Raw genomic sequence first — 57,671 nt, 5'->3', positions numbered from 1 at the left:
CCACGATCTTCATGTTTCCAGCCTAGGGCTTGGTGTTCACAGCCCAGGGCGCCGAGGGGCGCCGCCCACACGCCGGACCTCCCCGGCCGCGCAACGCGCCGCCCGGCCCGGGGCTGGGAGAACGCCCATCGAATACGTGGTCGAACACGGTCTTCGACGGAGGCCCGCTGCGGGCATGACGTGCCTGGATGTGCGAAGCTTTTTGTGAATCCGGAAAACGTAACCGTCACCACCGGGAGATGTCACCGTGAACAAGGAAGCCGTCCAGCGCCTGCGCGAACCGGCAGCCTGGATCCTGCTCGCGTCCGCGGGTGTCCAGTTGTTCGCGGGCATCGTCGCACTGTTCGGGCGGGGCCCGTTCACCTTCCACGCCCTGAACGAGACCGTCGGCGGAACGTTCACCAACGTCGCGGTCACGGGCATGCTGGCGTTCGCCGTCTGGCTGGTGACCTCGCGTCCGGAGGGCCCGACCCCGCAGGCCCGCACGATCGTCGTCGGCGCGCTCGGCGTCCTCGGCGGAATGGCCCTGATCGGCCTGATCTGCTGGCTGGCGTCCATGTTCACCGGCTCCGAGTACGCGACGGCCGTCGGCAAGCTCTCGGCGTTCCTGTACGGCGCGGCCAAGCTCGCGGTGATCGGTCTCGGTGCCTGGTACGTCCTGACCATCCTCCAGGGCATGCAGCCGACGCGTCCGGCCGGTCCGCCCGCTCCTGGCCAGTACCCGGGCTTCGGCTACCAGCCCGGCGGCGAGCAGCAGCAGGGCGGCCAGCAGCCGTACGGCGAGCACCAGGGTTACGGGCAGCAGCAGTACGGCCAGCAGGGTTACGGCGAACAGCAGGGCTACGGCCAGCAGCAGGGCCAGGCGCAGGCGCAGGTGTACGGCCAGGAGCAGGCCCAGCAGCAGTACGGCCAGGCGGGCTACGGCCAGCAGGCCGCGTCGCCGCAGTACGGCCAGCAGCAGGCGTACGGCCAGCCGGGCCAGCCGGGCCAGCCGGGCCAGCAGGGCCAGCCGGGCGAGCAGGGTTACGGCCAGCAGGCCGCCTACCAGCAGCCCGCCCAGGCGGCCTCCCAGCCCGGCGCGGAGCACCAGCAGGCCGCTGAGCCCCAGACGTCCGCGGACGAGGAAGAGATGGGCGAGTGGACGCGCGCCTACGGCGGTGGCCGGGGCACCGGCGAGCAGCCGCAGGCGGGTCACGAGGGGCAGTACGGTCAGCCCGGTCAGGCGGGTCAGCCCGGTCAGCGGCAGGGCGGATCCGAAGAGGGCGGCGACTGGTACCGGGACAACCGTCCGCCGCAGTGACGCCTTGAGATTTTCCGATCTTTCATTCGCTGAGGTCGGCGGGGTGTGGGCGCACCTCCACGCAGGAGCAAAACCGCGTTGAACCCGCGTGCGTCATCTCCCAAAAAACCCTCTTTGCCCACTTGGAAACTCGTTCGGCTTGACGGAGCGGGCGCTACACGCGTGTAATTTCGTCGGTGTAGTTCAATGCCTTCTCGGGGGATGGAGCCTGGGGGAAGGCATCGACCAGGGGGGCTCCACGGGCTAGGAGGTGCGCTGTGAGCGAGGTAGTGATCCCGCTGGCGCACGGCACAGACGGCGAAGAGATGGGCTGGCAGGAGCGCGCCCTGTGCGCGCAGACGGACCCGGAGGCGTTTTTTCCGGAGAAGGGCGGCTCCACTCGCGAAGCCAAGAAGGTGTGCCGCGCATGCGAGGTTCGGGCGGAGTGTCTGGAGTACGCGCTACAGCATGACGAACGTTTCGGAATTTGGGGTGGACTGTCGGAGCGTGAGCGCCGCAAGCTGAAGCGCCAGGCCGTCTGACCGCCGCCTTGACCGCCGGGCTCCGTCGCCGGCGGTCGGGTCGGCGGATCATCACGCGCCCCACGGGCCTCGGGCCCGCGCACCGCTTCCCTGTGCCGTCCGCGGCACGGTGCGGGCATCGATCCGGGGCGCGTGCGGCGGGATGAGAAGGACGGAAAGTGCGACGGCGCGGATCTCCGCGCCGTCGCTTTCTTCTGCCCTGGTCACGGGCGAATAAGGAGGTTCTCGGGCGAAGTCGGGCGGCTGCGCCTAGAGTGGTCCGCCGTGTCGGCCCCGGGGCGCCGGCGCGGGGACCCGCTGCCGACCTTGGAGCGATCACCTTTTGCCCTCCCCACTCGACCGGCACGCCGTCACCGCCGTCCTCGTCACGCACGACGGGGCGCGATGGCTGCCGGACGCGCTGAAGGCACTGCTCACCCAGGCGCGCCCCGTCCAGCGGCTGGTCGTCGCCGACACCGGGAGCACCGACCGCGGTCCGGACATGGCCGCGGAGGTCGTCGGGCCCGGCGCCGTCCTGCGGCTCCCGCGGACGACCGGCTACGGCGAGGCCGTGGCCGAGGCGCTACGGCATCCGTCCGCCGCCGCCGCCCCTGCCGCCGCCCCTGCCGCCGGCCCTGCCCCTGAGGCGGATCGGGTCGGATGGGTGTGGCTGCTGCATGACGACTCCGCACCCGCGCCCGACGCGCTCGCCCGCCTGCTGAAGGCCGCCGACGCGGATCCGCGCATCGGCGTCGCCGGCCCCAAGCTGCGTGACTGGACGGACCGGCGCGTCCTGCTCTCCGCAGGGGAGACCATGGACGCCGCGGGGCGCCGCGACACCGGCATCGACCACGGCGACTTCGACCAGGGCCAGCACGACGGCGACCGCGACGTCCTCGCGGTGAGCACCGCCGGGATGCTGGTCCGCAGGGACCTCTGGGACCGGCTCGGCGGCCTCGAGACCTCGTTCGGGCTGTTCCGAGACGACGCCGACCTCTGCTTCCGGGCGCACGCCGCCGGGCAGCGGGTCGTCGTCGTCACCGACGCGGTCGTGTTCCACGCGGAGGCGGCGCGGCGCGGAGTCCGGGAGATCGCGGTGTCGGACGCGCCGATCCGCCGCCTGGACCGCCAGAACGCGCTGCTGACGCTCCTCGCCAACCGTCCCGCGCGGGCGCTGCCCGGGACGTGGGCGCGGATCGCCTGGTCCACGGCGCTGCAGATCGCGTGGATGCTGCTGCTGAAGCGTCCGGAGGCCGCCAAGCAGGAGTTCGGTGCGTTCATGGCCGTTCTGCGCGCGCCCATGCGGTTGTGGCGTGCGAGGCGTGTGCGATCCGAAGGGCGTAGGCACGCCCACAGATACATCCAGCGAAGCTTGATGGCGCATGGCGTGGCTCGAAGACGTGCTTACGAGGCGCTGCACATTTGGCTCGCCAAACGGGATGCGCGCAGAGCGGCAGAACGCGAAGAATCTCCTCCAGAAGACACCAGTCGACGTGCGATGCTTCGGCGTTTCCTCACGCGTCCGGGCGTTTTGCTTGTCTTCGTGCTCACTGTCGTCGCATTGGTGGCAGAACGGTCACTGATCACCGCTGGATCCCGTCTAACGGGTGGCGCATTGGCCGCTCCTACGGGCGGTGCGTCCGACTTGTGGGCCGCCTATGCGGCGGGCTGGCATCCGACCGGTCTCGGCACCGACGCTGGGACGCCGCCATGGGTGGCCGCTCTCGCCATGGTGTCCACGCTCGCGTTCGGCAAGCCGTGGCTGGCCGTGAACGTTCTGCTGCTCGGCACCGTCCCGCTGGCTGGGGTGACCTCCCTGATCGCCGCCCGCCGCTTGATTCCACCGCGGACGCCCTATCGCGCCGCCCTGCGCCTCTGGGCCGCGGGTACCTACGCCCTCCTGCCAGCAGCCACCGGGGCCATAACGGACGGACGGCTCGGCACATCCGTTGTGATCGTGCTGCTGCCACTGATCGCCCTGCTTGCACACCGAGCCCTCACGGACGCGGTGGATAAGCGGGCTTCCGGACGTGCCGCCTGGGGCACGGCACTACTTCTGGCCATGGCGATGGCGTTCGTCCCGTTGGTGTGGCCGCTGGTCGTGTCGGCTGCCGTTCTGGTCACGGCCCCTCGGGGACTGCCCGTGGATCGGGGCGCGCGCAACATGCTGATCGTCGTGGCCGTCCCGCCGCTGATCCTCGGCCCCTGGTCACTCGGACTGCTCCTGCATCCGTCGCGCTTTCTGCTGGAGGCCGGGACGCTGCCGACCGGGCGCGCGCCCGCGTCCGCCGCCGACCTGCTCGGACTGGTTCCAGGTGGCGGCCCCGCAGTCTCGTGGGCTGCTGCGGGGCTCGCCGTGGCCGCATTCGTGGCGCTCCTCGTGCGCGAGCGACGCACGTTCGTCGTGACCGGGTGGGCCCTGACCCTTTTCGGCCTGCTGATGGCGATCCTCTTGAGCGGCCTCACCGCCAAGTCCGGCGCGGACAGCGCGCCCTACTGGCCTGGCGTTCCGTTGGTGTTCGCCGGGGGTGGGGCATTGGCCGCCGCCTCGGTCGGTGTCCGCCGCGCGGCATTCGCCGTCGCCGGGACCGGCCGCGTCGTGCGCATAGGGGGAGTGATGTTGTTCGCCGCTGCGTGCACAACGCCTGTGCTCGCCGCCGCCACCTGGGTCGTGGACGGCGTGGACGGACCGCTGAGCCGATTCAACCCCGATACCGTCCCGATCTTCTTGCACGACTCCACGGGCGCGCGCACGGTGGTGCTGCGACACGAACCGTCCGGGCGGGTGGATTACACCGTCCTGCGTGGCGCGGTCCCCGGACCGGCCGAAACGTCTGTGCCGGACGACGCGTCCGCGCGCAGGCGCCTGGATGCGCTCGTCTCCGGGATCGCAGGTGGAACGGACACCGACGAGGCCCCCGGACTCAGCGCCCTGGGCGTCCGGTACCTGCTGGTCAGGAACCCGGGCACCGACCCGCTGACGCCCGTCCTGGACGCCTCGCCCGAACTGAACCGGCAGAGCCGCACGGCCGACTTCGCCAGCTGGGAGGTCCGCGCCCCCGCAGGACGCCTCACGCTCCAGGACGGTCAGACGGTCAAGATTCTGCCCGGCGGCACCCGCGCCGCGCGCACGAGCGTCCGCGTCCCGCCGAGCACTGGCCCCCGGACGCTCACGGTGGCCGAACCCGACGATGGCGGCTGGCATGCCACGCTGGACGGACGTTCCCTGAAGAGCCATGCGGTGAACGGCTGGTCGCGCGCGTACGAGATCCCGGCCACGGGCGGGACGTTCGTCTTGTCGCACAGCATGCTCACACGGCAGATCTGGGTCGGCGTCAAGGGCCTGTTCGTGCTGGTCGTCCTGATCCTGGCCCTTCCCGGGGCCCGCCCGGACGAGTCGCCCCTGGCGGCGGCCGAGAACACGCGCTCGCACGCGCGCAGGGCCCCGACCACTGTCGCCACAGCGCTCCGGCGCGCGACACGTCAGATCCGCCAGAAGCCCGACGAGCCCATTGGCCGACGTCGCCGGTCAGCGGCCCACACCAGGTCGCGCCATCTCGACGAGGAGCCGTCGTGAAGCTCGAACTCGGACTGTTCAAGAACAGGTACATCGTGGCCGCCGCCGCTCCCGTGGCCATGGCCGCGCTCTACGGAACGGCGCACGTGACCCGTCCCGGAGCAGCGCGCATGGCAAAGCCTGTCCAGGAACCGATCAAGAGCGTTGTCATGGCCTGTCCGGGTGGAGAAGCCGGACGGGTGGGCGTTCAAACAGCGCCCATCCCGAACGCGCGCGGACGAGTCTCCATCGAAGGACCGCGCACGGCCATGCTCACGTCCCCCGGACAGCACTGGACCAGCGACGTCAAAGGCCGGAACAAGCCCGCCGTCGTCGTCCGCGCGGACGGAGACCTGGCCGCGGGCCTGTCCGCACGCTGGACGACCCTCTGGACACACGGACGCGACCGGGGCGTCGCCGCCGCCCGCTGCGTCCAGCCGGGCTTCGACCAGTGGTTCCTGGGGCCCGGGCCACTGGCCGCCGAAGATCTCGAACTCCACCTCACCGACGTGGACGACACCCCCGCGTCCGTGGACCTGAGCGCGCTTTCGGGCGAAGGCCCCCTCGACACGCTCGACGGCCAGGGCGTGGCGGTCGCCCCGCACAGCACCCGTGTTGTCTGGATCGGACAATCACGGGAGGGTTTGGGGGCGGTCGTCCAGGCCGCGCGCGACCTCGCCCTGAGGGTGCGGGCCACGTCCGGACGCGTCGCCGCGGCCCTCCGCGTCCGGGTCTCCCCGGGCCGCGGAATCGACTGGGAACCCGTCTCGCCCACCCCCGCGACCTCGCTGGTGCTGCCGGGCGTCCCGAGCGGGCCGGGTGATCGAAGACTGCTGGTCGCGGTACCGGGAGAGGCCGGCGCGAAGATCCGCGTCCGGCTCGTCGGCCCGGACGGGACCGTGACGCCGAACGCCCAGGCACAGGACGGCGCCTCGTCCGGGCGGCCACGAACGATCACGACGTTCGACCTGCGCGGGACACTGGCAGGTCGTCCGGCCGCGATCCTGGTCGATTCGGACAAGCCCGTCGTCGCCGGGTTCACCGCCACGCGCGGGCCCGACGTGGCCTTCGGAACCGCGACCTCGCCCCTGGGGCCGGGCACCGGGCCCGGCGTCATCCCGGACGCCCGGCTCGGCGGGGGCCTGATCCTGACCGCGCCGACCCGGACCGTCACGGTCACCCTCATGCCCGTGGGCGGCGGGGAGCCCCGGACCCTGGCGGTCCCCGCGGGACGGACGGTCGAAACGGCCTATTTCCTGCCCGGGACGCGTGGACTGGCCGCAACCGGCCTCCGTGTCGACGCCGACGGCCCCCTCTACGCCGGGAGCGTCCTCGTCACGTCCGGGCTGGTCACGGCGGAACCCGTGCCCCCGGCACCGCTCGCCCAGATGCTCCCGCCCGCGCATGACTCACACCACACACTGGACTGAGAACCGCTACGGAACGTGTCCGGCACCCCGCCTCGCACGCGCGCGACCGGCCGCCGGAGGGCTATTCCTCGTAGCTGGGGTCGACCGACTCGGGGGACATGCCCAGCAGGTCGGCGACCTCCTCCACGACGAGATCACGGACGAGACGGGCCCGGTCGCGCTCGGTCGTCGCCCGCGCCTCCACGGGCCTGCGGTAGATCACCACGCGGACGGGGCGCCCGCCGTCTCCGGGCAGCGTCGCGCCCAGCGGCACCGGGCCGTCCGGCGGAAGCGGCTCCTCGGGGACGTCCTCGACCGCGAACTCGACCTGGGCCAGCTCACGGCCCCAGCGCGCGGCGATGCGGCGCACCTCGTCGGCCACCAGGTCGTCGAACCTCTCGGCACGGGTGCGCGAGATCGGGGAGAGCGGGGGCGTCAAGGGACCACGCAGGCCACGGCCGTGCCGGTCACGGCGCCGTGTCTGTGGGCCGGCCGAAGGGCGGCCTGCACCTGCCACACGGGATCGCACACGTCCAGAGTACCCCCGCGCGCGCTTTCACCCCGCCCGCACGGCGGGCTCACGGATTGTGATCGTTATCGCGGAAATCGACCGGTAACGGCGACACGTGCCGCGGCGGTGGTGGCGGACGCCGTCGCGGCGGGGTACGGTCGGCCATCGTGAGCCCCGTCCGCATCTGCTCCCGCACCGCCTGCAAGGCGCAGGCAGTCTTCACGCTCACGTACGTGTACCGCGACTCGACCGCGGTCCTGGGGCCGCTCGCCACGTACGCCGAGCCGCACTGCTACGACCTGTGCGCGGAGCACTCCGAGCGGCTCACCGCGCCCATGGGCTGGGAACTGGTCCGTCTCCCCGTGGAGACCGAGACCGAGCCCAGCGCCGACGACCTCGAGGCCCTCGCCGACGCCGTCCGTGAGGCGGGCCGTCCCGCCCCCGGCGACCGCGAGGAGCCCATAGGGCAGGCGACCGAGGTCGGACGCAAGGGCCACCTCCGCGTCCTGCGCAGCACCGACTGAGCCCCGCCCAGGGGCGTCCTCCGCGTACGCACGGGAGGCGCCGGGCGCGTCCGTGGGCGCTTCGGAGGCAGGGCCCGGGGTGCGCCGAAGTTATCCACAGGACGGGTGTGCTCCGCCCCTCGGTGCCCGCCGCCGGTAGGCTCGGGTCCCGTCAGTGTCGGAGAACCGGGGAGCAGGAGTGGGCGACCTCGCCAAGATCTTCAAGGCGTACGACATCCGGGGCGTGGTCCCGGACGAGCTCGACGCCGAGACCGTGGAGCGCGTCGGAGCGGCCTTCGTCCGCGTGACGGGCGCCCGCACGGTCGTCACGGCCCACGACATGCGCACCTCGTCCGTGCCGCTGGCCGCCGCGTTCGCGCGTGGAGCGACCTCGCAGGGCGCCGACGTGATCGAGGCCGGGCTCGGCTCGACCGACCTGCTCTACTACGCCTCGGGCGCGCTCGACGTGCCCGGCGCGATGTTCACCGCCAGCCACAACCCGGCCAAGTACAACGGCATCAAGATGTGCCGCGCCGGGGCGCGCCCGGTCGGCCGCGACACCGGGCTGACGGAGATCCGCGATCTGGTCGAGAGCGGCGTCCCGGCCTACGACGGCGAGCCCGGCACGGTCACCCGGCGCGACATGCTCGACGGTTACGCCGAGCACCTGAAGAAGCTGGTCGACCTGTCCGGCATCCGGCCGCTGAAGGTCGTCGTCGACGCCGGCAACGGCATGGGCGGGCACACCGTCCCGACCGTGTTCGAGGGCCTGCCGATCGACCTGGTGCCGCTGTACTTCGAGCTCGACGGCACCTTCCCGAACCACGAGGCCAACCCGATCGAGCCCGAGAACCTGCGCGACCTGCAGGCCAAGGTGCGCGAGACCGGTGCCGACATCGGCCTGGCCTTCGACGGCGACGCCGACCGCTGCTTCGTGGTCGACGAACGGGGCGAGATCGTCTCCCCGTCCGCGATCACCGCGCTGGTCGCCGTGCGCGAGCTGGCCAAGCACCCGGGCGCGCACATCGTGCACAACCTGATCACCTCCAAGGCCGTCCCGGAGATCATCACCGCGCACGGCGGCGTCCCGGTGCGCACCCGGGTCGGGCACTCGTTCATCAAGCAGACGATGGCCGAGAGCGGCGCGGTGTTCGGCGGCGAGCACTCGGCGCACTTCTACTTCAAGGACTTCTGGTTCGCCGACTCCGGCATGCTCGCCGCGCTCCACGTGCTCGCCGCGCTCGGCGGCCAGTCCGGCCCGCTGTCGGCGATGCTGGCCGAGTACAGCCCGTACGCGGCCTCCGGCGAGATCAACAGCGAGGTCGCCGACCAGGCCGCCGCCACCGCGCGCGTCCGCGAGGCGTTCGAGGGCCGCCCGGGCGTGACCGTCGACGAGCTGGACGGGCTCACCGTCGCCGGCGGCGCCTGGTGGTTCAACCTGCGCCCGTCCAACACCGAACCGCTGCTCCGCCTGAACGCGGAGGCCGACGACGAGACAGCCATGGCCGAGGTCCGCGACGAGGTCCTGGCGATCGTGAGGGAGAAGTGACGATGAAGCTCGACTCCTGGCTGCTGGAGATCCTCGCCTGCCCGAACTGCGGCGGGGCTCTGGAACAGGACGACAAGGCCGGTGAGCTGGTCTGCACCGGGTCGTGCAAGTACGCCTACCCGGTGCGCGACGACATCCCGGTGCTGCTGGTCGACGAGGCCCGGACGCCCACCCCGTGAGCGCGGCGCCGGAGGACCCGGAGGCCCCCGCCCGGGCCGGCGCGGCCCCGGCCGGCGCCGACCCGGCGGGCCTGGACGGCGTCGACGAGTCCCGGCTGGAGTCCGCCGCCGCGACGGAGGCGGCCGACCCGGGCGGGATGCTCCGCCAGGTCGCCTCGTCCGCCGCGCAGATCCGCGAGGCGCGGATGCTGGCCACCGAGGCCGGGATCGAGCGGATCGCCGACGAGGGACGTCCGCGCGCGGTCGTGGTGACCGGAATGGGCGGCTCCGGGATCTCCGGTGACGTTCTGGCCGCCGTGTGCGGTCCCGGCTGCCCGGTGCCGGTGCTGACCGTCCGGGGGCACCGGCTGCCCGGCTGGGTCGGCGCGGCCGACCTGGTGATCGCCGTGTCCTGCTCCGGCGGCACCGAGGAGACCCTCGCGGTGGCGGCCGAGGCCGCCCGCCGCGGCTGCCGCCTGCTGCTGGTCGGCGGCGCGGAGTCGCCCCTGTCCCGGCTGGGCGAGCAGACCCGAGGCCTGTTCGTCCCGGTCCGGTCGGTGGGGCAGCCGCGCGCCACGCTGTGGGGGCTGACCGTCCCGCTGCTGATGGCGGCCCGCGCGCTGCGGCTCGCCGACGTCCCGGACGAGGTGCTCGAGTCCACGGCCGTCCGGCTGGAGGACGTCGCGCACCGCTGCCGTCCGGCCAGCGAGCCGTTCGTGAACCCGGCCAAGCGCGTCGCCCTCGACCTTCTGGGCGACGTCCCGATGGTGTGGGGCTCGTCCCCGCTCGCGGGCGTCGCCGCGTACCGGATGTGCTGCCAGCTCAACGAGAACGCCAAGTACCCCGGCGTCTTCGGCGAGCTGCCCGAGGCCGGCCACAACCAGGTCGTCGCGTTCGACGGGTACTTCGGCCGCTCGGGCGGCGGCGCCGGTGACCCGGACGACTTCTTCCGCGACCGCACCGGCGACGCCGAGCACGGCCTGCACCTGGTCATGATGCGCGACACCGACGAGCATCCGCAGGTCGCGAGGCGGCGCGAGGTCTCGGCCGAACTGGCCGCCGCGCGCGGGGTCCCGGTCACCGAGATCCGCGCCGAGGGCGACCACCCGCTGGAGAGAATGGCGACACTTGTAGCCGTTGCCGACTACGTCACGGTTTACTTGGCGATCGCACTGGGCGTCGACCCGACCCCGGTGACGACCATCCAGGAGCTCAAGGCGAGGATTGCGGACGTATGAGTGCTGAAGGCGGAGGCAAGGCGATCATCGCCGCCCTGGGAGCCAACCTGGGGATCGCGGTGTCGAAGTTCGTCGCGTTCGCCTTCACGGGCTCGTCCTCCATGCTCGCCGAGGGCATCCACTCGATCGCCGACTCCGGCAACCAGGTGCTGCTCCTGGTCGGGCGCAAGCGGTCCGAGCGCGAGCGCACCGCGCGGCACCCCTTCGGGTACGGCCGTGAGCGGTTCTTCTACGCCTTCATCGTCGCGGTCGTGCTGTTCACGGTCGGCGCGGCGTTCTCGCTGTACGAGGGCGTCCACAAGATCCAGCATCCGGAGAAGGTCGACTCGCCGATCTGGGCGTTCGCCGTCCTGATCTTCGCGATCGTGCTGGAGGGCTTCAGCTTCCGGACCGCGATCGGCGAGGCCAACCAGACCCGCGGCACCCGCTCGTGGGTCGACTACATCCGGCGCGCCAAGGCCCCCGAGCTCCCGGTCGTCCTCCTGGAGGACGCCGCCGCCCTCATCGGCCTGGTCCTGGCGCTGGCCGGCATCGGCCTCGCCGTGGTCACCGGCAACGGCGTCTGGGACGGCGTCGGCACCATCGCGATCGGCCTGCTGCTCGCCGCGGTCGCGACCGTCCTGTCGATCGAGACCAAGAGCCTGCTGATCGGCGAGGGCGCCGACGCGGAGACCCAGGCCAAGATCGTCGAGACCCTCGAGTCGGTGCCGGAGGTGGACCGCGTGATCCACATCCGCACCGAGTACGTCGGTCCCGAGGAGCTCCTCATCGCGGCCAAGATCGCCGTGCACCACGACGAGACCGCCGCCGGGCTCGCCCGCGGCATCGACGCCGCCGAGGAGAAGGTCCGCGCCCGGTTCCCCGAGGCCCACCTGATCTACCTCGAGCCGGACATCGACCGCTCCGGTTCCCGGCCCACTCCGGCCACCTGACCCCGACGCCACCGGCCCTGACCACCGGCCCTGGCCACCGGGGCCCCGGCCCGTCCGGCCGGGGCGCGGTCGTTCATCGGGGACGTGGCGTGTTGGTCCAGGTCAGGGCCTGCGCGGGTGAGCCGTTCGGGGTGCTGAACGTCCCGGCGGCGCGGACCTCCGGAGTGCCGGGGACGAGCGCCAGCGCGCTGATCGTCCCCGACGTCCTGCCGGAGCCCGCGACGGGCAGCGGCGGGCGGGAGACCTCCCACGACGTCCCGCCGGCGTGCGCCAGGTAGGGCCGGGAGGCCGCGTCCGCGCCGGAGATCCAGACTCCCTCCTGGCCGTCCGTCACGACGGCCGTGGCCCCGAGCGGGGTCCCGGCGACGCGACCCGCCCTGGCGCCCGCCGGGCGGCCGGACGCGGGGAGCGGAGCGGGGACGACCGACCAAACGTGCCCGTCCCAGTGCTCGACGAGGGCCGCGCCCGAGGGCGTCGTGCCGACCGCCCACACGTTGGTCGGGGAGGCGGCGGCCACGGCGGACGGCGTCGCCTCGGCGGCCTGCCGCGGGGGAGACGTGGAGATCCAGGAGCGGCCGTCCCAGCGGAGCAGGAGCTGGCGGTCTCCGGCGGTGCCGACGGCCCAGGCGTCGTCGGGGGCGTCCGCCGCGACGGCGTTCAGGGCGCTGCCGGGGGCTGATCCGGTGGGCGCGACCGTCCAGGAACGTCCGTCGAAATGCCAGGTCACGGCCATGGTTCCGGCGAATCCGCCGGTGCTGCCGACCGCCCAGACATCGCCCGGGGCCCGTGCGGCCACGCCTCGGGCGGAGATCGGCTTTCCGCCGGAGGCGGGGAGCGTGCCGGGCGTCCAGCGCCGTCCGCTCCAGTGGGCGGTCCGGGCGCCGCCGTCGGCGCTAGAACCGACGATCCACGCGTCGTTCGCGGACACGGCCGAGATCGCGCCGAGGGCGGTGCGGTCGGGCAGCGGCAGCGGGGTCCGGCGCCAGCGGGTTCCCGTCCAGCGCAGGGCCAGCGGGACGGTTCCGGCCCGTCCGACGGCCCAGCCCGTCCTGCTGGACGGTGCGCTGATCCCGGTCAGGGCCGTTTCGCCCGGAAGGCCCTCCGGGCGGACGAAACGCCAGCACCGGCATTCCCGCCTGTGGGGCGTCCGCGCGTTCGGACGTGCGGCCATTCCGGACAAACCGGGCGACGTCGTGCAGTCCCGGGTGCGCGGATGGGGTGCTGGCGCGCAGGACGCCGTCCCGGCGGACGCCGAGGAAGGCGCCACCAGCAGCGCGGCGGCGGCCACCGGCAGCAGGAGCACGGCTCTGGCCGGTGGCGGCAGGAGCGCGGCGGCGGCCTGTGGTGGCGGGGGTGCAGCCGTGGCCGAAGGCGGGGGTGCGGTGGTGGCCGAAGGCGGCGGATGCTCGGTGGACGTGAGCGTGCGTACGCGATGTCTTTGCAAAGCCATTGATCCCTCCGGACAACGATTGTCCGGCGGGGTGTGCGCGGAGCGCGGGAGCGGCGGGCAAAAGCCGCGTAGATCAGGGGGAAGGGGGAAGGCAGCTCCCCTCGTCGGCCGGCCGAAGCCGGATCGACCCCAGCCCAGGCTAGATCGGCGATGCCCCCGGAGGGAGGCCGGCCGGCCGACGCGGGGCGCCTTCCATGCACGCCGACCGGACCCCTGAAAACCGGACGGCATCGCGTGACCTCGGCAGCCCACCGAACCCCCTATGTCGGCGGTGCCGCCGCGTCGGTCACGGTTAAGACATTACGGGTGCCGCCGTCATTCTGACGTCCCCCTCAGGGAGGGAAACCATGTCGTCCTCCAGGGGGATACGAGTCGTCCGCATGGCTCCGCACGGTGAGGCAGGGCGCGTCGCGGTGCGGTCACACTGGAGGGGTGACCAGCGACGACCAGCCAGAGAACCCCGCACCGCCGACCGCGTTCGGCCCCGCCCTCGCGCGCCATGCCTGGCTGCTGTCCGGACGGGTCGTCGCGGGTGTCGGCCAGCTGCTGCTCTGGATCCTGACCGGCCTCGGCGCGGTGCTGCGCCCCCTCGGCCGCCGTGTCTCCGCCCGGCTCAACGGGCCCCGCGCCCAGTCGGCCGCCGGAGTACCCGGCCCTCATCCTGGAGGCGGACACCCCGGCATGGCGGGCGGTCCGGGCGGGGGCGTTCCCTCCGGAGGGGCCTCGACGACGGTGACGGCGCCGCTGCCCCGGTGGATCAACGGATGGCGGGAGTTCACCGAATCCTGGTACTTCGCCCCGCTGACCGGGTTCGCGCTGACGATCGCGGCGCTGGCGGAGCTCGCGCCGGGCGCGCGGTCGCCGATCAGCGTCGCCGGCGGGTTCGCGGTCGCCTCGACGCTGCCGCTGGTCTGGCGCCGCGAGTACCTGCGCCCGGTCGCGGCCGTCGCGCTCGGCGCGTTCGCCGCGAGCCTGCTCACCGGGCAGGAAGTGCTGGTCACGACCGTCCTGGCGGCCCTGTACACGCTGTACGCGCTGGCCCGGCAGCTGCCGCGCCAGTCCGCCGGGGTGCTCGCCGTGGGCGGCGTCGTGACGGTCGCCGTCGTCTACCTGGCCACCGGCACCCTCGATCACATCCCGTGGCCCGCCGCCGTCGTGGCCGTCCTGGCCGCGACCGGCCTCGGCGACGCCCGCCGGACGGTCGAGAGCGCCGGACGCACCGAGGCCGCCGCCGAGGAACGCAACAACGAGACCCTGACCAGGCTGAACGCCGTCCAGCGGGAGCAGGCCGTGATGCGGGAGCGGGCCCGGATCGCGCGCGAGCTGCACGACGTCGTGGCGCACTCGGTGTCCATGATCGCCGTCCAGGCGGAGACCGCGCCGTACACGATGGACAGCCTGTCGCCGGAGGCCCGCGAGGGCTACACGGAGATCGCCCGGACCGCGCGCGAGGCGCTGGTGGAGATGCGGCGGCTGCTCGGCGTCCTGCGCGCCGACGCGGGTGCGGAGGCCGACTCCGCGCCGCAGCCCCGGCTGGACCGGCTGCCCGAGCTGGTCGACCAGCACCAGGGCGCGGGCGGGCGCGCCGACCTGGTCGTCCAGGGGCAGCCGCGCGCGCTGTCCACGACGGTCGAGCTGTCGGCGTACCGGATCGTCCAGGAGGCGCTGACCAACGCGCGGCGGCACGCGCCCGGCGCGGACGTCCACATCGAGCTCACCTACCTGCCCGACCGGCTCGCCGTCCGTGTGCGCGACGAGGGCGCGGACGGGCGGACGATGATCCTCAACACGCAGGCCGCGGTCGGCCACACGGTCGTCGAGGGGCTCGGGACCGGGCCGTCCGGCACCGGAAACATGCCGCCCGGCCGTGGGAACGTGCCGTCCGGCGGCGGGCACGGCCTCCTCGGCATGAAGGAACGTGCGACCATGCTGGGCGGACGGTTCTCCGCCGGACACGCCGTGGACGGCGGATTCGTGGTGGAGGCCGAGCTTCCGCTGACGAGGGAGGACCCCACCCGTGACCCAGGGACGAGCCGCTGACCGCCACGGCGCCACCGCATCCGCACCCGCGCCGTCGCCCGTCCGCCCCGCCCCGACGCGTCCGGTAGCGGCCGCCTCCGCGGTCGCCGGGGCCCCGGGAGCGCGGCCGTGATCAAGGTCCTCGTGGTGGACGACCAGACGATCGTGCGCGCCGGGTTCGCGGCCCTGCTGGACGCGCAGCCCGACATCTCGGTCGCCGGGCAGGCCGGCGACGGCCGTGAGGCGGTCCGGCTGGCCGAGCGGCACGCCCCCGACGTGGTGGTCATGGACATCCGGATGCCCGGAATGGACGGCATCGAGGCCACCCGCCGCATTCTGGGCGGACCGGGCACCGACGGCACCCGCGTCCTGGTCCTGACGACCTTCGACGTGGACGAGTACGTCTACGAGGCCCTCGCCGTCGGCGCCAGCGGCTTCCTGCTGAAGGACGCGACGGCCGACGAGCTGGTCTCCGCCGTCCGTGTCGTGGCGCGCGGCGACTCGCTGCTCGCGCCGCAGGTCACGGGCCGTCTCATCCGCGAGTTCACCAAGCAGCGCCGGACGCGTCCGACCCCGCCCGCCGCGCTGTCCACGCTGACCGCGCGCGAGACCGAGGTGCTCGTCCTGATCGCGGCGGGCCTCTCGAACGCCGAGATCGCCGCGCGCCTCGTCGTGAGCGAGCACACCGTGAAGACCCACGTCGCGCGGGTCTTCACCAAGCTGAACCTGCGCGACCGGGCGCAGGCCGTGATGCTCGCCTACGAGTCCGGCCTGGTCGTCCCAGGTGAGGGCTCCACATCCGACTAGAAAGCCCGGCCTTACCGCCTGGCACCGCGGGGCCGTGTGGGGCAGGGGGACGGTGTCTTGGCGGCGTTCGGCCTTACCTGGGCAGGCTGGGCGAGCGGTGGCGGCGGGACGAGACGACCATGCCGGCCAGGCAGGCGGCGGACAGCGCGGGACCTCCGACGACCTGCACATATCCCCACATGTGGAGCGACTTCTTCCGCTCGTCGTACGTCTGCGTGTGGACGCGGCCGCGCGTGGACGTCCGGCAGATGTCGTCCGGGCCCATGCGCGTGCCCTCGCAGCCGGGCGCGGCGACCAGCCGGTAGACGCCCCAGCCGAGCAGCAGAAGGCCCGCGATGACGCCCACGAGCGCCGGGATCTTGTTCCTCATGCCTGGTCGGTCCGCTCTACTCTGCTCGGATCCGGGATGGAAGGTCAGGGGTAGGTCCTGCCCGAGCGTAGACCGGGCCGCCGGAGCAGGCGCAACGCCTTCTCCTTCTCGAAGTCCAGCGCGCGGGCGGGCGGGGCGGACAGCCGTCCGATGCGTTCGCCCAGCTCACGGACGCGAGCCTGCACCTCGGGCTCGGCCAGGACGCGCAGCCCGAAGGCGAGCTCGGCGGGCCCGATGTCGAACCGCTTCTCCAACGCGAGGGCGAGCGCCACGGCGCGCAGCTCGGCGTCCCCGAAGCGGCGATGGCCGCCGCTCGCCCCGGTGTCGCGGGTCGGCGGAAGCAGTCCCAGCCGCTCCCGGTAGCGGAGCATGCGGGGCGAGGTGCCGAGCCGCCGGGCGGCCTCCGTGATGCGCATGGGATCAATTCTGACAAATTTGTGTCAGATAGTCATGGCCCACCGTTCTCGTCGCGAGCCACCGCCTCTAGACTCGCTCGCGTACGGCGTGTCCGAGGATCGCAACAGAGGAGCAACGGAAGCATGGACTACAAGGTCGCAGACCTTTCGCTCGCCGACTTCGGCCGCCGGGAGATCCGGCTCGCCGAGCACGAGATGCCCGGTCTCATGGCGACCCGCAAGGAGTACGCCGACTCGCAGCCGCTGCGCGGGGCCAAGATCATGGGCTCGCTGCACATGACGATCCAGACCGCCGTCCTGATCGAGACGCTGGTCGACCTCGGCGCCGACGTGCGCTGGGTGTCCTGCAACATCTTCTCCACCCAGGACCACGCCGCCGCGGCCGTCGTCGTCGGCCGCGACGGCACCGTCGAGGACCCGAAGGGCGTCCCGGTGTTCGCCTGGAAGGGCGAGACGCTGGAGGAGTACTGGTGGTGCACCGACCAGGCGCTCCGCTGGCCCGACGGCTCCTTCCCGAACATGATCCTGGACGACGGCGGCGACGCCACCCTGCTCGTCCACAAGGGCGCCGAGTACGAGGCCGCCGGGGCCGTCCCGTCCGCCTCCGAGGACGACCCCGAGGAGTGGAAGATCATCCTCGACACGCTCCGCCGCACCATCGCGGACGCCCCGGGCCGCTGGACCGAGACCGCCGCGTCCGTCAAGGGCGTCACCGAGGAGACCACGACCGGCGTCCACCGCCTGTACGAGATGGCCAAGGCGGGCACGCTCAAGTTCCCGGCGATCAACGTCAACGACTCGGTCACCAAGTCCAAGTTCGACAACAAGTACGGCTGCCGCCACTCGGTCCTGGACGGCCTGAACCGCGCCACCGACGTCCTCATCGGCGGCAAGGTCGCGGTCATCTGCGGCTACGGCGACGTCGGCAAGGGCTGCGCCGAGGCGCTCAAGGGCCAGGGCGCGCGCGTCATCGTCACCGAGATCGACCCGATCTGCGCGCTGCAGGCCGCCATGGACGGCTTCCAGGTCGCCGTCCTCGAGGACGTCGTCGGCATCGCCGACATCTTCGTCACCACGACCGGCAACAAGGACATCATCCGCGCCGACCACATGGCGCAGATGAAGCACCAGGCCATCGTGTCCAACATCGGGCACTTCGACAACGAGATCGACATGGCCGGCCTGGCCCGCACTCCCGGCATCGAGAAGATCGAGATCAAGCCGCAGGTGCACGAGTGGCGTTTCGCCGACGGCCACTCGATCATCGTCCTCGCCGAGGGCCGCCTGATGAACCTGGGCTGCGCCACCGGCCACCCCTCGTTCGTCATGTCCAACTCGTTCACCAACCAGGTGATCGCGCAGATCGAGCTGTTCGCCAAGACCGAGGAGTACCCGGTCGGCGTGTACGTCCTGCCGAAGCACCTGGACGAGAAGGTCGCCCGCCTGCACCTCGACGCCCTGGGCGTCAAGCTGACCACCCTCAGCAAGGAGCAGGCCGACTACATCGGCGTCGACGTCGAGGGCCCGTACAAGCCGGAGCACTACCGCTACTGATCTCCGATGACCGCGTCCCTGTGGAGTTGCTCCAAACGGGCCCGGCGGCACAGGCCGTCAGGGGGGACGCGGGATAGGGTCCGAGCGAGCCTGGGGCCGCCGCGTCCACCGGGGAACCGGTCGCGCGGCGGCCCCGTCGCATCCAGCGGAGACCGGGCGGACCGAGCCTGAGCGAGGCCGACCGGAGCTGACCGAGCCTGCCCGGGACGGACCGGAGCCTGACCGGGCCTGCCCGGGACGGACCGGAGCCTGACCGGGCCGACCGAGGCTCACCGAGGCGGACTGAGGCGGACACTGTGGGGGACCGGATGAGCGACGTCGCGGACGCCTCGCTGGCGTACGAAGGCGTCAAGCGGATCGAGTGGGCGGACCGGAGCATGCCGGTGCTGCGCCAGATCCGCGAGCGCTTCGAGGCAGAGCTCCCGCTGTCCGGGCTGCGGATCGCCGCGTGCATGCACGTCACGACGGAGACCGCCGGACTCATCCGCACGCTCCAGGCCGGTGGCGCGAGCGTCGCGCTCGCCGCGTCCAACCCGCTCTCCACCCAGGACGACGTGGCCGCCGCGCTCGTCCACGAGTACGGCGCGCAGGTCTTCGCCCGCGCCGGAACCGACCGCGAGGGCTACTACCGGCACATCCACCAGGCCCTCGAAACCGGCCCCGACCTGGTCCTGGACGACGGCTGCGATCTGGTCAACACCCTCCACACCGAACGCGTCGACCTGCTCGGGACGGTGCGCGGCGGCTGCGAGCAGACCACCACCGGCGTGATCCGGCTGCACCAGATGGCCCGCGAGGGCGCGCTGCGCTTCCCGATGGTGGCGGTGAACGACACCGACACCAAGCACATGTTCGACAACCGGTACGGCACCGGCCAGTCCACCCTCGACGGCATCGTCCGCGCCACCAACACCCTGCTCGCGGGCAAGACCATCGTCATCGCCGGCTTCGGCTACTGCGGGCGCGGCCTCGCCGAACGCGCCCGCGGGCTCGGCGCCCGCGTGGTCGTCACCGAGATCGACCCGGTCAAGGCCCTGGACGCCGCCCTCCAGGGGTACACCGTCCTCCCGATGGCCGAGGCCGCCCAGGTCGGCGACGTCTTCATCACCGTCACCGGCAACCGCGACGTGATCGCCGCCGAGCACCTCACGGTCATGAAGAGCGGCGCCATCCTCGCCAACTCCGGCCACTTCGACGTCGAGATCGACGTCCGCGCCCTGGCCGACCTCGCGGTCGCCGTCCACCGCGGCGTCCGCCCCCAGGCCGACGAGTACGTTCTCGCCGACGGTCGCCGCCTCGTCCTGCTGGCGGAAGGCCGCCTGGTCAACCTCGCCGCCGCCGAGGGCCACCCCGCCGCCGTGATGGACATGTCCTTCGCGGACCAGGCCCTCACCTGCGCCTGGCTCGCCGACTCCGCCACCACCCTCGAACCCGCCGTCCACGACGTCCCGAAGTCCATCGACACCGAGGTCGCCCGCCTCAAGCTCGCCTCCATGTCCATCGCCATAGACGCCCTCACCCCCGACCAGGAGGAGTACCTCCACTCCTGGCGCCTAGGCACAACCTGACCGACCCACCAGCCCACCAGCCCGCCTCCCGCCCCCGCCAACGCCGCGCCGCCCTTCCACCAACGGCCCTGCACCAAGCCAAGGCCACCACCGCGTCACTTGCCACTACCGGCCGTGTCGATCGCGCCGGTCGGCGCAGACGAGGCCAAGCCCGCGCCGGGCATCCTGAAGGCAACCGCGACGGCGGACGCGCAGGGCGCCGGACGTGCAGGATGGGCCCGACGACGTCGAAGACGAGCCCGGCGATGCCGAGGGCCAACCACCGGCCCCGCATCAACAGGACGGCGGCGGCGCATCGGGCGACCATGATGTAGCTGACGCCGACGTCGGTGGTGATGGCCAGGGCGTCGGACGCGCAGGGCGTCGGACGCGTGGGGCGCGGACGGGCCGGGCGGCGGACCTGGTACCAGCGGACGTGATGCCGGCCTGCTCGTCCATCGTCGGTCTGGTGGCGGGCGTTCCGGGTGAGGGCGGTCTTCGGACGGCGTCTGGCTGAGATAGCGTCGGCCGGATGCCACGCGGAACGTACCTGCACCTGGAGGACGGAACCGAGGAGCGTTTTCAGTGTGCTCCCGGCCCAGGTGGCTGGCGCTATGTCGCGTCCCGCACGGACGGGACCCGTGTCGATCTCGTCGTGGACGCGCGCTGGCGCCAGCTCAGGGTCGAGATCGTCGCGCCGGACTGGTGGCTTCGCGGAGGTGCCACCGGCCGCGAGGTCACCTGGGTCCGAGGAGGCTCATCCGCTGGGGCCGCCGAGCATTCGGCACCGGCGTCGGGCTTCCTGGGAGAGTCCCCAGCCTTCCTCATCGCGACCGCGCACTACATCGCCACCGCGCACAACATGGCCAAGGCGCAGCCATACGCTCCGCACCCGCCCGCTTCAGGCGATGCCATCCCCGACCCTCTGACCCCGGCGAGCGCGACCGTTGGGAATGCACCCACACCCGTCACATCCCCTGGCGCCGTCTCATCCGAGTCCCCGCCCGCCCCCTCAGAGCGGGACGTATCCGCGTTCGGTACGGACGGGATCGCCGGCGATTCCACGTGGTTGGGAGGCGAGGAGTTCAGCGGCGAAGAAGGCGACGTTGCAGGGCATCAAGGCCGGGTTGTCGGGACGGCGGCGGACGTGCGGCTTGTGCGTGTGAGTGGGTTCGCGCTGGCGACGTTGACCGAGGCATGGCGTTGGCGGCTCGCTTCCTTGACGAGGCATGAGACCGATAGCGGGCCCCTGCCGGTCGAACGGTACGAGGTGGCGGACCTGGCGACCGGCGAGGTTCAGCACGTTCACCTGGCGGGTGACGTGGTCCTGGACGCGCCGGGCATCGAACTGACTGACCTGGACGGTCCTCCCAACTTGTTGACGACCTGACCTGAGCGCCGCGGAGGCGGCGAGTCGGGGCAGGTCAGGACGGTTTGACGGTGACGGTGTGAGTGGTGCGCGCCGAGTCGTTCCAGACCGACAGGACGCGGCGGACGGGGTCCCAGCTGCGCTTCTTGTCGCTGGCGTTCACCTTGGGGGTGCCGGGGTAGACGGTCGCGGGGAGCCAGATCTCGGTGGGGCCGGACGCGCCGGTGCCGGAGCGCCACGTCACCGTGAAGGTGCCGGAGCCGAAGGAGATCTTCGTGGGGGTGCCGGCCACCGCCCGGGGGAAGGGGCGGGCGAGAACCTTGCCGACCTGCGTCAGGTTCCCGGCGCGGTCGAGAGGAGCGAGGGTCTCGTTCGAGCCCTGGGCCTGCGGGTCGTTCGACCAGTACCCCCAGCCGGCCCGGAGGTCGTCGCTCATCGACAGCCAGTCGCGGGTGTAGTCCGCGGCTCCCGGCTGGGAGAAGCCCATGGCGCCGATCTCGCCGATCCACAACGGGGTGTTGAGGCGCCTGGCCGCGTCCGTCATGTTCTTGCGCCAGAGGGCGAACTCGGTCTGGACGATCGTCTTGGAGATCCCGGTGTATCCGCCGCCGATGTCGACGCCGCCAGGGTAGAAGTGGGCGCCGAGCACGATGCGGGAACTCGGGTCGGAGAGCCGCGCCAAGCCCGTGCCCGCCGTTCGGGAGCCGTCCTGCTGGGCGAGCTTGGCCAACGCCGCGCGCAGGCGCGGGTCGTGGACCTGGCCGAGGGAGGTGCCGAGGCCTTCGTTGACGCCGAGCGCCTGTGGTTCGACGAACACCCACCTGTTGCGGTCCACCTGGCGGATGGCGTTCACGATGCGCTGGTAGAACGGCGTGAGCACCGGGCCCTCGAAGGAGCCGAACTGCTTCGTTCCGCCGAACGGCTCGTTCATCAGGTCGTAGCCCAGCACGGCCAGATCCTTGGCGAAGCGTGCCGCGACGTGCTTCCACATCGCCACGTAGCGCTGCATGAGTTCCGGGTGCTTGCCGGTGTTGTTCCAGAAGTTGTCGTAGGCGCGGAGCACGGCGGGCTGCAGGTAGGTGAGCACCCATGGATCCTGCGGTGTGCAGGGAAGGCCGTCGGTGATCGTCGCCCAGGCCGGAGCGCCGTCGCCCGCTCCCTTGCAGGCCGACGGGCCGTAGATGTCCTGGTGCATGTCGAGGACGACGTTGATGCCCTGCTCGCGGTACCAGGCCACCCGCTGGGCGACCTCGTTCAGGTAGTGGTCGTCGTACTTGCCGGGGCTCGGCTCGATGTTCTTCCACTGCAGGACGTACCTGACGACGTTGCTGCCGAGGTTCCGCCGTTCGGCGACCACGTTGCGGCGCTCGATCCAGGGCAGACCGGACGGTCCCTTGGCGTCCCCGGAAGTGTTGAGCCCGTGCAGGACGAGCGCACGCCCCTGGCCGTCGGTGATCTGGCGCAGCCCGTCGCCCTGGTCGGCCGACGCCGTTCCGGTCTGGAGGACGGTCGTGGGTACGGCGATGAGCAGCGCGGTGAGTGTGAGGCGTGCGGCGAGGGTGACGACGGGACGGGGCACGGCAGGGCTCCTTGAGCAGGCGACCGACCAAACATGAAATTTCCTCGGATGCTAGGGCGGTGGTGCCACCGCTGTCCATGGGCCGAGGAGACCAGAGTTCCGCGATCGTCACCCGAAGCGCCACCGGGTCCGAGATCTGTGGATAACCCGCTCACAACCGGGCTCACGTACTACGCGTACAGCTCAGAAAGCCACCGCACGCGCGGCGTACAGGCGGCGCGGAAGAAGCCGAGCGCCCTGAGGGATGACCGGCTGAGACTCAGCCGTGCGGGTACGGGCCTGCTGGAGGAACAGCCGGGCCGGGAACGACCGGATAGGGCCCGGACGGAACGGGAGCGGCAGCCGGATAGGGGCTGCCCACGGGAATTCCCGTGGCATTCGGCCATCCACCTGAATAGGCGGGAGAGACGGACCCGCCAGGATGTCCAGCGGGAACGGGAGGAGCGGGAGGCCCCGGGGGGAAGGCCATCGGCACGGGGACGCCGGCGGGGCCGCCGACAGGGACCGGCGGCGGTGCCAGCGGGTCGCGCGCAGCGCGGCGGAGGCGCTGCTCATGCTGCCGCGCGAGGCGCCGCTCCTCGCGGTGACGGCGCTCCGCCAGAACCGCGGACAGGAGGATCTCGGGCCGGATGCCAGGGGGCGGAGGGGGCCCGACGAGCGTGAAGATCTCTCCGGTGAGACGTTCTCCCAGCGAGTCACGGACCTCTGGGAGCAGTTCCCAGAAGCGGGCGAGGTACTGCCGCGCGGTCATCGCCAGTTCGTCGGGCATCCGGGACAGCTCCAGCGTCCGCGCCCAGCCCGCGAGGAACGGCGGCATCCAGGCCACCGGTCCGTACATGCCCGCGGCGGACACCCGCTCCTGGATGACCAGGGTTCCGGCGAACAGGTCGCCGAGACGCTTGCCGCGCCGGTTGAACAGCGAGGTGAGCAGCGCGGGCGCGCCGGTGAACGACCAGAACTCGATCACTCCGGCCAGCGCGCGCACGAGGGCCTGCCGGAAGCGGACGGGGCCGCCGTCGTCGGCCACGACGCGCAGCCCGAGCGCGAGCTTGCCGAGCGTGCGCCCGCGCGAGAGCGTCTCGAACGCGCACGGGTAGCCGACCAGCACGAGTGCGACGACGAGGATCGACAGGCCGGTGACCCACGCGGCGTCGGCGACCGTGCCGACGAGGGTGACGATCGCGAGGACGAAGTTCAGCATCATGAGCTGCAGGCCGACGTCGAGCAGGAGGGCGCAGCCGCGGCTGGCGAGGCGCGCCACCCGCAGGTCGAGCGCGACGGCCTCACCGACGACGAGTTCCCCGTCCTCCACCGCACGCGCCACTGCGACCTCACTTCGTCGTACGCCGGGCCCTATTTGTGGGGCACAACGACACTCGTCGTGTTTTGGACAGCCTAAGCGTTAGGCTCCCTCGGGTGGACGTCGATGCGTACGTGGCCGCGCACAACGCAGAGTGGCAGCGGCTGGAGAAGCTGATCAACTCCTCCCGCAAACGCACGGGCGCGGAAATCGACGAGCTGGTCGAGCTGTATCAGCGGACCGCGACGCATCTTTCGGCGATCCGCTCCAGCGCGCCCGATCCGGCCCTGGTCGCCCGGCTGTCCTCGCTGGTCGCGCGCGCACGAGCCGCTGTCGCGGGCGCGCAGGCGCCCATGTGGCGGGACATGACGCGCTTCGTCACGGTGTCGTTTCCGGCCGCCGCCTACCGGACGCGCTGGTGGTGGATCGGGAACGCCGTCCTCGGCAACATCCTGTCCCTGGCCCTGGCCATCTGGATCGTGCACAACCCCACGGTTCAGGCGACGCTCTTGGCTCCGCACGAGATCCGCGATCTGGTCGACCACGACTTCGCCAACTACTACACGGAGCATTCGGCGGCATCGTTCGCGTTCCAGGTCTGGGTCAACAATGCCTGGGTTTCGGCGACGGCCCTGATTTTCGGCATCCTCCTAGGGATCCCGACGATTCTCGTGCTGCTGACGAACCAGCTCAACCTTGGTGTGAACGCGGGCCTGATGTTCGCCTACGGCAAGGGCGGTGTCTTCTTCGGGCTGATCCTGCCGCACGGTCTGCTCGAGCTCACCGCCGTTTATCTCGCCTGCGGAGCCGGCCTGAAGCTCGGCTGGACCATCATCGACCCGGGCCCGCGTACACGTGCGCGCGCTCTGGCAGAAGAAGGACGCGCGCTCGCGAGTATCGCTCTCGGACTTATCGGCGTCCTGCTGGTTTCCGGTCTGATCGAAGGCTTCGTCACCGGCTATGTGCATACGACGTGGCTTCGCGTGGGCATCGGCGTCGTCGCAGAGGCCACTTTCCTCGCCTACGTCATCACCTTGGGCCGCCGCGCGACTCGCTCCGGCGAAACCGGCGATTCACTCGACCAGCCCGATGCGGCCCCCGCGGCGGGATGACCACTGTCAGGTGACCGGTGTGCGCCGTGAGGCGCTGTGATTCGAGTGGAGGTGGGAGACCTTCGCCTCTGGCCTGTCGTAGCAGGTCGGTGGAGCTGAGGGCAGCCTGATCCGGGTGATGCCGGGGAGGGTGGGAGCAGCCCTGACAACGCTGGGACGTGCCAGTACTGCCAGATGGTGCGGGTCCGGTTAGCGGGACGAAGAGGAGTACGTGAGGAACCGGCGTTGTTACGTCCCTCCACTTGACGCCTGCTCGAACCTGGTGGATGTGGGCAGGACGCGGTGCGCACCCGCCGGTCGCAGACCGGTGGGGAACTCCTGGGCTGGTTTGCCGTTGCCGGCTGGGAGGCCATGAGGAAGGTCTGCGGCGTACTCATGGCGATGCCGCAGGGACAAAGTCGGGCTCCTACTTCGTCGAGCGAATCACGGTGAACACGGGAACCACCCGGTCGCAACTCCAGGTCACGGGCGTCCAGCCTGATGGCGGGGATAGGTGCATCGACTGCCGAACGGGCCGGGTGGGACGGAGCCGCCGTAGTAGTCCGAGGCCGGGAGAGCCGGTCACATGGCGAAGGGCGGCAGCGGTTTCGAGAAGGGATGGAGGCTGCAATGCCGAAAGACGCGCTGCCGAATGGCAGCGCCCAAGACCAGGCCCCGTCGGGGTCGTGGTCGCGGGTATCGGAGATGCAGGCCAAACTTCACCGTTGGGCGGCGACCGACCCCGGTCGCCGGTTCGACGACCTGTTCAACTTCGTGCACGACCCGGCGACGCTGATCGTGGCGTTCGACCGGGTCGCGGGCAACCGCGGGGCACGCACTCCCGGCATAGACGGCCTGACGGTCGCTGCAGTCGAGGAGCGCATCGGTGTCACGGGGTTCCTGGACGACCTGCGGGCGTCCTTGAAGGACGGTTCGTTCCGGCCTTTGCCGGTGCGGGAACACAAGATTCCCAAGCCGGGTAGGTCGGGGAAGGTCCGCGCTCTCGGGATTCCGACGGTCGCGGATCGGGTTGTGCAGGCCGCGTTGAAACTCGTGCTGGAACCGATCTTCGAGGCCGACTTCGAGCCGGTCTCGTATGGGTTCCGGCCCAAACGGCGTGCTCAGGACGCGATCGCTGAGATCCATCATTTCGGCAGCCGAGGCTATCGGTGGGTGCTGGATGCTGACATCGAGGCGTGCTTCGACCGGATCGACCATGTGGCCCTGATGGGCCGGGTGCGGTCCCGGGTGAAGGACAAACGGGTTCTGGCGCTGGTCAAAGCGTTCCTGAAGGCCGGGATACTGACCGAACTCGGCGAGAACAGGAGCACTACGACCGGCACGCCGCAGGGCGGCATCTTGTCTCCGCTGCTGGCCAACATCGCGTTGTCGGTGCTCGATGAGCACCTGATGAAGCCATGGAAGAGCGGTGGATCGATGTCGAGCGAGGGCAAGCGCGGATACCGCCGCCGCAAGGGTCTGCCGACCTGGCGGCTGGTCCGCTACGCCGACGACTTCGTCGTCCTGATTCACGGGACGCAAGACGACGCGCTGGCGGTGCGCGAAGACGTCGCCAGGGTGCTGGAACCGATCGGGTTGCGGCTGTCACCAGCCAAGACCCAGATCGTGCATCTAAGTGACGGGTTCGACTTTCTGGGGTTCCGCATCCAGTGGCGCCGTAAGAGAGGAACCGATAAGTGGCACGTCTATACCTTCATCGCCGACCGGCCCATCCGGTCGTTGAAGGCCAAGATCCGTGCCCTGACCCACAGGAAGTCGCAACAAGCCCTGGGATCCGTGCTGATTAGGCTCAACCAGATCATGCGCGGCTGGGCCAACTACTTCAAGCACGCCGTGGCCAAGGACCGGTTCTCCGCACTTCACCAGTTCGTCTGGTGGCGGCTGATCCGGATGCTGCAAGTACGGCACCGCTGGAGCTGGAAGGACGTCCGACGCCATTTCACCACCCCCACAGGGCGATGGCTGCCCATCACGGCGACGGACGGGACCGAGTTGTTCAACATCGCCAAGGTCACGGTCACCCGATACCGCTGGCGGGGCAACACGATCCCCAACCCCTGGATTGCACCCACATAACGATAGAAACCGTGGAGAGCCCGGTGCGGTGAGAGCCGCACGCCGGGTTCGGAGGGCGGGCCGGGGAAACCCACCGAGAGCAATCCCGGCAGGGCATCCCGGTCCGACCCCACTCTAGAGCCGACCGGCGGCCTTGAGAGCGAGGTACGCGTCGGCCAGGGCCGGGGCAATGCGGTCAGGCGGCGCGTCCACCACTTCCACTCCGTACGAGCGGAGTTCGGCGGTGAGGCGGCGGCGGTCCGCGCGTGCGCGCTCTGCGGCGGCCGCGTCGTAGACGGCGGCCAGGTCGCCTCGTGCGGCGGCCATCTCGTCCACCAGCGGGTCGGACACGGCCGCGATCATGACGAGGTGGCGCGAGGTGAGCCCCGGCAGCAGCGGCAGCAGGCCCTCCTCGAAGGCGGCCGGGTTCAGCTCCGTGAGCAGGACGATCAGGCTCCGGCGGCGGACCCGGGACATGACCGCGGAGACCATGCCGGCGGCGTCGGACTCGATCAGGGCGGGCTCGAGTGGAGCCATGGCCTCGACCATCTGCGACAGCAGGCCCGTCCGGGAGGCGTTCTCGCACCGTGCGCGGACCGTCCGGTCGTAGGCCAGGAGGTCCACGCGGTCGCCCGCGCGCGAGGCGAGGGCCCCGAGCAGCAGCGCCGCGTCCATCGAGCAGTCAAGGCGGGGAATGTCCCCGACGCGTCCGGCGGACGTGCGTCCCGTGTCGAGGACCAGGTAAAGACGGCGGTCGCGTTCGGGACGCCAGGTGCGGACGAACACGTCGTTACGGCGCGCGGTGGCGCGCCAGTCGATGGAGCGGACGTCGTCGCCGACCACGTATTCGCGCAGGGAGTCGAACTCGGTGCCCTGGCCCCGAATCATCGTGCTGTGCAGGCCGGTCAGTTCGCGCAGGCGCGCGAGCCGCGAAGGCAGATGCCTCCGGGAGGGGAAGGCTGGCAGGACGCGGAGTGTTCGCGGTGCCGGGCGCGAAAGCTGACGGGCGGCGAGGCCGAGCGGCCCCACCGACCGGACGACGACCTTCACGGCCTCCCGGTCACCCCGACGCATGGGCGTGAAGGTCTGATCGATCCGGCGACGCTCTCCCGCGGGCACGTTGATCGTCGCCGTTCGCGGGGACACCCCTGCGGACGGCGGCCACACGTCTCGCAGGACGGCCTTCACACGCCGCTTCCCGGTGTTCTCCACGACGAGCCCGGCGTTCGCCACCTCTCCCAGGCGCACGCGCGTGTCTCCCTCCCTGTGGAAACGCAGCGCTCGCACATTTCCGGCCAGAAGCAGGTCGACGACCACGCCAAGGAGCAGCAGCCCCCACAAACCCAGCAGGACGGCGCCGTTGGGCACGAGCAACGGAACGAAGGCCGCAACAAGGGTCAGCAGTCCGAGCCGTCCGGTCACCGCCATCAGCGGGGAGCGGGGACGTGGGCGAGGATGCCCTCCAGCACGCCGTCGGCGGTCGCGCCCTCCAACTCGGCCTCAGGGCGGAGCTGGACGCGGTGCCGCAGAGTCGGCCTGGCGAGTGCTTTGACATCGTCCGGCGTGACGTAGTCGCGGCCCATCAGCCACGCCCACGCGCGCGAGGTCGCCAACAGGGCCGTCGCGCCTCGCGGAGACACGCCCAACTGCAAGGAGGGGGCCTGACGGGTCGCCCGGCAAAGGTCCACGACATAGGCGGCGATCTTCGGATCCAGGTGGACGGTCCTCACCGCCGCCTGTCCAGCCGCGAGGTCGATGGCCCCGGCCACCGGACGCACCGCCGACAAGTCGCGCGGGTCGAAACCGGCCGCGTGCCGTTGAAGCATCGCGATCTCCTCGTCCCGCGTGGGCACGGGGACGGTCAGCTTCAGCAGGAACCGGTCGAGCTGAGCTTCAGGCAGGGGATAGGTGCCCTCGTACTCGATCGGGTTCTGGGTCGCACACACGACGAACGGGTCCGGCAGAGCGCGCGCGCTGCCTTCCACCGAAACCTGCCGCTCCTCCATGGCCTCCAGGAGGGATGCCTGGGTTTTGGGCGGCGTCCGGTTGATTTCGTCGGCGAGCAGCAGGTTGGTGAAGACCGGGCCTTCACGGAACTCGAACTCCGCCGTCCGGTTGTCGTAGACCAGAGATCCGGTCACGTCGCCCGGCATCAGGTCCGGCGTGAACTGGACGCGCTTGAAAGTCAGGTCGAGCGCGCGCGAAAGGGTCTTCACCAACAGCGTCTTCGCGGTACCGGGAACGCCTTCCAGCAGCACATGGCCACGGCACAGCAAGGCGATGACCAGGCCGGTGACCACCGGATCCTGTCCGACGACGGTCTTGGCCACCTCGCCGCGCAGGGCGGTGAGCGCCGCGCGCGGGTCAGGACCCGTCGGAGCGGCCGAGACCGCCCCAGAGCCCGCCGCCCCGGAACCCAGCCGGACGGAGTCCGCTGGTACCGAGTCCGACAGGACCGCGGCCGAGTGGTCGACAGCCGTGGCGTCCATGCCGGGGGCTCCTGCGTACTGCGCGGCGGATTCCCCCTCGAACGGCGCCGAAGGGGCCGCTGGGACGTTCCCAGAGGGCTCCCCGTCCCAGCCGGGCGGTGCCGATTGGCTCATGACTGGCGTACCTGCCTTTCCAGGTCGTCGAGAAGATCGGCGAGCGCGAGCAGCCCGGCGTCGTCCACGGGCTCGCCCCCACCGGGGTCCAGCTGGTCGCCTTGTCCGGTAGGCCAGCTTTGTGCTGCCTGGCCGGGGTCAAGACCGTACAGCGCGGCAGCGATCGTCCGCTCGTCGTGGTCGGTGCGGGCCGCTACGGCTAGGACGACCTCACGAACGGCGCCCGGATCCTGTGCGGGCAAGATCTGCGCGACTGTTCGCGGCAGTCCGAGCAGGGGGACGATCCGGTCTCGTGTGCCTGCGCGAAGGGCTTCGGCCGCACGCCCGCGCGCACGATGCGCACGATAAAGGCGGGATCGGCCCGTCACGGTCTCGGCCGAGCGGACGACCACGGGGAGCGCTTCGGCGACCACCGGCCCGAGCCGCCGCCCCCGCCACAACGCGACGGGGACGATCGCGACCATCAGGCCGAGGAAGAACAGCTTGACACCGCGCGGTAGCAGGTCGGAGAGCGTGCGGTCGCCGGTCTGATCACCGGAGGCGTGCTGCACGTCCGGGATGAGCCAGATGACCTGGGAACGCGCCCCGACCAGGTTCATCGCGAGCGCGGCGTTGCCCTCCTCGGTGAGGTGCCCGTTCGTGAGCGGCCTGGCCGAGCCGAGGACGGTCACCATCCGGTTGGCGACCTGGTACTGGACGAGCCGAGGCTTCCCCGATTCCGGGTAACACGCGGTAACACCCGACGGGACGGTGTAGGTCTCGGATTCCCCGAACGAGGCGGTTCCGGCGAGCGTCGCCCCCTGCAGCGCGCACTGCGGGTCCGCCTGGGGGAGGAAGGTCGGGCCGTCCTGCTCGACGCCGGGGGCGAGGGCCGTGAGCGTGTCGCGGCCCGGCTCGACGAGCAGGAGGTCTCCGGAGGTCCCGCCCAGCCGGTCCAGGTCCGAGCGGGTCAGCCGCTCCGGCCGGGTGACGACCATGATCGTGCCCGTCCCCGCGCGCGGCGCGGCGGTCGACACGCTGTGGGCGACCTCGAAACCGACCCCACGGCCCTTGAGGATCTCGGCGAGCGCCCGCGTGCCGCCGGGTTTCGGCGACTCCGGGTCGAGGTCATCGGGCTTCCGCGACGGCTTGAGGGCGGCCAGGATCACCCCGACGACCACCACGCACAGCAGGACGAGCACGATCCCGCGCGCGGACCGCAGGCGCCGGCCGGCCACCTGCCCGGCCGTGGGCTCCGCCACTGTCACCATCGTGAGCTCCAGCCCTCGGCGAGCCGCGGGTCCGCGTCGTCGAGCGCCTTCGGCTTCGTCGAACGCAAGCGGTCGTCAACGGCCGTGACGCGTGCGTACTCCTCGGCACTACCGGGCCGGTCGCCGTACCAGACGTCGTCGAAGATCCGGACGGTCGCCCGAAGATCGTCCGCGAGGTCCGGGAGCGCCGCGCCCGCCTCCGTGGCGAGCTCGTCGGCGGTCCTGCCCGGGCGCGGGGACAGGATCGCGCGTTCCTCGAGATCACGGGCCATCGCCCTGAGACGCTCGCGGATCGCCCCAGGCCACTCTCCAGCGGCTGCCAGACGCTCCGCCTCCGCCCTGTGGTCGGTCGAGGTGGACGGCTCGTCGTCCAGGAGCGGGTCGCGCTTGGACCGGCGGTTGAGACCGCCGCGCATGAGCCAGAACACGAGCGCCGCCGCGAGGATCACGACCAGGACGATCACACCGATCGAGACCCAGCCCGCAGAGCCGCCGCCCTTGGCGTTCGGTGCCTGCGCGTGTGAGAACAGCTCCCGAAGCCACTCACCGAGCCGCTCGAGCATGCGCTCCAGCCAGGAAGGCTTGTCCCGTTGGTAAAGGGGCTTCTCCAACTCGCGCCTGGCCAGTTCCCGCGCGGTGTCGCGATCCACAGGGGGAGGGTCAAGCAGCATGGCGATCACGGCGCCCCCTGCCCATAGGTCGCCCCTGGGGCGGGAGCTACCGGCGGGGCATAGGTGACCGGCCCGGCTGCCGGGGCTCGCCCGGACGGCGCGGATGGACGCCAGAGCTCGAAGAAGTCATCGTCGCCATCTGGGGCGGGACGCGTGGCCAGGTCGATGTCGAACCCCTCACGACGCATCCGCCTGTCCATGTAGAGCAGAGCGATCACCCCTGCGTCGAAGGGCAGCACCACGGACCAGCTCACGATGCGTCCGACCGTGTCCAGCGCCAGGGCAGGGAATACCTGGTCGCTACCGGAGCCGGAGCCGCCGAACAGCAACGCCTGTGCGACCAGGAACGGGATCCGTAGCGCGAAGAACCCCATGAAGACCGTTATGAGCATGGCGAGCAGCAGCGTCCCGAGGGTCCGCCACCAGCGTTCTTTGGAGAGCCTTCGTGCGCGCGCGAGGGCCCCGCGGATTCCCTGCCGTTCCATGATCAGGGCCGGGATGCTCTGCACGAGCGTGACGTACGCCCACAACATCAGGGTCACGCCGACTGGAAAGCCGATCAGGGAGAGCACCCCAAAGGTCGGCGGAGCGGTTCCGGCCACGGCCATGGCGAACGGCAGCACCGGCAGGGCCAACGTCGCCAAAGCCACCACGATCAGCAAAGTGGTCACGAGCAGGAGCCGCCCGAACCGCGCGCGCACGTCCAGCCATGCCTGCCGCAGGGAGATGTTCAGGCCGAACATCATGCGCGCGAGGACAGGCGCCAGGAACCCGGCCAGGACGAGGATCCCGAAGGCCGTCAGGACAAGGTCGATCCCCCCGAGCGTCGCCTGCGCCCCAACGGAGCGGAGCAGAACCCTGGGAGTGACCTCTCCACGGGCCTCCCGGCCGATGAAGTAGTAGGAGACGACCGATCCGATCACCTGCACGACGGTGGAGATCGCCACGGACATCCCGAGGACGGCCCGGGGACTGTGCCGGATGCCGGCGATCGCGCCGTCCAGCATTTCGGAGATCGACATGGGCCGGAACGGCACGTCACCCCCGCGCGGCACGAGACGCCTCCTGCCGCCCGATTCCGCCATCCCAGCTCCCTGCCCCGTCCGCGTGTCGGGCCATCCTGCCATGAGGCGGCCAAAACGGTTCAAGGAGTAACCAGACCCCCGTTCTTAGGGGGCCGCGCGCCCGCGATCGCGCGCATGAGGACAGGGCGTCGACGGGCATACCAAGACAAAATCAGTCAACTGTCAGTGGTCTTCGGGAGTCTTTGTTTAAAATCCGGCCTCTGCGCCGGGCCCGGGAACGGGTAGTGGGCGCACTTGACGGCCTGTTGGGGACCTCCTGGGCCCGGGTGGAGCCAGGGAGTGCGCACGACGTCGGAGGGGTCATGTATTCGGCAAAGACAGGTAACCTTGCACGCCAGGACATACCTCTACCTGGCGTGGCATGGCCGTGCTGCGGTCGCCGCGCTGTCCACCCGTCCCCGACTTTGTAGCGATGAGGGCCATGAGAGGACGTGTACTGGTCGTCGACGACGACCTCGCGCTGGCCGAGATGCTCGGCATCGTGCTGAGGGGCGAGGGCTTCGAGCCGTCGTTCGTCCACGATGGCGACAAGGCCCTGGAGGCGTTCCGGGAAACCCGGCCCGACCTGGTCCTGCTCGACCTGATGCTCCCTGGCGCGGACGGCATCGACGTCTGTCGGCAGATCCGGGCGGAGTCCGGTGTGCCGATCGTCATGCTCACCGCCAAGAGCGACACGGTGGACGTGGTCCTCGGCCTCGAGTCGGGCGCGGACGACTACATCGTCAAGCCGTTCAAGCCGAAGGAGCTCGTCGCTCGTGTGCGTGCGCGCCTGCGCCGCACCGACGAGCCCGCCCCCGAGACCCTGCAGATCGGGGACATCGGCATCGACGTGGCCGGGCACTCGGTCAAGCGGGGCGACAAGCACATCCCGCTCACGCCGCTGGAGTTCGACCTGCTGGTCGCGCTCGCGCGCAAGCCCCGCCAGGTGTTCACGCGCGAGGTCCTGCTCGAGCAGGTCTGGGGCTACCGGCATGCCGCCGACACCCGGCTGGTGAACGTGCATGTCCAGCGGCTCCGCGCCAAGATCGAGAAGGACCCGGAGCGTCCCGAGATCGTGGTGACCGTGCGCGGCGTCGGCTACAAGGCCGGCCCGGCCTGACGGCTCCCCGCCCGATGACCCCTCCGGCCCCGCCCGCCCCCGCCGCCCCGCCCGCCGCCGTTCCCGCGCCGGCCGGGCGGGTCCGGCGTGTCGTGTGGTGGCCGGTCCGCCGGTGGCTCGGCCGGGTCCAGCGGGTCACGCGTCGCGTCGCGAGCGCCGCGTACGCGCGCTGGAGGCGGTCCATCCAGGTCCGGGTGGTCACGTCCACCCTGTTCATCTCGGCGATCGTGGTGGCGATCCTCGGGTTCTTCCTGATGCAGCAGATCACCACCGCCCTGATGGACGGCAAGACCAAGGCCGCCCTGGCCCAGCTGGACGAGGGCCTGGGGAGCCTCCAGCGGGACGTGGGCGTCTCCAACGACAGCGGGGACAGGCTCCGCAGCGCCGCCAACGGGCTGAAATCGCGGAGCGGGCCGTCCGGGCTGTACGAGGTGTACGTCCGCGACACGACGCAGATCTACATCGACGGATACGCCACCAACGAACTGCGGGCCCAGAGCGTCCCTCAGAGACTCAGAGACGAGCTGAGAAGCGGCACCACGGGTACGCGGGCCTACACGTACGGCAAGCTGTCCTACATCGGCCACAGGCCCTCTGAGCGGGGTCTGATCGTCGCGGGCAAGACGAGCCACTACGAGGTCTACTACCTGTTCCCGCTCACGCAGGAGCAGCACACCCTCACCATCGTCAGCCGCTCCCTGGCCGGCGTCGGGATCGTCCTCGTGCTGCTGCTGGCGGCCATCGCGTCCCTGGTGACCCGCCAGGTGGTCATCCCGGTACGGCTGGCCGCGCAGGGCGCGCAAAGGCTCGCGGCCGGACGGCTGGACGAGCGCATGCGCGTGCGTGGGGAGGACGATCTGGCGCGCCTCGCCAGGTCCTTCAACGACATGGCGGCCAACCTCCAGGAGAAGATCCGGGAACTGGAGGATCTTTCCCAGGTCCAACGCCAGTTCGTGTCGGACGTCTCGCACGAGCTGCGCACTCCCTTGACCACCATCCGCATTGCCGGGGACCTGCTTTACGAGAACCGCGACACGTTCGATGACCCTGCCGTAGGCCGCTCGGCGGAATTGCTCCAAAGTCAGCTGGAACGCTTCGAATCGCTCCTCGCCGACCTTCTGGAGATTTCCCGCCATGACGCGGGGGCCGCGACCCTGGACGCGGAGTCCCTGGACATGCGCGACCTCGTGCTGCGCACGGTGGGCGACGTCCAGGGCCTTGCCGAGCGCAAGGGGTCCAAGGTCGTCCTGCAGCTGCCCGGTGAGCCGTGCATGGCCGAGGTGGACCGGAGGCGTGTCGAACGCATCCTCCGCAACCTCCTGGTCAACGCCGTGGAGCACGGCGAGGGCGAGGACATCGTGGTGTCCGTCGCCGCCGACCGGGACGCGGTCGCCGTCACGGTCCGCGACCATGGCGTCGGCCTCAAGCCGGGGGAGGGCCAGATGGTCTTCGACCGGTTCTGGCGTGCCGACCCCGCTCGTGCGCGCACGACGGGCGGCACCGGCCTCGGCCTGTCGATCTCCAAGGAGGACGCCCAGCTTCATGGCGGCTGGCTCCAGGCATGGGGCGAGTCCGGCCAGGGCTCCCAGTTCCGCCTCTCGCTCCCGCGCGCCGCGGGAGCCGAGCTTCGCGGCTCCCCCCTGCCGCTCGTGCCCCCAGGGGCGGGCGGCGCCCGCCCCCTGTTCGCCGAGCTGGAGGCGGGGGACTGATGACGGCCCATCGCCCGAGGACCACTCCTGCGGATTCGGAGGCTTCAGCCGTGCGTAGATGCCTGGAAGGCCCGGTCCGCTGGTGGGAAGGCGCGCTGAAGGGCCCCACGGCCATGATCGCCGCTGCGGCGCTGACGTTGGGCGCGTCCGGTTGCGCGGCCATGCCGGGAGGCGGACGGGTCACGTCCGTCAAGGCGCAGGAACGGTCCGAGCAGGTGGACGAGTCGTATGTGCGTCTGATCCCCGTGGCCCCTCAGAACGACTGGTCCGCCAAGGAGGTCGTTTCAGGATTCCTTGCGGCGTCTGCCAGCTTCGACGACGACCACAAGGTCGCCAAGGAGTACCTGGCCAACCCCACCGGCTGGCACCCTGGGCCGAGGCCGTCGGTCGCGGTGTTCGCCGACCGTCCCGATCTCCAGATCATCGGGAAGAGCGACACCCAGGTCATCGTCAGGCTCACCGGCACCCAGCTCGGCACGATCACCTCGGACGGCCAATACACGGCCTTCCAAAAGGCCGTTTCGGTCGACTATCAGGTCACGCGTAACCCCCAGCACCAGTGGCGTATCTCCGCCCTGCCGGACGCGCTCGGCCAGACAATGCTGCTCAACAAGAGCGACGTGGAGCAGGTCTTCCGTACGTTCAACCTCTACTACTTCAGTCCGGACAAGCACACGCTCGTACCCAACGGGGTCTTCCTGCCCCTGGTGAGCCGGGAGGATCTCCCGCAGCGCCTCGTCCAGGCGGTCATCTCCGGCCCGACGGCCTGGCTCAGGGGCGCCGTCTGGAGCGCCTTCCCGCGCGGGACCAAGCTGAACGGCCTGTCCCTGGACAAGGACGTCGCGACCGTCGACCTCAGCAAGGAGGCGGCGACCGGCAACATCAACCAGATGTCCGCCCAACTCGCCTGGAGCCTCGGCCCACTGTCGGAGGTCAAGCAGTGGCGGCTGCGCATCGAGGGCCGCGGTGTGGTCACGCCCGATGGCAAGAACGATGTCCAGACCTTCGCCGACTGGCAGACCAACAGCCCGGACGGCCCCACCAACGACGACCACCGCGCGTACACGATCGGGGCGGCAGGGCACCTGTCCACTCTGAACCTGAACAACTACATCCCGATGCCCGTCGTCACGAACGCACCGGGCCGGATGGTCCGTCCGGCCGTTTCCCCGGACCAGCACGAGGCCGTGGGGCTCAGTCCCGACCAGAAGCAGTTGCTGGTCGCCGATCTCACCTCGAACGGCGTCCCGCACGTTCTGCGTACTGCCAAGGACCCGGAAGGCAGGTTCACGCCGCCCTGCTGGGACCGGCAGGGCACCCTCTGGACGGTCGAGACCAGCCCCGGCAAGTCCATGCTCTGGAAACGGGAACGGGGCAAGCCCCTGAAGCCCGTCTGGCACTGGGGCCTTGACGGCCGCGAGATCTACGCGCTCCAGGTCGCGCGCGATGGAGTCCGGGTCGCGGTCATCGCCAAGATCGAGGATGGCCGCAAGCAGGTCCAGCTCGGCAGGATCGCCGGAAGCGGCGACCGCATCGACGCCGGATCCTTCGTCCCGGTCAGTTCCGAGCTGGCCGAGACGGACGACCTGTCGTGGCGGGACTACAACACTCTCGCCGTCCTGGGACGCAAGACGCTCGACACCCAGGTGCTGCCGTACCTGATGCCCGTGGACGGTTCCGCCGTCACGTCCCTGGGCGTCGGTTCGCTTGGGGAACCCCAGAGCATCGCGGCGGTTCCGGGTGGTCCCGTACTCATCGGCACCAAGAGCTCCAGCCAGCGCCTGGTCTGCCACCAGTCCGCCTTCCGGGACCGCGACAGCGAATGGGTGTGCAGCGTCGCGGGCAGCGACCCGACCTACGCCTACTGACCCGAGGCGGGGCCCTCCGTGGCCGGTTGGCCGCGGCCTGGGAACGCATGCGGACGGTTGCCCGTGCCTGTCCCCGGCTGGAACCCGATTGCCGTCGAGTTGTCCACAGAATGACGTTCGGCTGGTGACGGCGCCGGGCCGGGCGGCATCGTCGAAGGCATGTTCGCACGTGATCTTCTCGACCTGCTGCTGCCCCAGCGCTGCGCCGGCTGCCGGACCGCCCGGGGTCTGCTGTGCCCGTCCTGCGCCGCCCCGCTGGCGCTCCCGGCCCGCCCTGTGCCCGCTGCGGGCCTTCCGACCCTCAACCCACCCGTCTGGACAGTCTCGTCCTACGAGGGGCCCATCCGGGCTCTCATCGCCGCGCACAAGGAATCCGGCCGCACCGGGCTGGCCCGGCCCCTCGGGCGTGCCCTCGCGGCCGCGATCAAGTCCGTCCTGTCGCTGAGCGCGGAGCCGCCGCCCGCGTACGACGCCCCCCGGTACGAGGACCGGACGCCGACACTTCTCGCGGCCTGGACGCTCGAAGGGGCGAAGAACCCGCCCCGTCCCGCTGATCGCCTTCAGCACGGCCCTGACGGTTCCATGGAGGAGGCGGTCTTCTGGTGGCAGTCCGACGAGCCGGTGATCGTGGTGCCGGTGCCCTCGGCGGCCCCTTCCGTTCGCAAGCGCGGCCATGACCCGACCCGTCGCATGGCCGCCGTCGCCGTCCGGGAACTCCGGGCGGAAGGACTTCCGATCTTCGGCGCCCCACTGCTCCGCCACCGACGTGCCGTGGCCGATCAGGCGGGCCTCGGTCAAGCCGATCGCAAGGCCAACATGACCGGAGCCATGGCTCTCTCCCGCCGCGAGATCCGCATCCTGCGGACGAAGTACGGCGACCTGGCGCCCACACCGCCCACCCGCCTCACCGAAGTCTTACGCCCCCACACCCCGAGCCCAAGCGCGAACTCGGACCCGACCGGTGGCCCCCGTCAGCCCCGGCCCCAGACCACGCACCCGAACCAGAATCCGCCGACCGCACCGGAGACGAACGCACACACGGAGTCGACGAGGAAGCCGAACCCTGCCCAGCACAGGAGGCCGACTTCAGTGGCAAAGCAGGCTGCGAACCCCGAAGGAACCTTTCCGATGCGGTTCGCACGCGACACGACAGGAGTGCACGAGATGCAGACCAACCTGAGGAGCACCGGAAACGTGAACGGGTCGGATCACCGCACCCACCAGGCGCCCAGAGGCGAACAGGAACGGGATACACCTCCGTCGGCTTGGAGGGCCGATTCCTTAGATGGCATCACGGCGGCACACGGAGGCCACCGCGGAATCGAACCAGCACACCGAGAACGGCCCACCAGCGACAACCACAGTGCCGCCGCCATCGAGTACGACGCGAGGCGCTCCGCGGCCCCTGACGCAGGTCGGCGCGCAACCCAGAACCCAGCACGGCAGGCGGCCCGGGATGTGCCCCAAGGCGCGGCGGATGGCAAGGCCAGGAACGCACCTCAGGCCGTGGCGAACGACGTGGCCGGGGACGTGGCCGAGCGAGCAGCGGGGACCCCGACCGAGCCGACAGCCCAGACCCCGGACGGGCCCGCGATCCCGCCCCCGGGCGTCCCCACAGCCGGGCCCTTGGATCGTGACCGGGGCGGAGGCGCGGCTCGTAACTCAGATGGGCGTGCGGTCGGCGATGGCGGCGGGCCCGGGAGGCGTGACTCGAGCGGGTGGACGGTCGGCGGTGAGAGCGGGCCGACGGGACGCGACTCGTGTGGGCGTGCGGTCGGCGATGGGAACGGGCCGACAAGGCGCGGCATGAGTGGGCGGACAGCCGGCGACGGGGGCGGGGCGATGGGACGCGGCTTGAGCGGGTGGACGGTCGGTGACGGGGGTGGGGCGACGGGACGTGACTTGAGTGGGCGCGTGGTCGGCGGCGGGGGCTGGCCTGTGGCGGGGGATCGGAGCGGGCATCCGGGGTGGGGTGTGGATGGGGGTGCAGAGGAGGGGGCGAATGAGGCCCCCGGCAGGGGGATGGGGGACGGGGCGGACGGGGGTGTGGTGGGGCCGTTGGCGGGGTGGCGGGTCGTGGTCGTGGACGACGTGGTGACGTCGGGCGCGACGTTGGCGGAGGCGGTGCGGGTGCTCCGGCAGGCAGGCGCCGAGGTCGTGGGCGCGGCGACGGTCGCGGCGACGCCGCGGCGGTTCCTGGGGAGTGGGTGACTTTCTTCACGGGAGATCCTCGGCACGTTTGATAGTTACCGACCGTGACATGCGGGTGCCCGTCTTGTTGGTAGACGTCACATTGATTGTGGTTTCAAGGCTCACCGTGAGTCAGGAGGCAGGTAGATATTTTCCCAAACCGGCCAGCGCTGCCAGGGTTCTGACCTGCGCGGAGGATGATCCACGGGAAGCCCTGCGGGCACGGGGATGTACGGCGCGTGGAGAGTCTGGAGAGGGCTCTTCGGGGGCCGAATCGGGGGCTCGTCGATGACCGTACGTGAGTTTTTCCTCCGTTCACCCCCCTGACATTCGTGGCGTTAGGGGTTAGCGTTCCTGACATGGCACCCGCCCGGGTCCGTGGTTGCGTTGGATCGCAGTGCTCGTCGCGAGCACGTGATGCGGTCCGGCTAGCCGATGCCAGGCGCAGGCGAAACGGCCCACGTAAGGCGACTTTTCGTCGACTGATCACGGTGCGCCTTAGAAGTAAGTCCTGCCCCGCCGGGGGATCAGATATCCCCCGAACCGGGAGAAGGGCAGTAGTGGCGCTAGAGCCGCGAGCCCCTCAGCAGGCGGATGTGGGGGCGAAGACCAGGTCGGCCGGGCGGGTGCGACCCACCGAGCTATGGCGTCCGGAAGCGGCGTCTGGCCCCTTCCGGGCGGACCTCGCAACCGGGAGAAGGGGGGTCCCGCGTGGACATCATCGTCAGGGGCCGGCACACCGATGTCAGTGATCGGTTCCGGCAGCACGTCGACACCAAGCTCGCCAAGATCGAGCGGTTGAACAACAGGGTCATCCGCGTGGATGTGGAGGTGTCGCAGGAGCGGAACCCGCGCCTCGCCGACCAGCGCGAACGGGTGGAGCTGACCATTCGGTCACGCGGCCCGGTGATCCGTGCGGAGGCCGCCGCGGACGACCGGTACGGCGCGCTCGACATGGCCCTCGACAAGCTCGAGTCGAGACTGCGCCGCGACTCCGAACGCCGCAAGGCCCACAACGGCGGCAAGGGCAAGGGCAGACTCGCCGCGATGGAGCCGCTGCCCGGGGATCTCCCCGTCGAGGCCGCGGCCGCCCCGGTCCGGGAGGCGGAGCCTTCCGGCGGGGCCGAACCGGATGTCAGCGGCTACGAGGCCGTGGCGACCGAACTCGACGAGACCCTGGTGCCGATCCCCATGGACGGCGACGGTCCCGTCATCGTCCGGGAGAAGTTCCACAAGGCCGAGCCCATGGGCATCGAGCAGGCCCTGTTCGAGATGGAACTCGTCGGGCACGACTTCTTCCTGTTCCGTGACAAGGCCACCAGCCATCCCACGGTGGTGTACCGGAGAAGGGGTTGGGACTACGGAGTCATCCGTCTTGTCGAAGAGTGATGTGGCACTTGCGTCACGTCACCGCCCGGATCATGTCATGATCTAGAAAGGCGTTACCAGCAAGCCGTGACGGCGGCGGCGCGGACCGCCCGCCGGGCTCGGAGTGGTGGCGCGGCGCGGCCTCAGAGGTCGTGCCGCGCCGCTCGTCCGGCCGCCGCCACGTCTAGCGTTCCCCCGGGGGCGACACCGGCCTCCGGTTCCTCCGGCTGACCCAGATCACTGACAGTGAAGGGGGGAAGCGGCGTTCACCTCCACGCCGCGACTCTGGTGAGCGAGAACCCCGAGGCTCGCGGCGCCCCCGCGCCCCCGCGCCGGCCGGGCCCCGCCCCGTCCGCCGCGTGCCCACCCTCCCCTCGCCCCCAGCCCCTCACCCCGTCCCCCCGCCCTGCGCCCCCCAACACCCCCGCCACCTTCCGCCAGGACCTTCCGGCCTCCCAGCCCCCACCAGCGCCCAAGGACCCCCCAGCCTGTCGAGCGCTGCCATCTCCCCAGGCATTTCACGGCTCCCAGGCCCTTCAGAGTTCCCAGAGCCCTCACGACTCCCAGGCCGTTCACGAGGCCCAAGCCCCTCACGACTGCCGAACTCCTTCGGCTCCCCGCGCCACCGCGCCCCAAGTTCGCGTGGTGCCCGCTGACCCCGGCCCCCACGCGCACCCCGACCTCCACGCCCACGCGTCACCGCCCCCCGCGTCACCGGTGCACGTTCCATGGGGCCTCATGTCACCGGCTCACGTGTCACCGGCCCCCGGGTCACGGGCCCCCATGTCACCGGCCCACGTGGCCTGCGGCTGTGAGTCTTCCGCCCGCTCGGTTTCTCCCACCCACGTGGCCTGCGGCTGTGAGCCTTCTGCCCACTCGGCTTTTCCCGTCCATGCGGTCTCGGCCCCTAGAGCCGCCGCGCGTGGAACACCGACCTCTGGAGCCCCGGCTCACACGCTGCCGGATCATGCGGCCCCGAGTGAGGCCGCCCTCCACGTCTCTGCGACCTCGGTTCATGCGCCCTTGGCCCACGTGATCCTGGATCGCGAGGTACCAGGCGACCCGGTCCCTCGACCCCTCCTTGCGTCAGCCCACGTGGTTGTCCCTGGGACGCCAACTGCCGGGCCCCCGGCTCACGCAAGATCCGCCCAGGGGACCTTGGCCCACGGGATCTCAGGACGTGAGATCTTGCGCGACGAGACGTCGGGCCATGCCTACGTGAAAGCCGGGCATGTGGCCACGGGGCGCGTGGATGAGGGGCCGGTGGGCGCGGGGCTTGTGCGCATGGTCGGTGTCTCGCGGGGGGTGGTCCTTCCGCGGCGGTGTTCCTGGGGGTCAGTGTTTTCGGTTCGTCTGGACCGTTCTTGTGACCTGGGGATTGGGAAGGGGCTTTCGCGTGCGCGTGCGTTGGCTGCGGTCAGGGTGCGGGCGCGGGAGTGTCGTGCGGGGCAGGTGACGGTTGCCGGGCCTGCGCGAGATGGCGCTGCGTGGGTGAATGCTCTGCGGCGGCGGCGTGTGGCGCGGGATGCTGACGGGGCGCTGGGTGTGTCGGGCGCCGATGTGAGGCATACGGCGGTCTCTGGACGGGGGTGTCTGGCAGATGGTGCCGGGCGGCGTGCCGGAGGACGGCGCTTCTTGAGAAGCGCTGTGGCTGGGGGATCTGGCTTGGGTGCTCGTTCGTTGGGCGGGTGTGCGCCGGTTGGTGTGGCGATGGCCGATCGTGAGGCGGACGGCCCTGTCTGGAATGGTCGTGAGCAGGTGGTGGACGGTCGTGGAACGACCGGTCGCGCGCGGGTCGGCGGTGTGCGGAACGTGGCGGCGGGCGGTCATGGGCGAGACGATGAGACTCGTGGAGTCGTGGTCGCGGCGTCCGGCGCGGGACGTCGCGCGGGTGACGCGCGAAGCGGCGCCGGACGGCGTGAGGCCGGTGGCGGAGCCCCTCGGGTGATGGTCTCCGCGGGATCGGCGAGTGGAGCCCGAGGCCGGAGCGGTGGCGCTTCGGCCGGTGGGAGCGCAGGCGGTGGTCCGGGCGGCGGCGCGCGCGGGAGCGCGGAGACGTCGGCCCGTGGTGCGCAGGGAGAGGATGCGCAGGTGGGGGATCCGATTCGGGTACTGATCGTGGACGATCACGCGCTGTTCAGGCGCGGCCTGGAGATGGTGCTCCAGGCAGAACCGGACATCGAGGTGATCGGAGAGGGCGGGGACGGGCACGAGGCCGTCCAGATGGCGGGCGATCTCCTGCCCGACGTCGTCCTCATGGACATCCGGATGCCGCGGCGCAGCGGCATCGAGGCGTGCACGGCGATCAAGGACGCCGCGCCCAGCGCCAAGATCGTCATGCTGACGATCAGCGACGAGGAGGAGGACCTCTTCGAGGCGATCAAGGCCGGGGCCAGCGGCTACCTGCTCAAGGAGATCTCGATCGACGAGGTCCCGCAGGCGGTGCGGGCGGTGCACGGCGGGCAGTCGCTGATCAGCCCGTCCATGGCGTCCAAGCTGATCACCGAGTTCGCCGCGCTCGCCAAGCGCAGCGAGGAGCGGACGCAGCAGGTTCCGGCGCCTCGGTTGACCGACCGCGAGATGGAGGTCCTGCGGCTCGTCGCGCGCGGGCTCGGCAACCGGGAGATCGCGCGGGAGCTGTTCATCTCCGAGAACACCGTGAAGAACCATGTCCGGAACATCCTGGAGAAGCTTCAGCTGCACTCGCGGATGGAGGCCGTGGTGTACGCCGTCCGGGAGAAGCTCCTGGAGATCACCTGACGGTCGCCCGCTCGACTCGCCCACGTGACCGATCGTGGGCGGTGTTCGAGTTGTGCTCCCTCTCTGTCAGGGCGAGCACGGCGTTGGCGCCGTCGTGTCCGAGTTGGCGTGGTTGCGGTGTCCCCGGAGGGTGTGCTTCGCATCGGTGACCGGTGATGTCGCGCGGTGTGATGGCCGCTGTCCTGGATGACTTGCGCGCTGTCTCTTGGTGGGGCGGATGTAGCGGGTGGTTCGTCGTGCCGTAGGCGACGATCGTCGTGGCGGACAGTGCGTTGACGGTTGTTGGGTGCCACCCGGTCGCCTTATGCGGATTGCTCGCGGTGCCACGGGTGGGCTAGTGGGGTTGGTCAGTGACGGCGCCTGCCGCCCTTGGGCCCAAAGAGGACGTGTCCCCTGCGGGGCTGGGATGGTTCCGCGTTGTTGAGCCTTGGCTGCTGCGGGATGTCGTCTCGTTCCGCAGGGTGCCGCCTCGTTCTGGTCGGGGAGGGCGACACCGGTGTGTGGGGTTTGTCGGTGTTGTGGCCTACGATCGGCGCGTGACCAACACCATGACCCCCGACAGGGCCGAGGCGGAGCTGAGTGCGGACGAGGCGCGGCGGCTGGCGCTGCGTGCTCAGGGGCTTCTGGGCGCGGACGCGCGGCGCGGCGGTGTGCCGGGTGTGCTCTCGCGGCTCGGGGCCGTCCAGCTGGACACGATCTCGGTGCTCGCGCGGTCGCATGAGCTCGTCCCGTATGCGCGGCTCGGCGCGACGCCGAAGGACAAGATCGAGAACGCCTATTGGACGCCGCCCGCGCGGGACGCCGATCACGGGACGGGGCGGAACGGCGATCCGGCGGCGCTCGCGTCGAGTGGCGGGCCGTTGATCGAAAAGCGGCGGAGCGCCAAAGCGTCCGGGCCGTTCGCGTTCGAATACTGGGCGCATGCCGCGTCGATCCTGCCGATCGAGGAATGGCCGACTCTGGCCTTCCGGAGGCGGGAGTTCCAGCGGAAGGGCGTCCGGTGGCACAAGGTGCCGGACGGGGTGTGCGACGAGATCCGCGCCAGGCTCAAGGCGGAGGGGCCGCTCACGACCCGGGAACTCGGCGGCGCCAAGGCCGGGGGCGACTGGTGGGAATGGAGCGACCACAAGATCGGCATCGAGTGGCTGTGGGACGTCGGCGAGGTCGCGTGCGTCCAGCGGGTCGGCTGGCGGCGGGTGTACGACCTGGCGGAGCGGGTCGTCCCGGACGGGCTCTACGGGCAGGACCCGGACGACGCCGAGTGCCTGACCCGGCTCGTCCGGCTGGCGGGGCGGGCGCTCGGCGTGGCGACGCGCGCCGATCTCGCCGACTACTACCGGATCAAGGCCGAGCAGGTGGACGCGGTGGTCGACGCGTCCGGGCTGGTGCCGGTGCGGGTCCAGGGGTGGCGGCATCAGGCGTGGGCCGATCCCGAGGCGCTCGCGACGCCGCCGCGCGGCAGGCATGTCACGACGCTGCTGTCCCCGTTCGACTCGCTGGTCTGGGACCGGGCCAGGACGTCCCGCGTCTTCGACTTCGATCACCGGCTGGAGGCGTACGTCCCGAAGGCGAAGCGGGTGCACGGCTACTTCACGATGCCGCTGCTCGCCGGCGGACGCCTGGTCGGACGCGTCGACCCGGCCCGCGAGGGGAGGACCCTCGTCGCGCGCCAGGTCTCGCTCGAACCGCGTCTCACCAGGTCGGCCGCCAGGATCGAGGAGGGGGCGGAGGCGTTGCGGGCCGCGCTCCGCAACGCGGCCGAGTGGGTCGGATGCGACGCGATCCGCGTCGAACGCGCCGAGCCGGGGATCAAGCAGCTCGTCGAACGCGACTGAGCCGGGGGCGTGCGTGCCCGGGGCGGTCCGCTGATGCGGCGAGTCCATTCTTCTGGCACATGCGCCGGTCGGGTTGCGGGGGTGTGCGCGGTTGGTTACGGACGCGCACTGAACGTGAGCGGTTTCCGGACTCGTCCGGGTTCGGAAACGCGTCGGCCCGCCGGGGCCTGGAGGGGCGTCCCTGCTCGGGGAGGAGGAACGCGGATCCAGGTCCGGCGGGCCGGACGTTCACGGCCGCCGATCGGGTCGGGCGGCGGACGGACGTCCCGTCGGGCGCGCGGCTTCGGCGGGACGCGGGTGGGATCGGCCGGGCGCCTTACCGCTGCGCGTCGGACATGACCGCCTTCTTGTCGCCGGGCAGGCCGCCGCGGCGCTTGGTCGTGCGGCTGCCGAAGACCGAGTAGTCCACGACCTCCGGCAGGACGCGCGGAGCGTCGACGACGACGTCGGCGAAAAGGTGCACGAGCGCGGCCACCACCAGGCCGAGCGCGATGATCGCGGCTCCGACCCAGAACAGCACCCACTGCGGTCCCAGGCAGAGCGCGACTCCGCCCACGGTGAAGCCGGCGAAGATCACGGTGACCGCCAGCCAGGAACTCGGCCGTCCGGCGTGCGAGCCGTACTCATCGGACAATTTGGGCCCCTCCCCTCAGAGTGTTCAGGATGATTGTCCCGGACGGGTGTCAGAGGGCTGAACGCGGGCCGGGATTGCGTCGCAGGGTGACCTAGACCATTCTGAGTCTCGCCTACGATGGCATCGTACGTGTGGTGTGCGTGCCGCCGGTCGGCGGTGACCCACGATCTGCAAGGAGCCTCCGAGAGTGCCGCTAGTCATCGATAAGATCCTTCGCGCGGGCGAAGGCAAGACCCTGCGCAAGCTCAAGAAGCTCGCGGATCAGGTCAACTCGATCGAGGAAGACTTCGTCGACATGAGCGATGCGGAACTCCGCGAGCTCACCGAGAAGTACCGCGAGCGCCTGGAAGAGGGCGAATCGCTGGACGACCTGCTCCCCGAGGCGTTCGCCACCGCCCGCGAGGCGGCCAAGCGCGTTCTGGGTCAGCGCCACTACGACGTCCAGATCATGGGCGGCGCGGCCCTGCACCTGGGCAACATCGCCGAGATGAAGACCGGTGAGGGCAAGACCCTCACCTGTGTGCTCCCCGCCTACCTGAACGCGCTGTCCGGCAAGGGCGTCCACGTCGTCACCGTGAACGACTACCTGGCCAAGCGCGACGCCGAGTGGATGGGCCGCGTACACCAGTTCCTGGGCCTCGAGGTCGGTGTCATCCTCCCGCAGATGACCCCCGAAGAGCGCCGGGTCGCGTACGCCGCCGACATCACCTATGGCACGAACAACGAGTTCGGGTTCGACTACCTGCGCGACAACATGGCCTGGAGCCTGGACGAGCTCGTCCAGCGCGGCCACAACTTCGCCGTGGTCGACGAGGTCGACTCGATCCTCATCGACGAGGCCCGGACGCCGCTGATCATCTCCGGCCCGGGTGAGCAGAACTCCAAGTGGTACGGCGAGTTCTCCAAGATCGTCCCGCGGCTGAAGCGCGCCGAGCTGGTCAGCACCGCCGGCCAGGTGGACGAGTACGGCCCCGGCGACTACGAGGTCAACGAGAAGAAGCGCACCGTCGGCATCACCGAGGCGGGCGTCGAGAAGGTCGAGGACTGGCTCGGCATCGACAACCTGTACTCGGCCGAGAACACCCAGCTCGTCAGCTTCCTGAACAACGCCCTGAAGGCGAAGGAGCTGTACAAGCGCGACAAGGACTACGTCGTCATGAACGGCGAGGTCCTGATCGTGGACGAGTTCACCGGGCGCATCCTGCACGGCCGCCGGTACAACGAGGGCATGCACCAGGCCATCGAGGCCAAGGAGGGCGTGTCGATCAAGGACGAGAACCAGACGCTCGCCACGATCACCCTCCAGAACTACTTCCGCCTCTACGGCAGGCTGTCCGGCATGACCGGCACGGCCGACACCGAGGCCGCGGAGTTCAACAAGACCTACAAGATCGGCGTCGTGCCGATCCCGACCAACAAGCCGATGGTCCGCATGGACAAGGCGGACGTGGTCTACAAGACCGAGCAGGCCAAGTTCGAGGCCGCCGTCGACGACATCGCCGACCGGCACGAGAACGGCCAGCCGGTCCTGGTCGGCACCACCTCGGTCGAGAAGTCCGAGCGGCTGAGCAAGATGCTCAAGCGGCGCGGCATCCCGCACCAGGTGCTGAACGCCAAGAACCACGAGCAGGAGTCGGCGATCGTCGCCGAGGCGGGCCGCAAGGGCGCCGTCACGGTCGCGACGAACATGGCCGGACGAGGCACCGACATCATGCTCGGCGGCAACCCCGACTTCCGTGCCGACCTGGAGCTGCACCAGCGCGGGCTGTCCCCGCTGGACACTCCGGAGGAGTACGAGTCGGCGTGGCCCGAGGCCCTCGACAAGGCCAAGCAGGCCGTCAAGGGCGAGCACGAGGAGGTCGTCGACGCGGGCGGCCTGTACGTGCTCGGCACCGAGCGCCACGAGTCCCGCCGCATCGACAACCAGCTGCGCGGACGGTCCGGCCGTCAGGGCGACCCGGGCGAGTCCCGGTTCTACCTGTCCCTCGAGGACGACCTGATGCGGCTGTTCAACTCGGCCCGGGTCGAGGCGATCATGACCCGCCTCAACATCCCGGACGACGTGCCGATCGAGTCCAAGATCGTCTCGAACGCGATCAAGTCGGCCCAGTCGCAGGTCGAGCAGCAGAACTTCGAGATGCGCAAGAACGTCCTGAAGTACGACGAGGTGATGAACCGCCAGCGCGTCGTCATCTACGCCGAGCGCCGCAAGGTGCTCGAGGGCGAGGACCTGCACGAGCAGGTGCTGCGCATGATCGACGAGGTCGTCAACGGCTACGTCGCGGGCGCCACCGGCGAGGGCTTCGCCGAGGAGTGGGACCTGGAGAAGCTCTGGAAGGCCTTCCAGCAGCTGTACCCGATCTCCCTCACGGTGGACGCGCTGGTCGAGGAGGTCGGCGGCGAGATCTCCAACCTGGACGCCGAGACCCTGGCCGAGAAGCTCCGCGAGGACGCCCAGGCGGCCTACGCCAAGCGCGAGGAGGAGCTCGGCGCCGAGGTCGTGCGCGAGCTCGAGCGCCGCGTCGTCCTGTCCGTCATGGACCGCAAGTGGCGCGAGCACCTCTACGAGATGGACTATCTCCAGGAGGGCATCGGCCTCCGCGCCATGGCGCAGCGCGACCCGCTGGTCGAGTACCAGCGCGAGGGCTACGACATGTTCAACGCCATGATGGACGGCATCAAGGAGGAGTCGGTCGGCTACCTCTACAACCTCGAGGTCGAGGTCGAGGAGCAGCCCGCGGCCCCGCAGGTCGGCGCCAACCCCGTCGCTCTCGAGGACACCGTGATCACCGACGCCGAGGCCGAGGAGCCGGTGGAGGAGGAGGTCCCGGTCCTCAAGACCAAGGGCCTCGAGGAGCCCCAGCGTCCCAAGAAGCTGGAGTACACGTCCCCGACCGTCGACGGCGAGGGCGGCGTCGAGCACCACAGCGAGGAGACCGAGGACCCGTACGAGGGCGTCGGCCGGAACGACCCGTGCCCCTGCGGCTCGGGCAAGAAGTTCAAGCGCTGCCACGGCGACCCGTCCAACAGCTGACACGCGACCAGCTGACACGCGACACCCGAACGGCCCCGGTCCCACCAGACCGGGGCCGTTCCCCTTTTCCCGTCGACCGTCCGTTGGGCGGCCTGCGGTGTGTTCTGTGTGGGGCCTTCCCCCTGGCGCCGCGGTCACCAAAGGGGGACGGCGGGGCGCTGGGCGCCCCGCCGTCGGGGTGAGGCCCTCCCGGTTAGGGGGTGGGAGGGCCTCGGGGGAGGGCCGGACTTATGGGCTGGGTCCGGCCCGGGTTCTACTGGGTGGCCGATTCGCGCTTCCGGGAGGAGGCGGGCTTCTCGGCGGGGGCGTCGACCGCCTCGTCCGCGTCCGGCTCGCGTCCCGGGGTCGCGAAGTTGAACTTCTCGATCAGGAACTTGAAGACGAAGTAGTAGATGAAGAAGTAGAGGACACCCAAGCCGAGGATCAACGGCAGACCCTTGGTGTTGCCCTTGCTGGCGTTCAGCAGGAGGTCGATCAGGCCCGCGGAGAAGCCGAAGCCGAGCTGGGCGTGGAGGGCCTCCAGCAGGGCCATCGAGATGCCGGTCAGGACGACGTGCACGCCGTAGAGGACGGGCGCGACGAACATGAAGGCGAACTCGATCGGCTCGGTCACGCCGGTGACGAAGGCGGTGAGGGCGGCGGAGATCATGATGCCGCCGACGGCCTTGCGGCGGTGCGGGGGAGCGGCGCGCCACATGGCGAGGGCCGCGCCGGGCAGGCCGAACATCAGGACGGGGAAGAAGCCCGCGAGGAAGCCGCCGGCGTGCGGGTCGCCCGCCAGGTAGCGGTTGATCTCGCCGTGGACGGCGGTCCCGTTGTCGTTGTAGGTGCCGAACACGAACCAGACCAGCGAGTTCGGGATGTGGTGCAGGCCGAACGGCAGCAGCAGCCGGTTGACGACGCCGTAGGTGCCCGCGCCGAGCGCGCCCGCGCCGGTGATCCAGTTGCCGAAGTCGGTCAGCCAGGTGCCGAAGACCGGCCAGACGAAGCCGATGAGGACGCCGAGGACCAGCGCGGCGACGGCGGTGATGATCGGGACGAACCGGCGTCCGCCGAAGAACGCCAGGTAGGTGGGCAGCTTGACCCGGTAGAAGCGCTGGTAGAGCAGGGCCGCCACGACACCGATGAGGATGCCGCCGAGGACGTCGGTGGGGTTCTTGGAGCCCCAGTCGATGACCGAGGTGGTCTTGCCGTCCGCCACCTTGTCGATCAGCACGTTCGCCTTGAGCTGCGAGGTGTGCGAGAACATGATCTTCGAGACGTGGTCGAAGACCAGGTAGCCGACGACGGCGGCCAGGGCGGTCGAGCCGTCCGCCTTCTTCGCGAAGCCGATCGCCACACCGACGGCGAACAGCAGCGGGAGGTTGGCGAACAGGGCGTTGCCGGCCTCGCCGACGATCTCGGCCACGCGGACCCAGCCGAGCCCGTCCGCGCCGAGCATGTCCGGCTGGCCGAAGCGCAGCAGCAGGGCGGCGGCGGGCAGGACGGCGATCGGCAGCATGAGGCTGCGGCCGATCCGCTGGAGGACGGCGAACACGGCCGACCAGGGCTTGCGCCCGGCCGACCCCTCCGCCGCGGCGATGGAACTCATCAGGGGTGATTCCTCTCCTCGGTCGTTGCGGGGTGGTTTCAGCGGCGGGACGCCGCGGGGCGCGGGCGTCCCGGAGCCGCTGGGGTCTCAGGAGCGGGGTGGGGGTCTCAGGAATGGGGGCGGGGTCTCAGGCGCGGGTCGGAGGGTGGCCCAGCGCCGTGTGGACCTGGTAGCGGTCGGCACGGTAGGTGGACACGCCGAGCTCGGCGCAGGTCCCGTTGGTGAACGACCGCCGGCGCAGCAGCAGCACGGCGCTGCCGCGCGGGATCTGCAGGTGGCGGGCGTCGGTCGCGTCCGCCAGCCCGGCGTCGATCGTCTGGTCGCCCGCGTCGAAGACCAGCCCGTACACCGCCTCGAGGACGCCGTACAGGGATCGGTCGGCGAGCCGCCGGTCCAGCAGGTCGGGCGCGAGCGATGCGAGGATATGCGCCCTCTCGAGTGCCATGGGCTCGCCGTCGGCGGTGCGCAGCCGCTCGACGACGTGGATCGGGGTGCCGAGTTCGACCTCGAAGGTCCGGGCCAGGCGGGCGTCGGCGGGCACGGTGCGGCGGTCGAGGTCGATCGCGCCGGGACGCATCCCGCGGGCGAGCATGTCCTCGGTGAACGACACCAGCCGCAGCGGCATCTCGATCTTCGGGCGGGCCACGAAGGTGCCCTTGCCGGGCACGCGGTAGAGGCGTCCCTCGGAGACGAGGTGGTCGACGCCCTGCCGGACGGTCATGCGCGACAGCCCGTACCGGGCGCACAGTTCGCGTTCGGACGGTATGGGGGCGTCCACCGGGAGCTCGGCGCTCTCGATCATGTCCAGCAGGATGGCCCTGAGCTGGAAGTACTTGGGGACGGGGCTGTTCGGGTCAATGGTCGTCACGGGGATCCTCAGGGGAACCCGGGCCGATGGCCGGCCGACGGGAGTCCGGATCGACTCGGTATGTACTGGTCTAGTCCGGACTAGACCACACGATTTCGACGTGTGTCAACTCACAGATGCGTAACGTCCGGATCGTGTCGGGGGCGCTCAAGATCGCTTGATTTCGCAGGTCAGAGCCGATTTCCCCGATGGCTGCGGGGTTTCCGTGGGGGGCGCGTGCGGGGGTGTGCGCGCCCGTCCGCGCTCGCGTGCGAGGGCGTGTTCGCTCTCGGCGAATTCGGTTCCCCTTGCGCCCCGACGGCGAAGAACGGTAATGGGCCCCGCGAGCGGACCGGGGTCAGGTGTCGCCCGCCGTCTCCTCGGGTTCACGGCCCGGAGTGGGGAGGTTCAGCCGGACGATGAGGAAGGAGAAGAGCGCGAAGTAGAGGAAGAAGTAGACGACGCCCATCCCGATGATCAGCGGCAGGTGGCGGGTGTTGCCCTTCGTCGCGTTGAGCAGCATGTCGATGAGGCCCGCGGAGAACGAGAAGCCGAGCTGGGCGTCGAACGCCGCGAGGACGTACATCGAGACGCCGGTCAGCAACACGTGGATCCCGTAGAGCAGCGGCGCGACGAACATGAACGAGAACTCGATCGGCTCGGTGACGCCGCAGACGAACGCGGTCAGCGCGGACGACACCATCAGGCCGCCGACGACGTCCCGCCGTCCGGGCGCGGCGGCGCGCCAGATGGCGAGCGCCGCGCCGGGCAGGCCGAACATCAGGACGGGGAAGAAGCCCGCGAGGAACGTCCCGGCGTGCGGGTCGCCCGCGAGATAGCGGTTGATCTCGCCGTGGACGATCGTCCCGTGGTCGTCGTACGAGCCGAACACGAACCAGATCAGCGAGTTGAGGATGTGGTGCAGGCCGAACGGCAGCAGCAGCCGGTTCGCGACGCCGTAGATGCCCGCGCCGAGCGCGCCCAGCCCGGTGATCCAGTCGCCGAACGCGTCGATCCAGTGGCCGAGCGTCGGCCAGGCCAGCCCGAACAGGACGCCGAGCAGCAGGCAGGCCCCGGCGCTGACGATCGGGACGAACCGGCGCCCGCCGAAGAACGCCAGCCAGGACGGTAGCTTGATCCGGTAGAAGCGCTGGTAGAGCAGGGCGACGACGATCCCGACGACGATGCCGCCGAGAACCTGGGTCGGGTTCTTCAGCCCGTACCCGATGACGTCCTTCACCGCGCCGTTCTGCACGACCTGCTGGACGACCGAGTCCTTGAGCGTGGACGAGTGGGCGAACAGCGTCTTCGACACCCGGTCGAAGACGAGGTAGCCGACGACGGCGGAGAGGGCGGTCGAGCCGTCGGACTTCCTGGCGAAGCCGATGGCGACGCCGACCGCGAACAGGAGGGCGAGGTTGTCGAGCAGGGCGCCGCCCGCCGCGGCGAACACCTCGGCGATCCGGTCCCAGCCGAGACCGTCCTTGCCGAGCAGGTCGTCCTGTCCGAGGCGGAGCAGGATCCCGGCGGCGGGCAGGACCGCGATGGGCAGCATGAGGCTGCGGCCGATGCGCTGCAGCACCGCGAAGGCGGCCGACCAGGCGTGCCGCGCGCCGTCCCCGCCGTCCCCGTCCGTGGCCGTCTCCGTGGGCGTGGGACTCATGAGCGGATGGGCTCCCCCCTGAGCGACGTCCTCGCTCTATCGCTTTGCGCCGTGTGTCGGGTATGTTGCGTACTGGTCCAGACCGGACTAGACCAGTCGTGGCAGACACGACCGGCGAACCCGGCGTCACGGAGAGTGCGTCCCGATGGCACAACGTCTGATCACCGCGAACCGCATGATCACTTCCCCCGCCGAGGGGCCTACCCGCGTGGTCTCGCCGGGATACGTCCGGATCGAGGACGGCGTGATCGTCGACGCGGGCGAGGGGCGGCCGGACGGCGCGGACCTCCACCTCGAGGACGGCGTGCTCGCGCCCGGTCTGGTCGACCTCCAGGTCAACGGGTTCTTCGGGTACGACATGGTCGACGCCGACGAGACCGGCTGGCGGACGGTCGTCGAGCGCCTCCCCGAGACCGGCGTGACGTCCTTCCTGCCGACGTTCATCACCGCGCCCGTCGAGGTCCAGGCCGCCGCGCTGCGCCGGACCCGTGACCTGCTCCCGACGCTGGACGGCCTCGGCACCCGCGTCCTGGGCGTCCACCTCGAGGGGCCGTTCCTGTCGGAGAAGCGCAAGGGCGCGCACAACCCCGCGCACCTGACCGACCCGACGCCCGAGAAGATCGCGACGCTGCTCGAGACCGGGCTGGTCAAGCTGGTCACGCTCGCGCCCGAGCGGGACGGCGCGCTCGACGCGATCCGCACCCTCACCGAGAACGGCGTGCTGGTCAGCGTCGGGCACAGCGACGCGTCCGCGAGCCGGGTCGCCGCCGCGGCCGGGGCGGGCGCGCGCAAGGTCACCCACATCTTCAACGCCCAGTCCGGGATGAACCACCGCGACCCGGGCGTGGCCGCGCAGGCGCTCGCCGACGACCGGCTGAGCCCCGGCCTCATCCTCGACCTCCACCACGTGTCCGGAACCGTGGCCAGGGTCGTCTTCAACGCAGCCGCCGGACGCGTCGTGCTCGTCACCGACGCCGCGTCCGCCGCCGGCATGCCGCCCGGCACCTACGAACTGGGCGGCGAACCGATCACCATGCCGGAGGAGGGGCCGCCGCTGCGCGCCGACGGCACCATCGCGGGCTCCGGGCTCCGGCTGGACGACGCCATCGGCAACGCGCTCGCGATCGGCGTCGACCTGGTGACGGCCGTGGACGCCGCCACCCGCGTCCCCGCCGACCTCGTCGGACGCCCCGACCTCGGCCGCATCGCGCCCGGCGCGAAGGCCGACCTGGTCTGGCTCGGCGCCGACCACCGCGCGCGTATGACCTGGATCAACGGGCAGGAACTCTTCGGAGGGGGATCATGACCACCAGTCGTATGCGCGCCGAGATCGGCGAGCAGCCCGAGGCGCTGCGGCGCACCATCGAGGCGCTGCTCCCGCGCGTTCCCGAGATCGAGCGGCTGGCCGCCGAGACACGGCAGGTGCTGTTCATCGCGCGCGGCTCGTCGGACAACGCCGCGGTGTACGGCCGGTACCTGATCGAGTCGCACGCCGGGCGCCTGGCGACGCTCGCCGCGCCCTCGATCGCGACGGCCTACGACCGCAGGCTCGACCTCGACGGCGTGCTGGCCGTGGCGATCAGCCAGTCCGGCAAGACCGAGGAGATCGTCGAGACGCTGGCCTGGGCGAAGGAGTGCGGCGCCCGCACCGTCGCGGTCACCAACGGCCAGGGCTCGCCCCTCGCGGAGGCCGCCGAGGTCGCGCTGATCACCCTCGCCGGTGACGAGCTCGCCGTCCCGGCGACCAAGACCTACACCACGCAGCTCGCCGCGCTCGCGGTGCTCGGCCTCGGCCTCGGCATCGGCCGGGACCCGGCCGACCTGCGCCGCGTCCCGGACGAGGTGGAGGGCCTGATCCGCGCCACCGAGGCGTCCCCGGCGCTGCCGCGGATCGTCGAGTCCCTCGCCCAGGTCCCGGGCGCGGTCGTGTCCGGGCGCGGCATCGCGTTCGGCACCGCGCTGGAGCTGGCCCTGAAGATCAAGGAGGCGTGCTACCTGCACGCCATGGGCCTGTCCTACGCCGACCTGCTGCACGGCCCGATCGCCGTCGTGGACGACGCGACCCCCGCGCTGCTGGTCGCGGCCGAGAACAGCCCGACGCTGCCCGGCACGATCGCGCTCGCCGAGCGCGTGCGCGGCGCGGGCGCCGAGGCGTTCGGCTTCGGCGGCGGCAGCGGCCTCGCGCAGGCCAGCACCGCCGCGCTGCCCGGCCCGGACCTGCCCGAATGGGTCGCCCCGCTCGGCCTCATCGTGCCCGGCCAGATCATGGTCGAGAACCTGGCCCGGCGGCTCGGCATCGACCCCGACGTCCCGCGCGGACTGAACAAGGTCACCCAGACGGACTGACACGCTCCGGCCGGCCCTCCGGGGCCGGCCGCGGCCGGACAACAGATCGAGAGGAACCCCGCCATGGCCAAGGCCGAGGACATCATCGCGGCGCTGGGCGGCGCCGACAACATCATCGAGATCGAGCCCTGCGCGACCCGGCTCCGCACCGAGGTCAAGGACGCGGGCGCCGTGAACGAGGCGGGCCTGAAGGCCGCCGGCGCGTTCGGCGTCATGCGCCAGGGCACCGTCGTCCAGGTGGTCGTGGGCCCCGAGGCCGACACGATCGCCACCGACATCGAGGACATCCTCGACTGAGTCCGCTAGGAGGACCGATGACGCGCGTTCTGTCCCCGGTCGGCGGGCGGGTCGTCGGGCTCGCAGGTGTTCCGGACCCGGTGTTCGCCCAGGCCATGGTCGGCCCCGGCACCGCCGTGGACCCGGCCCGTGAGCCCGGTCAGGCCATCGCCCCGGTCACCGGGAAGATCGTCAAGATGCACCCGCACGCCTACGTGGTGGTGGACGACGAGGGCCACGGGGTGCTGGTGCACCTCGGCATCGACACCGTCCAGCTCAAGGGCGAGGGGTTCGAACTGCTGGCCGCCGAGGGCGACCGGGTGACCGCGGGCCAGCCGCTGGTCGCCTGGGACCCGGCCGCGGTGGAGGCGGGCGGACGCTCGCCCATCTGCGCCGTGGTCGCGCTCGACGCGTCCGCCGAGGCCCTGTCGGACGTCGTGGAGTCCGGGACCGTCCAGCGGGGCGCCGAGCTGTACGTATGGAGCTGACCAGGCTGCCGGTCCGCGCCGCCGTCTTCGACCTGGACGGCACGCTGATCGACACCGAGCCGCGCAACCGCGTGATGTGGGCGCGGCTCTTCGACGCGCACGGCGCGCCCCACGACGAGGCCGTGCTGGCGTCGTTCGCGGGACGGCGCGGGCGCGAGGCCCTCGCCGACCACCTGCACCTGTTCCCCGGCAGGACGGCCGAGGAGCTGTTCCACGAGGTGCTGGAGCACTTCGACGACCCCGACCTGCCGGTCGCCGAGCCCGTCCCGGGCGCGGTCGACCTCGTCCGGGCGCTGCGCGTGCTGGACGTCCCGATCGCGGTCGTGACGTCCGGGATGCGCGGCTACGCGCACGGCCTGCTGGACGACCTGGGCGTCCAGGGGCTGCTGGACATGGTCGTCACCGCCGACGACGTCGTCGTCGGCAAGCCCGACCCCGAGGGCTACCTGGCCGCCGCGCGCGGCCTGGGCGTCCCGCCCGACGAGGCCGTGGCCTTCGAGGACGCCCCCGCCGGCGTGGCCGCCGCGCGGGACGCGGGTATGACCGTCGTGGGGATCACCACCACGCAGCCGTCCGCCGCGCTGCGCGCCGCGCAGCACGTGGTCGCCGACCTGCGGCAAGTGACCGTGACTCCCGGACCCGAACTGCGGATCCGGGACACCGAGGAGAAGAACCAGTGAGCGAGCGCAACGTCAAGATCGAGTCGAGGGTGGGGCTGCACGCGCGCCCGGCCGCGCTGTTCGTGCAGACCGCGGCCAAGGCGCCGGGCGACGTCACCGTGGCGAAGGCCGGCGGCACGCCGGTCAACGCCAAGAGCATCCTGGCCGTGCTCGGCCTGGACGCCCGGCACGGCGAGGAGATCGTGATCGCCGCCGACTTCGACGGCGCGGACGAGCTCCTGGCCGAGCTGCAGGCGCTGCTGTCCACGCCCGAGCCCGAGAATGCCTGAGCAGGGGCCTGAGCAGGGGAACGCCGCCGCCGGGAACCCCGGCGACTCCGTGGAGCTGAGCGGGGCCGGGGTGAGCCCGGGCGTCGGGTTCGGCCCGGTCCGCGGGATCGCCGGGGCCGTCCCCGAGCCGCCCGCCGGCACCGCCCCCGCCGGTGACGCCGCGGCCGAGAC

Annotated in this window: 47 protein-coding genes (1 of these 47 running past the window's edge); 31 read left to right on the top strand and 16 right to left on the bottom strand. The window is 71.0% G+C overall.

Annotated elements, in window-relative coordinates; translation table 11 throughout:
• On the bottom strand, positions 1-13 hold the 5' portion of the coding sequence (gene cofD, locus EBO15_RS04860; RefSeq protein ID WP_122193086.1) for a 2-phospho-L-lactate transferase. Its footprint begins 929 nt before the window's first position; only the first 13 of its 942 coding nucleotides appear in the window; it begins with the start codon at positions 11-13; its stop codon lies off the left edge, out of view.
• Positions 14-247: 234 nt separating this feature from the next.
• Here cofD and EBO15_RS04855 point away from each other — a divergent pair, with 234 nt between their 5' ends.
• The 4 genes from EBO15_RS04855 to EBO15_RS04840 all read left to right on the top strand — a co-directional run bounded on the left by EBO15_RS04855 (position 248) and on the right by EBO15_RS04840 (position 6,786).
• Positions 248-1,300, top strand: coding sequence for a hypothetical protein (locus tag EBO15_RS04855; RefSeq protein ID WP_122193085.1), 1,053 nt, complete (start codon positions 248-250; stop codon positions 1,298-1,300).
• Positions 1,301-1,605: 305 nt separating this feature from the next.
• Positions 1,606-1,821: a WhiB family transcriptional regulator gene (locus EBO15_RS04850; RefSeq protein ID WP_153537861.1), complete on the top strand. Its 216-nt coding sequence runs from the start codon at positions 1,606-1,608 to the stop codon at positions 1,819-1,821.
• Between the two features lie 322 nt (positions 1,822-2,143).
• Positions 2,144-5,377 carry a glycosyltransferase family 2 protein gene (locus tag EBO15_RS04845; RefSeq protein WP_122193084.1) on the top strand — a complete coding sequence of 1,078 codons (3,234 nt, stop codon included), beginning with the start codon at positions 2,144-2,146 and terminating at the stop codon, positions 5,375-5,377.
• Positions 5,374-6,786, top strand: a complete 1,413-nt coding sequence (locus EBO15_RS04840; protein ID WP_147481380.1) for a DUF5719 family protein — start codon at positions 5,374-5,376, stop codon at positions 6,784-6,786. The genes EBO15_RS04845 and EBO15_RS04840 overlap by 4 nt, the downstream gene beginning before the upstream one ends.
• 61 nt (positions 6,787-6,847) lie before the next feature.
• Here EBO15_RS04840 and EBO15_RS04835 read toward each other — a convergent pair whose 3' ends face one another.
• The gene (locus tag EBO15_RS04835; protein ID WP_233615950.1) at positions 6,848-7,204 is read right to left on the bottom strand and encodes a metallopeptidase family protein; all 357 of its coding nucleotides are present in this window, start codon (positions 7,202-7,204) and stop codon (positions 6,848-6,850) included.
• Positions 7,205-7,443: 239 nt separating this feature from the next.
• Here EBO15_RS04835 and EBO15_RS04830 point away from each other — a divergent pair, with 239 nt between their 5' ends.
• The 5 genes from EBO15_RS04830 (at position 7,444) to EBO15_RS04810 (ending at position 11,656) form a co-directional block, all read left to right on the top strand.
• Positions 7,444-7,800 (top strand): DUF3499 domain-containing protein, encoded by a 357-nt coding sequence (locus EBO15_RS04830; protein WP_122193081.1) that lies wholly within the window; start codon positions 7,444-7,446, stop codon positions 7,798-7,800.
• A 178-nt stretch (positions 7,801-7,978) separates the two neighbouring features.
• The gene (locus EBO15_RS04825; RefSeq protein ID WP_122193080.1) at positions 7,979-9,328 is read left to right on the top strand and encodes a phosphomannomutase/phosphoglucomutase; all 1,350 of its coding nucleotides are present in this window, start codon (positions 7,979-7,981) and stop codon (positions 9,326-9,328) included.
• Positions 9,325-9,507: a Trm112 family protein gene (locus EBO15_RS04820; protein WP_122193079.1), complete on the top strand. Its 183-nt coding sequence runs from the start codon at positions 9,325-9,327 to the stop codon at positions 9,505-9,507. The genes EBO15_RS04825 and EBO15_RS04820 overlap by 4 nt, the downstream gene beginning before the upstream one ends.
• The gene (locus EBO15_RS04815; protein ID WP_233615948.1) at positions 9,504-10,724 is read left to right on the top strand and encodes a bifunctional phosphoglucose/phosphomannose isomerase; all 1,221 of its coding nucleotides are present in this window, start codon (positions 9,504-9,506) and stop codon (positions 10,722-10,724) included. Before EBO15_RS04820 ends, EBO15_RS04815 begins: the two co-directional genes overlap by 4 nt.
• Complete coding sequence (locus EBO15_RS04810) at positions 10,721-11,656, top strand: cation diffusion facilitator family transporter (RefSeq protein ID WP_122193078.1); 936 nt, start codon at positions 10,721-10,723, stop codon at positions 11,654-11,656. The genes EBO15_RS04815 and EBO15_RS04810 overlap by 4 nt, the downstream gene beginning before the upstream one ends.
• Before the next feature lie 73 nt (positions 11,657-11,729).
• Here the strand turns inward: EBO15_RS04810 and EBO15_RS04805 are convergent, their stop codons facing one another.
• Positions 11,730-12,959: a hypothetical protein gene (locus EBO15_RS04805; protein ID WP_147481379.1), complete on the bottom strand. Its 1,230-nt coding sequence runs from the start codon at positions 12,957-12,959 to the stop codon at positions 11,730-11,732.
• Between the two features lie 579 nt (positions 12,960-13,538).
• On the opposite strand from EBO15_RS04805, the gene EBO15_RS04800 reads away from it, so the two are divergent.
• Positions 13,539-15,146, top strand: coding sequence for a sensor histidine kinase (locus EBO15_RS04800; protein ID WP_122193076.1), 1,608 nt, complete (start codon positions 13,539-13,541; stop codon positions 15,144-15,146).
• Positions 15,147-15,254: 108 nt separating this feature from the next.
• Positions 15,255-15,932 (top strand): response regulator, encoded by a 678-nt coding sequence (locus EBO15_RS04795; RefSeq protein ID WP_122193075.1) that lies wholly within the window; start codon positions 15,255-15,257, stop codon positions 15,930-15,932.
• A 73-nt stretch (positions 15,933-16,005) separates the two neighbouring features.
• Here the strand turns inward: EBO15_RS04795 and EBO15_RS04790 are convergent, their stop codons facing one another.
• Positions 16,006-16,302, bottom strand: a complete 297-nt coding sequence (locus tag EBO15_RS04790) for a hypothetical protein (protein WP_122193074.1) — start codon at positions 16,300-16,302, stop codon at positions 16,006-16,008.
• Positions 16,303-16,346: 44 nt separating this feature from the next.
• Positions 16,347-16,718, bottom strand: a complete 372-nt coding sequence (locus EBO15_RS04785) for a MerR family transcriptional regulator (protein WP_122193073.1) — start codon at positions 16,716-16,718, stop codon at positions 16,347-16,349.
• A 123-nt stretch (positions 16,719-16,841) separates the two neighbouring features.
• On the opposite strand from EBO15_RS04785, the gene ahcY (EBO15_RS04780) reads away from it, so the two are divergent.
• The 3 genes from ahcY (EBO15_RS04780) (at position 16,842) to EBO15_RS04765 (ending at position 21,209) form a co-directional block, all read left to right on the top strand.
• On the top strand, positions 16,842-18,272 hold the full coding sequence (gene ahcY, locus EBO15_RS04780) for an adenosylhomocysteinase (RefSeq protein WP_122193072.1): 1,431 nt from the start codon (positions 16,842-16,844) through the stop codon (positions 18,270-18,272).
• 308 nt (positions 18,273-18,580) lie between these two features.
• The gene (gene ahcY / locus EBO15_RS04775; RefSeq protein ID WP_122193169.1) at positions 18,581-19,840 is read left to right on the top strand and encodes an adenosylhomocysteinase; all 1,260 of its coding nucleotides are present in this window, start codon (positions 18,581-18,583) and stop codon (positions 19,838-19,840) included.
• Between the two features lie 511 nt (positions 19,841-20,351).
• Positions 20,352-21,209: a hypothetical protein gene (locus EBO15_RS04765; protein WP_147481377.1), complete on the top strand. Its 858-nt coding sequence runs from the start codon at positions 20,352-20,354 to the stop codon at positions 21,207-21,209.
• A 34-nt stretch (positions 21,210-21,243) separates the two neighbouring features.
• On the opposite strand, the gene EBO15_RS04760 is transcribed toward EBO15_RS04765, so the two are convergent.
• Both EBO15_RS04760 and EBO15_RS04755 read right to left on the bottom strand, forming a co-directional pair.
• Positions 21,244-22,767: a cellulase family glycosylhydrolase gene (locus tag EBO15_RS04760; protein ID WP_122193069.1), complete on the bottom strand. Its 1,524-nt coding sequence runs from the start codon at positions 22,765-22,767 to the stop codon at positions 21,244-21,246.
• 259 nt (positions 22,768-23,026) lie between these two features.
• Entirely contained in the window at positions 23,027-24,091 is a 1,065-nt protein-coding gene (locus EBO15_RS04755; RefSeq protein WP_233615947.1) for an RDD family protein, read from the bottom strand.
• A 92-nt stretch (positions 24,092-24,183) separates the two neighbouring features.
• On the opposite strand from EBO15_RS04755, the gene EBO15_RS04750 reads away from it, so the two are divergent.
• On the top strand, positions 24,184-25,179 hold the full coding sequence (locus tag EBO15_RS04750) for a stage II sporulation protein M (protein ID WP_122193068.1): 996 nt from the start codon (positions 24,184-24,186) through the stop codon (positions 25,177-25,179).
• 609 nt (positions 25,180-25,788) lie between these two features.
• Positions 25,789-27,255, top strand: a complete 1,467-nt coding sequence (gene ltrA, locus EBO15_RS04745) for a group II intron reverse transcriptase/maturase (protein WP_122193167.1) — start codon at positions 25,789-25,791, stop codon at positions 27,253-27,255.
• A gap of 114 nt (positions 27,256-27,369) precedes the next feature.
• Here the strand turns inward: ltrA and EBO15_RS04740 are convergent, their stop codons facing one another.
• The 5 genes from EBO15_RS04740 to EBO15_RS04720 form a co-directional block, all read right to left on the bottom strand.
• Positions 27,370-28,662 (bottom strand): DUF58 domain-containing protein, encoded by a 1,293-nt coding sequence (locus EBO15_RS04740; protein ID WP_122193067.1) that lies wholly within the window; start codon positions 28,660-28,662, stop codon positions 27,370-27,372.
• On the bottom strand, positions 28,662-29,654 hold the full coding sequence (locus EBO15_RS04735) for an AAA family ATPase (protein WP_122193166.1): 993 nt from the start codon (positions 29,652-29,654) through the stop codon (positions 28,662-28,664). The genes EBO15_RS04740 and EBO15_RS04735 overlap by 1 nt, the downstream gene beginning before the upstream one ends.
• A 179-nt stretch (positions 29,655-29,833) precedes the next feature.
• The gene (locus EBO15_RS04730) at positions 29,834-31,087 is read right to left on the bottom strand and encodes a DUF4350 domain-containing protein (RefSeq protein WP_122193066.1); all 1,254 of its coding nucleotides are present in this window, start codon (positions 31,085-31,087) and stop codon (positions 29,834-29,836) included.
• Complete coding sequence (locus EBO15_RS04725; RefSeq protein WP_233615946.1) at positions 31,081-31,737, bottom strand: DUF4129 domain-containing protein; 657 nt, start codon at positions 31,735-31,737, stop codon at positions 31,081-31,083. The genes EBO15_RS04730 and EBO15_RS04725 overlap by 7 nt, the downstream gene beginning before the upstream one ends.
• A gap of 26 nt (positions 31,738-31,763) precedes the next feature.
• Positions 31,764-32,780 carry a hypothetical protein gene (locus tag EBO15_RS04720; protein ID WP_199744332.1) on the bottom strand — a complete coding sequence of 339 codons (1,017 nt, stop codon included), beginning with the start codon at positions 32,778-32,780 and terminating at the stop codon, positions 31,764-31,766.
• A 484-nt stretch (positions 32,781-33,264) separates the two neighbouring features.
• Between EBO15_RS04720 and mtrA the strand changes: the two genes are divergently transcribed.
• From mtrA to EBO15_RS04680, 8 genes are all read left to right on the top strand, one after another.
• Entirely contained in the window at positions 33,265-33,942 is a 678-nt protein-coding gene (mtrA, locus tag EBO15_RS04715) for an MtrAB system response regulator MtrA (protein ID WP_026415706.1), read from the top strand.
• Positions 33,943-33,956: 14 nt separating this feature from the next.
• Positions 33,957-35,651: an MtrAB system histidine kinase MtrB gene (mtrB, locus tag EBO15_RS04710; protein WP_122193065.1), complete on the top strand. Its 1,695-nt coding sequence runs from the start codon at positions 33,957-33,959 to the stop codon at positions 35,649-35,651.
• A gap of 50 nt (positions 35,652-35,701) precedes the next feature.
• Positions 35,702-37,519: an LpqB family beta-propeller domain-containing protein gene (locus tag EBO15_RS04705; protein ID WP_233615944.1), complete on the top strand. Its 1,818-nt coding sequence runs from the start codon at positions 35,702-35,704 to the stop codon at positions 37,517-37,519.
• Between the two features lie 2,058 nt (positions 37,520-39,577).
• Positions 39,578-39,730 carry a phosphoribosyltransferase family protein gene (locus EBO15_RS45125; RefSeq protein WP_267898379.1) on the top strand — a complete coding sequence of 51 codons (153 nt, stop codon included), beginning with the start codon at positions 39,578-39,580 and terminating at the stop codon, positions 39,728-39,730.
• A gap of 690 nt (positions 39,731-40,420) precedes the next feature.
• The gene (gene hpf, locus EBO15_RS04695) at positions 40,421-41,098 is read left to right on the top strand and encodes a ribosome hibernation-promoting factor, HPF/YfiA family (protein WP_122193062.1); all 678 of its coding nucleotides are present in this window, start codon (positions 40,421-40,423) and stop codon (positions 41,096-41,098) included.
• Between the two features lie 1,750 nt (positions 41,099-42,848).
• Positions 42,849-43,025, top strand: a complete 177-nt coding sequence (locus EBO15_RS44040) for a hypothetical protein (RefSeq protein ID WP_158628132.1) — start codon at positions 42,849-42,851, stop codon at positions 43,023-43,025.
• Positions 43,026-43,168: 143 nt separating this feature from the next.
• Positions 43,169-43,837 carry a response regulator gene (locus tag EBO15_RS04685; protein WP_122193060.1) on the top strand — a complete coding sequence of 223 codons (669 nt, stop codon included), beginning with the start codon at positions 43,169-43,171 and terminating at the stop codon, positions 43,835-43,837.
• Between the two features lie 548 nt (positions 43,838-44,385).
• Positions 44,386-45,672 carry a winged helix-turn-helix domain-containing protein gene (locus EBO15_RS04680; protein ID WP_122193164.1) on the top strand — a complete coding sequence of 429 codons (1,287 nt, stop codon included), beginning with the start codon at positions 44,386-44,388 and terminating at the stop codon, positions 45,670-45,672.
• 316 nt (positions 45,673-45,988) lie between these two features.
• Here the strand turns inward: EBO15_RS04680 and EBO15_RS04675 are convergent, their stop codons facing one another.
• Positions 45,989-46,306 carry an HGxxPAAW family protein gene (locus EBO15_RS04675; protein WP_233615942.1) on the bottom strand — a complete coding sequence of 106 codons (318 nt, stop codon included), beginning with the start codon at positions 46,304-46,306 and terminating at the stop codon, positions 45,989-45,991.
• A 187-nt stretch (positions 46,307-46,493) separates the two neighbouring features.
• On the opposite strand from EBO15_RS04675, the gene secA reads away from it, so the two are divergent.
• The gene (gene secA, locus EBO15_RS04670; protein WP_122193059.1) at positions 46,494-49,340 is read left to right on the top strand and encodes a preprotein translocase subunit SecA; all 2,847 of its coding nucleotides are present in this window, start codon (positions 46,494-46,496) and stop codon (positions 49,338-49,340) included.
• A 253-nt stretch (positions 49,341-49,593) separates the two neighbouring features.
• Here secA and EBO15_RS04665 read toward each other — a convergent pair whose 3' ends face one another.
• The 3 genes from EBO15_RS04665 to EBO15_RS04655 all read right to left on the bottom strand — a co-directional run bounded on the left by EBO15_RS04665 (position 49,594) and on the right by EBO15_RS04655 (position 53,441).
• On the bottom strand, positions 49,594-50,931 hold the full coding sequence (locus tag EBO15_RS04665) for a PTS transporter subunit EIIC (protein ID WP_122193058.1): 1,338 nt from the start codon (positions 50,929-50,931) through the stop codon (positions 49,594-49,596).
• Positions 50,932-51,058: 127 nt separating this feature from the next.
• Complete coding sequence (locus EBO15_RS04660; RefSeq protein WP_122193057.1) at positions 51,059-51,799, bottom strand: GntR family transcriptional regulator; 741 nt, start codon at positions 51,797-51,799, stop codon at positions 51,059-51,061.
• A gap of 337 nt (positions 51,800-52,136) precedes the next feature.
• A complete protein-coding gene (locus EBO15_RS04655; protein ID WP_122193056.1) occupies positions 52,137-53,441 on the bottom strand; it encodes a PTS transporter subunit EIIC in 1,305 nt (434 codons plus the stop codon).
• Between the two features lie 145 nt (positions 53,442-53,586).
• On the opposite strand from EBO15_RS04655, the gene nagA reads away from it, so the two are divergent.
• The 6 genes from nagA to EBO15_RS04625 are packed head-to-tail and all read left to right on the top strand — an operon-like array spanning position 53,587 to position 57,500.
• Entirely contained in the window at positions 53,587-54,747 is a 1,161-nt protein-coding gene (gene nagA, locus EBO15_RS04650) for an N-acetylglucosamine-6-phosphate deacetylase (RefSeq protein WP_122193055.1), read from the top strand.
• Positions 54,744-55,787, top strand: a complete 1,044-nt coding sequence (locus EBO15_RS04645) for an SIS domain-containing protein (protein ID WP_122193054.1) — start codon at positions 54,744-54,746, stop codon at positions 55,785-55,787. Before nagA ends, EBO15_RS04645 begins: the two co-directional genes overlap by 4 nt.
• A 45-nt stretch (positions 55,788-55,832) precedes the next feature.
• On the top strand, positions 55,833-56,084 hold the full coding sequence (locus EBO15_RS04640; protein ID WP_267898381.1) for a glucose PTS transporter subunit EIIB: 252 nt from the start codon (positions 55,833-55,835) through the stop codon (positions 56,082-56,084).
• 17 nt (positions 56,085-56,101) lie between these two features.
• Positions 56,102-56,551 carry a PTS sugar transporter subunit IIA gene (locus EBO15_RS04635; protein WP_122193052.1) on the top strand — a complete coding sequence of 150 codons (450 nt, stop codon included), beginning with the start codon at positions 56,102-56,104 and terminating at the stop codon, positions 56,549-56,551.
• Positions 56,542-57,231 (top strand): HAD family hydrolase, encoded by a 690-nt coding sequence (locus EBO15_RS04630; RefSeq protein WP_122193051.1) that lies wholly within the window; start codon positions 56,542-56,544, stop codon positions 57,229-57,231. The genes EBO15_RS04635 and EBO15_RS04630 overlap by 10 nt, the downstream gene beginning before the upstream one ends.
• Positions 57,228-57,500 carry an HPr family phosphocarrier protein gene (locus tag EBO15_RS04625; protein WP_122193050.1) on the top strand — a complete coding sequence of 91 codons (273 nt, stop codon included), beginning with the start codon at positions 57,228-57,230 and terminating at the stop codon, positions 57,498-57,500. The genes EBO15_RS04630 and EBO15_RS04625 overlap by 4 nt, the downstream gene beginning before the upstream one ends.
• Positions 57,501-57,671: the final 171 nt, after the last annotated feature.

This window comes from Actinomadura harenae, from assembly GCF_003696215.1.
Classification (GTDB): domain Bacteria; phylum Actinomycetota; class Actinomycetes; order Streptosporangiales; family Streptosporangiaceae; genus Spirillospora; species Spirillospora harenae.
This window is presented reverse-complemented; position numbering and strand designations above follow the sequence as displayed.

Excerpts from the sequence above, each read along its gene's own strand:
- EBO15_RS04680 (WP_122193164.1), top strand. The coding sequence starts at position 44,386 with ATGACCCCCGACAGGGCCGAGGCGGAGCTGAGTGCGGACGAGGCGCGG.
- ahcY (WP_122193072.1), top strand. The coding sequence starts at position 16,842 with ATGGACTACAAGGTCGCAGACCTTTCGCTCGCCGACTTCGGCCGCCGG.
- EBO15_RS04850 (WP_153537861.1), top strand. The coding sequence starts at position 1,606 with ATGGGCTGGCAGGAGCGCGCCCTGTGCGCGCAGACGGACCCGGAGGCG.
- EBO15_RS04635 (WP_122193052.1), top strand. The coding sequence starts at position 56,102 with ATGACGCGCGTTCTGTCCCCGGTCGGCGGGCGGGTCGTCGGGCTCGCA.
- EBO15_RS04665 (WP_122193058.1), bottom strand. The coding sequence starts at position 50,931 with ATGAGTTCCATCGCCGCGGCGGAGGGGTCGGCCGGGCGCAAGCCCTGG.
- ltrA (WP_122193167.1), top strand. The coding sequence starts at position 25,789 with ATGCCGAAAGACGCGCTGCCGAATGGCAGCGCCCAAGACCAGGCCCCG.
- EBO15_RS04790 (WP_122193074.1), bottom strand. The coding sequence starts at position 16,302 with ATGAGGAACAAGATCCCGGCGCTCGTGGGCGTCATCGCGGGCCTTCTG.
- EBO15_RS04765 (WP_147481377.1), top strand. The coding sequence starts at position 20,352 with ATGCCACGCGGAACGTACCTGCACCTGGAGGACGGAACCGAGGAGCGT.
- mtrB (WP_122193065.1), top strand. The coding sequence starts at position 33,957 with ATGACCCCTCCGGCCCCGCCCGCCCCCGCCGCCCCGCCCGCCGCCGTT.
- EBO15_RS04720 (WP_199744332.1), bottom strand. The coding sequence starts at position 32,780 with ATGTCGATCTCCGAAATGCTGGACGGCGCGATCGCCGGCATCCGGCAC.
- EBO15_RS04630 (WP_122193051.1), top strand. The coding sequence starts at position 56,542 with ATGGAGCTGACCAGGCTGCCGGTCCGCGCCGCCGTCTTCGACCTGGAC.
- EBO15_RS04655 (WP_122193056.1), bottom strand. The coding sequence starts at position 53,441 with ATGAGTCCCACGCCCACGGAGACGGCCACGGACGGGGACGGCGGGGAC.
- mtrA (WP_026415706.1), top strand. The coding sequence starts at position 33,265 with ATGAGAGGACGTGTACTGGTCGTCGACGACGACCTCGCGCTGGCCGAG.
- EBO15_RS04810 (WP_122193078.1), top strand. The coding sequence starts at position 10,721 with ATGAGTGCTGAAGGCGGAGGCAAGGCGATCATCGCCGCCCTGGGAGCC.
- ahcY (WP_122193169.1), top strand. The coding sequence starts at position 18,581 with ATGAGCGACGTCGCGGACGCCTCGCTGGCGTACGAAGGCGTCAAGCGG.
- EBO15_RS04730 (WP_122193066.1), bottom strand. The coding sequence starts at position 31,087 with ATGGTGACAGTGGCGGAGCCCACGGCCGGGCAGGTGGCCGGCCGGCGC.
- nagA (WP_122193055.1), top strand. The coding sequence starts at position 53,587 with ATGGCACAACGTCTGATCACCGCGAACCGCATGATCACTTCCCCCGCC.
- EBO15_RS04740 (WP_122193067.1), bottom strand. The coding sequence starts at position 28,662 with ATGGCGGTGACCGGACGGCTCGGACTGCTGACCCTTGTTGCGGCCTTC.
- EBO15_RS04785 (WP_122193073.1), bottom strand. The coding sequence starts at position 16,718 with ATGCGCATCACGGAGGCCGCCCGGCGGCTCGGCACCTCGCCCCGCATG.
- EBO15_RS04645 (WP_122193054.1), top strand. The coding sequence starts at position 54,744 with ATGACCACCAGTCGTATGCGCGCCGAGATCGGCGAGCAGCCCGAGGCG.